The 57671-nt window shown below is 34.2% G+C and carries 49 protein-coding genes (2 of these 49 cut by a window edge); 30 read left to right on the top strand and 19 right to left on the bottom strand.

Annotation, left to right across the window (positions count from 1 at the left end; genetic code table 11):
- From Q9Q97_RS17460 to Q9Q97_RS17480, 5 genes are all read left to right on the top strand, one after another.
- Positions 1-316, top strand: the 3' portion of a protein-coding gene (locus Q9Q97_RS17460) for a hypothetical protein (RefSeq protein WP_306159430.1). It extends 242 nt beyond the left edge of the window; only the last 316 of its 558 coding nucleotides appear in the window; the start codon falls outside the window, past its left edge; the stop codon is at positions 314-316.
- Between the two features lie 23 nt (positions 317-339).
- Positions 340-1062 (top strand): hypothetical protein, encoded by a 723-nt coding sequence (locus Q9Q97_RS17465; RefSeq protein ID WP_306159432.1) that lies wholly within the window; start codon positions 340-342, stop codon positions 1060-1062.
- Between the two features lie 61 nt (positions 1063-1123).
- Complete coding sequence (locus Q9Q97_RS17470) at positions 1124-1585, top strand: hypothetical protein (RefSeq protein WP_306159434.1); 462 nt, start codon at positions 1124-1126, stop codon at positions 1583-1585.
- Position 1586: 1 nt separating this feature from the next.
- On the top strand, positions 1587-2264 hold the full coding sequence (locus Q9Q97_RS17475) for a hypothetical protein (RefSeq protein ID WP_306159436.1): 678 nt from the start codon (positions 1587-1589) through the stop codon (positions 2262-2264).
- Positions 2265-2630: 366 nt separating this feature from the next.
- A complete protein-coding gene (locus tag Q9Q97_RS17480; RefSeq protein WP_306159438.1) occupies positions 2631-3158 on the top strand; it encodes a lipocalin family protein in 528 nt (175 codons plus the stop codon).
- A gap of 60 nt (positions 3159-3218) precedes the next feature.
- On the opposite strand, the gene Q9Q97_RS17485 is transcribed toward Q9Q97_RS17480, so the two are convergent.
- Entirely contained in the window at positions 3219-3452 is a 234-nt protein-coding gene (locus Q9Q97_RS17485; protein WP_306159440.1) for a hypothetical protein, read from the bottom strand.
- A 402-nt stretch (positions 3453-3854) separates the two neighbouring features.
- Between Q9Q97_RS17485 and Q9Q97_RS17490 the strand changes: the two genes are divergently transcribed.
- On the top strand, positions 3855-6836 hold the full coding sequence (locus tag Q9Q97_RS17490) for an ELWxxDGT repeat protein (RefSeq protein ID WP_306159442.1): 2982 nt from the start codon (positions 3855-3857) through the stop codon (positions 6834-6836).
- Between the two features lie 416 nt (positions 6837-7252).
- Positions 7253-7639, top strand: coding sequence for a hypothetical protein (locus tag Q9Q97_RS17495; RefSeq protein WP_306159444.1), 387 nt, complete (start codon positions 7253-7255; stop codon positions 7637-7639).
- Between the two features lie 460 nt (positions 7640-8099).
- Here Q9Q97_RS17495 and Q9Q97_RS17500 read toward each other — a convergent pair whose 3' ends face one another.
- Complete coding sequence (locus Q9Q97_RS17500) at positions 8100-8648, bottom strand: type 1 glutamine amidotransferase domain-containing protein (protein ID WP_306159446.1); 549 nt, start codon at positions 8646-8648, stop codon at positions 8100-8102.
- Positions 8649-8904: 256 nt separating this feature from the next.
- Between Q9Q97_RS17500 and Q9Q97_RS17505 the strand changes: the two genes are divergently transcribed.
- On the top strand, positions 8905-9690 hold the full coding sequence (locus Q9Q97_RS17505) for an AraC family transcriptional regulator (protein ID WP_306159448.1): 786 nt from the start codon (positions 8905-8907) through the stop codon (positions 9688-9690).
- A 141-nt stretch (positions 9691-9831) separates the two neighbouring features.
- Positions 9832-10176, top strand: coding sequence for a dimethylsulfonioproprionate lyase family protein (locus Q9Q97_RS17510; protein ID WP_306159449.1), 345 nt, complete (start codon positions 9832-9834; stop codon positions 10174-10176).
- 188 nt (positions 10177-10364) lie between these two features.
- On the opposite strand, the gene Q9Q97_RS17515 is transcribed toward Q9Q97_RS17510, so the two are convergent.
- From Q9Q97_RS17515 to Q9Q97_RS17525, 3 genes are all read right to left on the bottom strand, one after another.
- The gene (locus tag Q9Q97_RS17515) at positions 10365-10799 is read right to left on the bottom strand and encodes a cupin domain-containing protein (RefSeq protein WP_306159452.1); all 435 of its coding nucleotides are present in this window, start codon (positions 10797-10799) and stop codon (positions 10365-10367) included.
- 421 nt (positions 10800-11220) lie between these two features.
- Complete coding sequence (locus Q9Q97_RS17520) at positions 11221-11616, bottom strand: type II toxin-antitoxin system HicB family antitoxin (protein WP_306159454.1); 396 nt, start codon at positions 11614-11616, stop codon at positions 11221-11223.
- A gap of 20 nt (positions 11617-11636) precedes the next feature.
- A complete protein-coding gene (locus Q9Q97_RS17525) occupies positions 11637-11816 on the bottom strand; it encodes a type II toxin-antitoxin system HicA family toxin (protein WP_306159456.1) in 180 nt (59 codons plus the stop codon).
- A gap of 412 nt (positions 11817-12228) precedes the next feature.
- Here Q9Q97_RS17525 and Q9Q97_RS17530 point away from each other — a divergent pair, with 412 nt between their 5' ends.
- The 10 genes from Q9Q97_RS17530 (at position 12229) to Q9Q97_RS17575 (ending at position 23411) form a co-directional block, all read left to right on the top strand.
- A complete protein-coding gene (locus Q9Q97_RS17530) occupies positions 12229-12822 on the top strand; it encodes a TetR/AcrR family transcriptional regulator (protein ID WP_306159458.1) in 594 nt (197 codons plus the stop codon).
- A 248-nt stretch (positions 12823-13070) separates the two neighbouring features.
- Positions 13071-14288 carry an efflux RND transporter periplasmic adaptor subunit gene (locus tag Q9Q97_RS17535; RefSeq protein WP_306159459.1) on the top strand — a complete coding sequence of 406 codons (1218 nt, stop codon included), beginning with the start codon at positions 13071-13073 and terminating at the stop codon, positions 14286-14288.
- A 12-nt stretch (positions 14289-14300) separates the two neighbouring features.
- The gene (locus Q9Q97_RS17540) at positions 14301-17465 is read left to right on the top strand and encodes an efflux RND transporter permease subunit (protein ID WP_306159461.1); all 3165 of its coding nucleotides are present in this window, start codon (positions 14301-14303) and stop codon (positions 17463-17465) included.
- Positions 17466-17773: 308 nt separating this feature from the next.
- On the top strand, positions 17774-19192 hold the full coding sequence (locus Q9Q97_RS17545) for a TolC family protein (protein WP_306159462.1): 1419 nt from the start codon (positions 17774-17776) through the stop codon (positions 19190-19192).
- Between the two features lie 471 nt (positions 19193-19663).
- A complete protein-coding gene (locus Q9Q97_RS17550) occupies positions 19664-20269 on the top strand; it encodes a Crp/Fnr family transcriptional regulator (protein ID WP_306159465.1) in 606 nt (201 codons plus the stop codon).
- A gap of 73 nt (positions 20270-20342) precedes the next feature.
- Complete coding sequence (locus Q9Q97_RS17555; protein WP_306159466.1) at positions 20343-21074, top strand: GNAT family N-acetyltransferase; 732 nt, start codon at positions 20343-20345, stop codon at positions 21072-21074.
- Between the two features lie 543 nt (positions 21075-21617).
- Positions 21618-21998: a DoxX family protein gene (locus Q9Q97_RS17560; protein ID WP_306159468.1), complete on the top strand. Its 381-nt coding sequence runs from the start codon at positions 21618-21620 to the stop codon at positions 21996-21998.
- 13 nt (positions 21999-22011) lie between these two features.
- Positions 22012-22224 carry a hypothetical protein gene (locus Q9Q97_RS17565; protein ID WP_306159470.1) on the top strand — a complete coding sequence of 71 codons (213 nt, stop codon included), beginning with the start codon at positions 22012-22014 and terminating at the stop codon, positions 22222-22224.
- A 182-nt stretch (positions 22225-22406) separates the two neighbouring features.
- Positions 22407-22913, top strand: coding sequence for a DinB family protein (locus tag Q9Q97_RS17570; protein WP_306159472.1), 507 nt, complete (start codon positions 22407-22409; stop codon positions 22911-22913).
- 30 nt (positions 22914-22943) lie between these two features.
- Positions 22944-23411, top strand: a complete 468-nt coding sequence (locus Q9Q97_RS17575) for a DUF1440 domain-containing protein (RefSeq protein WP_306159474.1) — start codon at positions 22944-22946, stop codon at positions 23409-23411.
- An 89-nt stretch (positions 23412-23500) separates the two neighbouring features.
- Here Q9Q97_RS17575 and Q9Q97_RS17580 read toward each other — a convergent pair whose 3' ends face one another.
- Positions 23501-23662, bottom strand: a complete 162-nt coding sequence (locus tag Q9Q97_RS17580; protein ID WP_306159476.1) for a DUF1328 family protein — start codon at positions 23660-23662, stop codon at positions 23501-23503.
- Between the two features lie 428 nt (positions 23663-24090).
- Here Q9Q97_RS17580 and Q9Q97_RS17585 point away from each other — a divergent pair, with 428 nt between their 5' ends.
- From Q9Q97_RS17585 to Q9Q97_RS17615, 7 genes are all read left to right on the top strand, one after another.
- Positions 24091-26361, top strand: coding sequence for a glycosyltransferase (locus Q9Q97_RS17585; protein WP_306159478.1), 2271 nt, complete (start codon positions 24091-24093; stop codon positions 26359-26361).
- Positions 26362-26621: 260 nt separating this feature from the next.
- Positions 26622-27380 carry an ABC transporter permease gene (locus Q9Q97_RS17590; RefSeq protein WP_306159480.1) on the top strand — a complete coding sequence of 253 codons (759 nt, stop codon included), beginning with the start codon at positions 26622-26624 and terminating at the stop codon, positions 27378-27380.
- A 4-nt stretch (positions 27381-27384) separates the two neighbouring features.
- Complete coding sequence (locus Q9Q97_RS17595) at positions 27385-28164, top strand: ABC transporter ATP-binding protein (protein WP_371878222.1); 780 nt, start codon at positions 27385-27387, stop codon at positions 28162-28164.
- Positions 28165-28186: 22 nt separating this feature from the next.
- Complete coding sequence (locus Q9Q97_RS17600) at positions 28187-29014, top strand: MlaD family protein (RefSeq protein WP_306159484.1); 828 nt, start codon at positions 28187-28189, stop codon at positions 29012-29014.
- 143 nt (positions 29015-29157) lie between these two features.
- A complete protein-coding gene (locus Q9Q97_RS17605) occupies positions 29158-31977 on the top strand; it encodes an AsmA family protein (RefSeq protein WP_306159486.1) in 2820 nt (939 codons plus the stop codon).
- A 2-nt stretch (positions 31978-31979) separates the two neighbouring features.
- The gene (locus Q9Q97_RS17610; protein ID WP_306159523.1) at positions 31980-32495 is read left to right on the top strand and encodes a low affinity iron permease family protein; all 516 of its coding nucleotides are present in this window, start codon (positions 31980-31982) and stop codon (positions 32493-32495) included.
- The gene (locus tag Q9Q97_RS17615) at positions 32492-33691 is read left to right on the top strand and encodes an FAD-binding oxidoreductase (protein ID WP_306159488.1); all 1200 of its coding nucleotides are present in this window, start codon (positions 32492-32494) and stop codon (positions 33689-33691) included. The genes Q9Q97_RS17610 and Q9Q97_RS17615 overlap by 4 nt, the downstream gene beginning before the upstream one ends.
- Before the next feature lie 204 nt (positions 33692-33895).
- On the opposite strand, the gene Q9Q97_RS17620 is transcribed toward Q9Q97_RS17615, so the two are convergent.
- Complete coding sequence (locus Q9Q97_RS17620; protein ID WP_306159490.1) at positions 33896-34921, bottom strand: AraC family transcriptional regulator; 1026 nt, start codon at positions 34919-34921, stop codon at positions 33896-33898.
- A 172-nt stretch (positions 34922-35093) separates the two neighbouring features.
- Here Q9Q97_RS17620 and Q9Q97_RS17625 point away from each other — a divergent pair, with 172 nt between their 5' ends.
- Both Q9Q97_RS17625 and Q9Q97_RS17630 read left to right on the top strand, forming a co-directional pair.
- Complete coding sequence (locus Q9Q97_RS17625; protein ID WP_306159492.1) at positions 35094-35579, top strand: DNA-deoxyinosine glycosylase; 486 nt, start codon at positions 35094-35096, stop codon at positions 35577-35579.
- A gap of 631 nt (positions 35580-36210) precedes the next feature.
- Positions 36211-36645: a DUF6526 family protein gene (locus Q9Q97_RS17630; protein WP_306159494.1), complete on the top strand. Its 435-nt coding sequence runs from the start codon at positions 36211-36213 to the stop codon at positions 36643-36645.
- 3 nt (positions 36646-36648) lie between these two features.
- Here the strand turns inward: Q9Q97_RS17630 and Q9Q97_RS17635 are convergent, their stop codons facing one another.
- From Q9Q97_RS17635 to Q9Q97_RS17645, 3 genes are all read right to left on the bottom strand, one after another.
- Positions 36649-37815, bottom strand: a complete 1167-nt coding sequence (locus Q9Q97_RS17635; RefSeq protein ID WP_306159496.1) for a hypothetical protein — start codon at positions 37813-37815, stop codon at positions 36649-36651.
- A gap of 259 nt (positions 37816-38074) precedes the next feature.
- Complete coding sequence (locus tag Q9Q97_RS17640; RefSeq protein WP_306159497.1) at positions 38075-39496, bottom strand: MATE family efflux transporter; 1422 nt, start codon at positions 39494-39496, stop codon at positions 38075-38077.
- A 60-nt stretch (positions 39497-39556) separates the two neighbouring features.
- A complete protein-coding gene (locus tag Q9Q97_RS17645; protein WP_306159499.1) occupies positions 39557-40033 on the bottom strand; it encodes a MarR family winged helix-turn-helix transcriptional regulator in 477 nt (158 codons plus the stop codon).
- 175 nt (positions 40034-40208) lie between these two features.
- Here Q9Q97_RS17645 and Q9Q97_RS17650 point away from each other — a divergent pair, with 175 nt between their 5' ends.
- Positions 40209-41123, top strand: coding sequence for a hypothetical protein (locus Q9Q97_RS17650; protein WP_306159501.1), 915 nt, complete (start codon positions 40209-40211; stop codon positions 41121-41123).
- Positions 41124-41715: 592 nt separating this feature from the next.
- On the opposite strand, the gene Q9Q97_RS17655 is transcribed toward Q9Q97_RS17650, so the two are convergent.
- From Q9Q97_RS17655 to Q9Q97_RS17680, 6 genes are all read right to left on the bottom strand, one after another.
- Positions 41716-43734 (bottom strand): glycoside hydrolase family 97 protein, encoded by a 2019-nt coding sequence (locus Q9Q97_RS17655; RefSeq protein ID WP_306159503.1) that lies wholly within the window; start codon positions 43732-43734, stop codon positions 41716-41718.
- A 25-nt stretch (positions 43735-43759) separates the two neighbouring features.
- Entirely contained in the window at positions 43760-45004 is a 1245-nt protein-coding gene (locus Q9Q97_RS17660) for a glycoside hydrolase family 71/99-like protein (RefSeq protein WP_306159505.1), read from the bottom strand.
- 237 nt (positions 45005-45241) lie between these two features.
- Positions 45242-46756 carry a RagB/SusD family nutrient uptake outer membrane protein gene (locus Q9Q97_RS17665; protein WP_306159507.1) on the bottom strand — a complete coding sequence of 505 codons (1515 nt, stop codon included), beginning with the start codon at positions 46754-46756 and terminating at the stop codon, positions 45242-45244.
- A gap of 28 nt (positions 46757-46784) precedes the next feature.
- Positions 46785-49802 carry a TonB-dependent receptor gene (locus Q9Q97_RS17670; RefSeq protein ID WP_306159509.1) on the bottom strand — a complete coding sequence of 1006 codons (3018 nt, stop codon included), beginning with the start codon at positions 49800-49802 and terminating at the stop codon, positions 46785-46787.
- 28 nt (positions 49803-49830) lie between these two features.
- Entirely contained in the window at positions 49831-50913 is a 1083-nt protein-coding gene (locus Q9Q97_RS17675; protein WP_306159511.1) for a hypothetical protein, read from the bottom strand.
- An 8-nt stretch (positions 50914-50921) separates the two neighbouring features.
- On the bottom strand, positions 50922-51443 hold the full coding sequence (locus Q9Q97_RS17680) for a DUF5004 domain-containing protein (protein WP_306159513.1): 522 nt from the start codon (positions 51441-51443) through the stop codon (positions 50922-50924).
- Positions 51444-51926: 483 nt separating this feature from the next.
- On the opposite strand from Q9Q97_RS17680, the gene Q9Q97_RS17685 reads away from it, so the two are divergent.
- Entirely contained in the window at positions 51927-53525 is a 1599-nt protein-coding gene (locus tag Q9Q97_RS17685; protein WP_306159515.1) for a DUF6377 domain-containing protein, read from the top strand.
- A gap of 118 nt (positions 53526-53643) precedes the next feature.
- Here the strand turns inward: Q9Q97_RS17685 and Q9Q97_RS17690 are convergent, their stop codons facing one another.
- The 3 genes from Q9Q97_RS17690 to Q9Q97_RS17700 form a co-directional block, all read right to left on the bottom strand.
- Positions 53644-54867 carry a sterol desaturase family protein gene (locus Q9Q97_RS17690; protein ID WP_306159517.1) on the bottom strand — a complete coding sequence of 408 codons (1224 nt, stop codon included), beginning with the start codon at positions 54865-54867 and terminating at the stop codon, positions 53644-53646.
- Between the two features lie 550 nt (positions 54868-55417).
- Entirely contained in the window at positions 55418-56704 is a 1287-nt protein-coding gene (locus tag Q9Q97_RS17695) for a Glu/Leu/Phe/Val dehydrogenase (protein ID WP_306159519.1), read from the bottom strand.
- Between the two features lie 601 nt (positions 56705-57305).
- Positions 57306-57671 carry the 3' end of a DMT family transporter gene (locus Q9Q97_RS17700; protein ID WP_306159521.1) on the bottom strand. The gene runs 489 nt beyond the window's last position, so only the last 366 of its 855 coding nucleotides appear in the window; its start codon lies off the right edge, out of view; it ends in the stop codon at positions 57306-57308.

The following is a 57671-nucleotide window of genomic DNA, read 5'->3' on the forward strand; positions in this document are numbered from 1 at the left end:
AATTAGATCAGCTTTCGAAAATCAAAAAATTAGAGATGCTTTTATAAGTGATGTTCTAAAAACTCTTGAAAACTATGAGACCGCATTAAATTCAGAAGAACAAGCTATTGTAATACTGAAAAGATTATCAAAACACTTCGATTTAAAATGGGATATTCGGACAATTAAAGAATACTCTGAAAACGCTTTATCACTATATACACAATTTTATAAAGATGACCAAAATAAAAAGTTTTTTATAAAATTAGAAGAAGATAAAATAACTATTGGAGAAAACAATGGCTATGCTAAAGCACAAAAAAAATACAATACATAATTTTATAATTAAATTACCAAATAATGAAAATTAAAGCAGCATGCATGAAATGTACTTTTGAAGATGGACGAGAAAGCGAACCCACAAGTCTTCAAATAACTGATAATAATTTGTATATTTTTGAATGCCCTTATGGACACAAAAATGCTTTGTATCAGCAAGAACAAAAATTCGAATTATTATTCGAATCATCAGTTTATGCAATACGTGATGGGTATCTAAGGGAGGCTGTTTCTTCAATTGCAGCAAGCCTAGAAAGATTTTATGAATTTTTTATAAAACTTATTTCCATCAAAAATGAAATAGATGAAACTGTTTTAAATAAAACATGGAATTTGCTTTCAAAACAATCTGAAAGACAACTTGGTGCTTTTATTTTTTTATATTGCCTAGAATTTGGAAAGCCTCCTACATTACTATCAAGTAATCAAATTGAATTTAGAAATAATATTATTCATAAAGGTTATTTCCCAACTTACGAAAAAACAGTAGAATTTGGACAAAAAGTACTAGATTTTATAGTTGAAATTTTAAGTATATTAAAATCCAAATATCCCAAACACATATCTAATCTTATTACGCAACATAATATTAAACTTCATTTTGAAGCAATTAAAATAACTGATCAGCCAATAGGATTGTCTAGTTCTACTATTATAGGATTAAATAGAGATTATGATAATAATAAACCAATAATATTAGAAGAATATCTAAATTATAAAAAAAACAAGTTAAATAGTATTTAAAAATTGTAAACTATTATAAAAAACCCAGCTGTAGACCCAGAATTTTAAACAAAAATCTCAAATGGAAGAATCGATTTTTAAAGATGCCCCAAAATTTATATCTCAAAGATTTGCTGCGATTAATAGTTATGTTTGGAATATTTTTTTTCCAGGAAGTACTTTAAATAAACATCTCCGAAAACTAGAAACTCAAAAACAGAGAGATGAAGAATTAAAAAGATTAAAGAGTATAATTAACGAAGCTTCTATTGCGGTGCTAATTTTTTTCTTGAAAAAATTCTTTAATGAAGGTACCGAGGCTGCTATTAAGGCAGTTGATACTTTTTCTGAATTCGGCGTTGAAGGGTTTCAAATTGGAAATAAATATTTTTCAGATAGAAATGAAAACGTTTTAGCAGGACAAAAGTTAGCTGAAGCTTTAATGGAAACTATTGAAGACGAAGATTTAATAGTCTTAATTAATGATTCTAAATATGCAAATCAAATCATAGATCGTTACAGTAAATTTATAACCCAGAAATAGAATGGCAGAGTATCTTTTTGATCAAAAAAAAACAAAAACTGACTTGCGTGATTTTTTTAAAAACGAAAAAGCTAAAATAAATGACTTTGGTAGCGCTGTAAACCAAACCTTTGAAGCTTACGTCTTTGCAAAGGCAATTGAACATTATAATTCGCTTGGCTTCACAATAAAGATTGTTAATCCAAAAGTAGATGGTAAATCTGTTTTCAAATTAAAGTTTTCAACACGTGGAGCACCTGCAAAATATTCTTATGCATTAATTTCACATGAAGATTTCCAATTTCAAATTCGACACCAATTAAGAATATCAACAAAATCTGATGCAAGCAATTTATATCACAGCGCTAATATCTGTTGTGATATATCAATTATAGAAGATAATGATCTTAGTTTATATTCCACAGATCAACCATTGCCAAATGACCAACTAATAAGTTTTGGAGAGGTAAAACACATGTCAGCTTTTGCAGAATTAGTCGCTAGTTTTGTTGGTCTTGTTCATGAATTACAACCGTCTAGACTCCGTAAAATTAGAAAAGGAAAAAATACGAATTTTCATTTGGCTCCATTCTTGTATGTCAGTGGTTATCTTAATCCAACGGCTAAAGGTATATTTCAAAGTATCCAAAAAAGAAAATATGACCTCGATATTTATTCATATGACAATCCTATGAAATAATTCCCATTCTGCTCTAAGAAGTATTCTCTGAAGTTGCAAACGTTCAGTATCGAAATGTAATCAATAGAATTAACAAAAAACCTCGATTCCTAAAAAAATCGAGGTTTTTCCATTTTAGAAACCTTAATCCTCACTCAAATAAGGATTCAAAATCTCCGCCAATTCATTGAGCCAAAAATAATTGTCTTCAAAATTTGCTAGTCCGATTTGTAGGGTTTCGTGTTGTCGAGTTACGCCGACAGCCAAAATGCAGTTTACTTGTCTTAATATTTTAGTATTTAACATGAATAATCAAATAGCAATTATATCATCTATTATTCCTAGCTTTGAACGCTATAATAAATAAGCTTAACCTTTAATTCTAAAATGCATAAAAAAATACTATTTGTTTCTTTTTTCATGTTGCTACTAGCTTCTTGCAATAGTGATGAAAATCCAGCTCCTAAACCTTTAACTTTTGAACCAGAATTGCTACTAAGAGGCTGGACATATGATGCCATATTATGGGATGGAACACTTTATGCTTACGATCATAATCCAAATTGTTATCGTGATTTTTTTAGATTTAGAAATAATAATGAACAAGTCTATCAATTTGAAGAAACCACTTTTCTTAATACCATTTGTAGCAGTAGTCAAACTGTCTTGACTTGGGAACCAGTTGGTAATCATATTAATTTTTACTTCGGAGCAGGCAACAAGGTTGATACGTATGAAATAATCTCATTAACTACTGAACTTTTGACTTACGCTATAGATCGAGATATTGATAAAGATGGCAAAAATGATCATTTAATCATTACTGCAATACCATACGATCCTTACAGTTCTTATGGACCTAAGACTAAAAAAAATATACAGCTCAAAGTGTTTCCTACAAAATTAAAATTTTAGCATTGCAACTTAATTAACCTCGACCTTAAAAAAATCGAGGTTTTTTCCATTTCATAAACCTTACTCCTCACTCAAATAAGGATTCAAAATCTCCGCCAATTCATTGAGCCAATAATAATTGTCTTCAAAATTGGCTAGTCCGATTTGGAGGGTTTGGTGTTGTCCCGAGACGCCGAGCGCTAAAATGCAGTTTACTTGTCTTAATATTTTAGCCATATCTTCGGGATCGATTATATGGTTAAAAAAATCAATCAGCCTTGTTTCGGCTTCTTTGGAAAGGGTGTTGGTTTTCATAAAGTGAAGAATTTAAGAAAAAAACCCTCGCGCCTTAGCAGTCTTACGCTTCTTCACGGCGTCAAAGTCCTTTCGGAGCTTTACTACATAGCACAAGGGCAAATTTTAATGCGTTCTTAATGTGAAGATTTAAGAACTACAAACGTAAGAAAAAAACATTTTAAAAATAAATATTTTCTTACAATATTATTTCTATATTTATCGGCTTTATAATATATCAAATGTATAAAATTCGTATTAGAAATTGTGATTTTATTGTAAAAGTGGCTTTTTAACTTTTATGATTTGGAAGTGTTTTTCTTTTAAAATTAAATATATTTGACAAATAATTTATTACAAAAAAAATCTATCCTCAACAGTATAAAATATTATATAACCCAAACAAAAAAATAATTGAGACACATGAAATATAATTTTATTCTTTTCATTTTTCTTACTGTTTTTAATTCTGGAGTAGCTCAAGATATAGATGCGACTTTAATAGAATTGAACTTTCAAGAAGATAGTTATCCTCAAAATCTAACACCTTTTAAATCTGGATTCTGTTTTACAGCTACAGATGGATATTACAAATACTTTGGTAGAGAATTATGGTATTCGAATGGTACAAAAGAAGGCACTTTTATGATAAAAGATATTCTTCCTGGGGGCACTTCTTCAAATCCAAAGTACTTAATAAATATAAATAATACCCTTTACTTCACAGCATACGATGCTGTACACGGTACCGAACTATGGAAAAGTGATGGAACAGAAGCTGGAACTGTACTCGTCAAAGATATAGATCCAAATGAAAAAGGCGAATACGATGGCCCTTCAGGATTAATAGAATTTAATGGAAAATTATATTTTACAGCAAGTAATGGTGTAAACGGTTACGAATTATGGACTAGTGATGGTACAGAAGCTGGAACTTATATGATTAAAGATATATACTTAACTGGAAATAGCAATCCAAATTCATTGTTCGTTTTTAATAATAATTTGTATTTCGTAGCCTATAATGAGACAGGATATAAATTATGGAAAACTGATGGAACAGAAGCGGGAACCGCAATATTAAAAAACATCAGTGTCAATCCTTCTCCAATTGATGAAAATCAATTTTTGATTGTAAATAATTCGTTTTTCTTTTTTGCAAGTGATGGCTCAAAAGGTTATGAACTTTGGAAAAGTGATGGATCGGAATCAGGGACTACTATTGTAAAAGACATTTTTAGCGGTTATTATTCCAGCGCCAACTTTTTAAAAGGTTGTATTTTGGACGATAATATCATCTTTGAAGCAAATGATGGAATCAATGGTACCGAAATATGGAAAAGCGATGGAACAGAAGCGGGAACATTTATGATTAAAAACATTAACGGGACAAATTTCGGCAGTATATATTATAACAATAAATATATTGCGTTTAATAATGAAGTATATTTTCTTGCAAATGATGATATATATGGAAATGAAATATGGAAAACTGATGGGACAGCAAATGGCACTATTTTATTAAAAGACATCAATAATGGTAATTCATCTTCATATATTAATAAATTGTATAATGATACAATAAACAATAAACTTCTATTTTTTGCCAATAATGCTAACAGCTCTGGTGAACAAATAATTTGGGTTAGTGATGGGACTTCAAATGGAACGGTCGAACTTACCGATATAAAATCAACCCATTCAAATGGATACCCTGACAATTTTATTACTATTAATAATAAAACCATATTTACAGGTAAAGATGAAAAATATGGAGCTGAATTATGGCAAACAGATGGGACAAAAGAAGGAACATCAATATTTGCAGATCTTAACCATACAAATGGCAGTAATCCTAGTAAATTTACCAATGTCAATGGAAACCTGTTCTTTAAAGCAAGAGGAACAGCTTACGGCTCACAATTATTTAAAAGTGATGGAACTGTTGAAGGAACAAAATTAATTAAGGATATACACCCAACCTACGAAACTATTGATAACCTTTCTGACATGAGAGCTATAAATGGTACTCTATTTTTTAGTGGAAATGATGGTGTGCATGGATACGAACTTTGGAAAAGTGACGGAACAGAAAATGGAACTGTACTAGTAAAAGATATAAATCCTGGCAATAATGGCAGTTTTAGAACTCATAATGACAAACAAGAATTTACCGTTATAAACGATGCTTTATATTTTAGTGCCAATGACGGTGTAAATGGTTTCGAATTATGGAAAAGTGACGGAACAGAGGCTGGAACTTTCATGGTAAAAGATATCTATCCAGGTGGCTATAATTATGCTAGCGATCCAAGAGAATTTGTTTCTCTAAATAATAGTATCTATTTTATCGCTAATGATTATTCCGGAACATCTTTATGGAAAACTAACGGAACGCCATCTGGTACTACTAAAGTTATATCTTTAAATGACATGCGAGTTTTAAAAGTCGCAAATAATAAATTACTAATTATTGCTGAAACTTCAGGAACAACTTATGGACCACATGACTTGTGGGTATCGGACGGAACCTCTTCTGGAACAAAACATATAAAAACCTTTGGAGATAACTTATACAGTGACATTCGATATACCACAACTTTGGGCAATCAACTATATTTTGTTGCTAAAAATCCAGACAGCTTTAGAAAATCAGTTTATAAAACTGATGGAACTATAGAGGGTACAAAACTAGTATTTGACGCTGCAAGCCATCCTACAATGCCAGACCTTGACATAGAAGCACCTTTTCCTTGTGGAAATTATGTCTATTTTGTTGTAGAAGATTATTATGGAACAGCAAAAGAATTATGGAGAACAAATAACCAAATTACAGAAAAAGTAGCTGGTCCTGAAACCAAAGACTTTTTATATATCCGAAATTTAACTTGTTATAATGATAATCTATTTTATTTAGCAGAAATGTTTCCAAAAAGCGTATGGATGATTAACGATAAAATGAATACACCTGAGCAGTTAAATGTTAATATACTAAACAATAAAAATTTTGAAGAATATGACTCAATTCAAGAATTGGGAGCAACCAGTAATGCATTGTATTTCAATGGAAGAAATAACACAAGCGGAAATGAATTATATGTTGCAAAAGTAAATTTGGGCTCATTAGGTCTTCCTGATTCTAACCTTTCAGAAAAGGAAAATCAAAAAGAAATAAAAATTTACCCTAATCCAGCAAATAAATTTGTTACGATAGAATCTCTCAACAATACAATTGCAAAATTTGAAGTATACAATTTATTGGGAGAAAAGATTGATCAACAAATGAATAAAGATCTAAATCAAAAATTAAAATACGATCTTAACAAATTAAATAACGGTATTTATTTCATTAAAGCTTCTTTATCAAATGGAAAAACAGATAATATCAAATTAATCGTTAATTAAATATCTCGTTATTATACATTCTCAATAATTTTCATACAAAAACAAACAAAAACCTCGATCCAAAAAAATCGAGGTTTTTTCATTTTATAACCTTACTCCTCATTCAAATAAGGATTCAAAATCTCCGCCAATTCATTGAGCCAATAATAATTGTCTTCAAAATTTGCTAGCCCCGATAGCGCAGTTCTTCTACGCAACGATAGCGCGGATTTGCAATCCGTGCCCGTAACGATAAGCAAATATTAAAAGTAAAAAAATCAAGCCAAGCCAATCTTTGTGGGCACGGATTGCAAATCCGCGCTATCGGGTTAATATCGGGGTTACTATTTTCGCTTTAACTAGATATTTTTTTATAAATTGTAATCTTAAATTTAAACCATCTTTTATCGATTTCTTTAATAAGCATCTTAAAAATTATGATTAAAAAAATCTTCTTTCTTTCGATAATTATTACTTTTTCATCATGCGAAAAAAGTGAATTCGAAAATTTACTTTCTAATCCAGACAAAAAATGGTGCTATATAAATAATAATAAATATGATAAAAATTCTATTATTAATTGGTACATGAAATTTTATACAAATGGAGATTTTGAAAATCTATCTGTAACAAATAATCAGAAACTTATTTTATTGGACGGACAATATAAAGATTGCTTTTGGAAATATTCTAAAAATGATAGCATTCTAGAATTATGCGATTCTCGATATAAAATTTTAAAATACGAAAAAGATACAATTCATCTTATGGCATTAAAAGATAATTTTAAATGTTTATTTATAAATTATAAACCAAAGAAATAAGAAAGAAAAATCGACAACGCAGATCTTTTTCGCAACGATAATCAAATATTAAAAGTAAAAATTAATGCGAAGCCAATCTTTGTGTGCATGGATTGCAAATCGGCGCTATCGGAGTTTAATTATTTTGGGCGCAATTTTTGTCGATTTAGATTGCAGAGCTTCTTGTGTGTCCTTCGACTTCGCTCAGGAAGACAAAAATGATTATAAATCTGCATGATCACTTTGAGAATCTAAAATCTAATTAAATCAGCCTAAATCTGTGTAATCTGCGTGAAACAAAAAAATCATCCGCAAAATCTGCGAGAGAATTTCACAAAGTGAATTACCAATCTTTATAGAGCTACTTGCGGAGATCCTTCCTTCGTCAGGATGACAAAAATGATGATAAAGTGAAACAAAAAAATGCAAGACCAAAATTGATCTTGCATTTTTGCAATTTTATAAATCTAAAAAAAACTTTTTAGACTCTTTGGCGCTCGTGTATTCCTTCTTTAATTTCTTCGACCATTTTTTTATTAAAAGCGGGCAAATCATTAGGGTTTCGGCTGGTTACTAATCCTTGGTCTACTACGACTTCTGAATCTTCCCATTGTGCTCCAGCATTTTTCAAATCATTTTTAACTGAGAAAAACGAAGTTACTTTTCGACCTTCTAAAACATCGGCATCAACCAGAATTTGTGGTCCGTGACAAATTGCTGCTACCGGTTTTTTACTTTTAAAAAACGAACGTACAAAATCTACTGCGGCTTCCTCTCTTCTTAATGAATCGGGATTTAAAACTCCACCTGGAAGAACCAAAGCATCGTAATCGGCTTCATTGGCTTGATCTAATACGACATCGACATTATATTCGTTGCTCCAATTTCCGTCTTTCCAAGCTTTAATTGTTCCTGATTTTAAACTTACAATATCTGCATTCCAACCTTGCTCTTCAAGATAAGCTTTAGGAGATGCTAATTCTGATTCTTCAAATCCGTTTGTAGCTAATATGGCTATATTCTTTTTCATAATTTAAGTATTTAAAAACGTTATTAATTTTGATTTACCTAAAATTACTTATTTCAAAAAGCCAGCGAAAACAGATGGTGTTAAAGGTTTCTTTATTAAAAGTTAATTAATTGAAGTACAAGTATTTATTAAAGAATAAATCAAAATTATATAAAATTGAAGTCACTTTAGTTTACTATTTTATAGCTTAAAAACTTTGTGCCTTGACGTTTTAGCGTCAAAAAAATAATTCCGTATATTTGATACTATGCAGGAAATGATATCGATAAAAACTTTTGCCGAAGCAGAAGAACTTCAAAATCCGAGACGTGTTTTAAGATACGTTCTGATTTTCTGTACTGCCGGCGAAATCACGGTTTCTGTAGATGAAAGAGGATATATACTGATTCCAAATACGGTTTTAACGATTACTTCTGGTCAGATTCATTCTTTTACAGACAACAAAAATGCAGAGGGCTTTGTTTTAGAATTCACTTATAATTTCTTTTGCAAAGATGACTACGATATGGAGTTGATTTTTCATAACGGGTTATTCTGTCATTTTGCAATGAATGAAATTATCTTGATAGACAACAGCCAAATTGTTATCAATCAGCTAAATGAAATCACAAAAGAATTAAGTGAGCAGCCTTATCAATATCTCATTTCGGTTCACAGCAGAATCGAGCTGATTCTGGTAGAAATCAACCGAACCAAAATTAATCGCGGGGACGAAATCTATAAACCGGAGGCTTTGTTTCTGCATTTTCTAGAAACTGTTTTAAAGAATTTCGATAAAAATCTTTCTGTTGCCGAAATTGCCGGTTTGATTGGCACAACAGAATCTAAGCTTAACGAACTTTCTAAACTGCATACCAGTAATACAGCACAAAATGTCATTTACGGATTGATTATTTCTGAGGCAAAACGTCTTTTAAATTACGAGAAACTTTCGGTCAAAGAAACCGCTTATGCTTTGGGGTTTAATGATCCTTTTTACTTTTCGAATTTCTTTAAAAAACACACCAATGTTTCTCCTAAAACGTATAAGGAAATGTTTTGATTACTAATGTGTATTTTGTGTAACACATTGAAAAATAAAAAAACTAGTTACATGCTTTTTCCAGAATTGTCTATTCTTTAAAATTCGCCACTATTCCATCTTTGTATTGTTATTATTTAAAAGAATTTAAAAACAATAAAAATGGAAAAGCAAATCACAAGAACAAACGAAATCAATTGGAAACCACTTATAGAAGAAGGCGTAAACACAGACGGAATTTCTGTAAAAGCTTTATGTTTTGATCCAGTCGCAAAAAGACCTACAGCATTTTTATCCAAGTTTGAAGCAGGAGCTTCATATCCAAATCACACTCATCCCGCGGGAGAGGAAATTTACGTTTTAGAAGGCGAAGTCCGTTCGGGTAAAGACGAATTAAAGCAGGGCGATTATTTGTATATGCCTCCAGGAAGTACGCATTCTGTATATTCGAAAACGGGTTGTGTTTTATTGTTTATAGTTCCAGAGGAAGTTGTGATTTTGAAGTAGATGTTTCTATTAAAATTCAACAATTTGTCATTTTGACCGAAGGGAGAAATCGCACTCGTATATCGACAAAGATTGGAGAATTACTTTGCGGAGTTTCCAGTGCGATTTCTCCCTTCGGTCGAAATGACAAACTAAACGCATTTACCAATACACAAAAAATCCCATCATATCATTTTGATACCCAGGAACTACCTCAAATCCTTCTTAATCACCAAATATTTCAAATTGGTATTTCCCGCATTGCTAATTCCGTGTTCGGCATTTGGCGGACAGTATAAACTGGTATTCGGACCAACAACAACGGTTTTTCCGTCTAAGAAAAAAGAAGCAGAACCTTCGAGTATATAAAAGAATTCTTCTTCAGGATGGTGATGTGGAGCATGTGTAGATTTTCCAGGTTCGACGATGCTCATTTTAAGCGTATTTTCCTGAGTGAAGTTTTTATCACCAAACCAATATTGATAACCGACTTTGGTTTTCGTGGCTTTGTCTAATTCAAAATGATTGACGCAGTTTTCTATAGTGTATTTTATTTCTGGTGCTTTTTCTTTGGTTTCTTGAGCGGAAGCTAGTTGTAGAAATAAAATTGCAATGGTGGTTTTGAGGATAGTTAGTGGTTTCATTTTTTTATTGTAATGTTACGAAAAAAATGAATACAGAGATGTGTATCGTGCTTTTTGTCATCCTGATCCCGAAACTTCAGGAGAAGGATCGCACTAGAAATTCTGCAATCAGAATCGTCAATCTTTGTGGAGTTTCTGGCGTATGCTTCGACTCCGCTCAGCATGACAAACTGGATGTGAAACATAAAAGAGCCATCGGCTCGACTAATTTTGTAGGCCGGGATTTTAATCCCGGTTTTAAAACGAAATCCGAAATAAAGATCCATAAGGATCGCAACATATTGGCGTTTTATATGTTCCGTTCCTACGGAACTTATTCGTTGTGCAATTCTCGTGATTCAACGGATTAAAATCCGTTGCTACAATATTGACCATTCCTGTCGGAATTTTTATTGACTAAATGTGTAAAAATTATTAAAAACTATAATTCTACAGATAAAAGTTCTTTACCTAAGGCATGCAAAGCATTTTCAATTTTTAAACGCTGTTCTTGTTTCGGGTTTCTATGTCCAGAAGCGTAATGTTGTATCTGCTTTTGATTGATACCTGTTATTCTTTCTAATGCAGAATTTGTAAATATACCTTTGTAATAACTTAATAAACTAGCTGTATCAAATTTATAAACCAACTCATATTCTTTATTCAGAAAATCTGGTTTATTATCACCATCCAATTCTTTTAGCGTTTCAATACAATCTAATATGTCTTGTTTGCAATCTTGAACTGTCTCACCACCTCCTACAATTGCTGCTTCATTTTCGGCATGTCCCCAAAAACCATCTTCATTTCTTTCGATAATAATTTTAATTGTTTTCATTTTTCAAATTATGTTTCAAATTATAATCCCATTTCTTTTCTTAGTTTCATCTCCAATCCTTTTCCTAACTCTTTAGATCCGTGATTGGGAATAACAACTTGTTTACCTTCTTTCTCGTAGATTTCATGACTACCTTTACCTTGTCTCAAGAATACCCAACCATTTCGAACTGCCTCTCTAATAAATTCTCTCGATTTCATTTACGTCGTTTTACAAAGATAGTGATTTTACTATCATAACATTTAGATTTTCAAAAAAGCAAATGTAATAACAAAACAATTAAAAGTAAGAAAATTTTTATCTTTAATAGTTTTAGAAAATTATGAAAATAGTACCTTCTCTCCTAGCCCCGATCGAAACGGCATCCTTTTTCTGGCTTCTTTAGACAGAAAAAGATATAGTATAGAGCGGGACAAACTCGATGAAAACGAAAAATGTTGTGCTTCCAAAAAATATTCGCAAAACAAAACTTCTAGTAAAATAAGTACTTCACAAGCTTTTTATGAAACGCTTATTGTACGATAAGAAAATATTATGATAAAAACATTTTGTAATTCGAAAAACCGTCATACATTTGCCTAACAGTGTTAAACGATTTAATACTCGAATAAAATGGCTAGCAAAGATCGAATTTTAAGACAAAAAGAAGAGACAAGAAATAATATTCTTGGCGCTGCTTATGATATCGTAAAAGAAGAAGGCTGGAATGGTTTGAGTATGCGTAAAATTGCCGATAAGATTGAATATACTGCTCCTATTATTTATGAATATTTCTCGAATAAAGAAGCAATTTTAGAAGAACTTACGGGCAAAGGTTTTGTAAAACTGACTAAAGAATTGCAAACTGCAATCGACAAGTTTGAAAAACCGGAAGACCAATTGGAAGCCATGTGGATGACGTATTGGGACTTTGCTTTTACTAATACTGAATTGTATCAGTTGATGTTTGGTGTCCAGATGACCTGTTGCGCACAGCGATGTTCGGCTCAGGAGGGACCTTACAAATTATTCACTCAGGTTATTGCTGAAGTAATGAAAGACAGTAATCCGAGTCAAGATATCATTAAACAAAAGTACTTCACTTTCTTTTCTGTTATTCATGGTTTAATCGCCATTAATATCATTAACAAAAGTGACATTTTAGAAACAATTAATGCCCAAATTTTGAAGGATGCCATTGGTGGTATCATCAAATCAATACAATAAAATTTTTTTCAAGTTTTACTTAACGGTGTAAAATAATTTAATCGGATAATATAAAATCCTTTTTTTTGAAACATTAACTTAACACTGTTAGAAAATTTAATAAAGGTAATAAAAGCTCTTTTTTTAGACTTTTACTTAACGATGTTAGATAATTTAATACCGATTTTGAAACAAACTTGGAAAGGCTTGCTGTATGGAAATTTGTGCACTTTTACTTAACAACGTTAGATAATTTAATTCAATTAAATATGAATCCCGAGAATTCCAGAATACCAAAACAAATAACCCGAGAAAATGTTCAACCAATTAAAACCACAATGAAAATGAAAAATGTAATTATATCCAGTTTTATTCTGGCATTAGTTTTAAGCAGCTGTGCCGATAAAAATCAAGGACCCGCTGCTCCGCCTCCACCGGTTTTACCTGTTTTAGCAATCACAAGCGCTAACACTACTACTGATGCTGAATATCCTGCTTCTATACAAGGAACTGTTGATGTTGAAATTCGCCCACAAGTAAGCGGAAATCTTGACAGAATTTATGTTGATGAAGGTGCTTATGTAAGCAAAGGACAGACTTTATTTAAAATCAATGAGCGTCCGTTTCGTGAGCAGTTAAACAATGCTTTGGCAAGTCTTCATGCAGCTGAAGCAGCTTTAATCAACGCTAACTTAGAAGTGGACAAACTGACTCCATTAGTACAAAACAAAGTGGTCTCTGATTATCAGTTAAAAACGGCTAAAGCGACTCAAAAAATTGCTGCTGCAAATATTGAGCAGGCAAAAGCAATGGTGGGTTCTGCTAAAATCAATTTAGGATATACTAATGTGACAGCTCCAGTAAGCGGCTACATCGGAAGATTGCCTAAAAAACAAGGAAGTTTGGTTTCGGCATCTGATGTTGAAGCTTTGACAACTTTGTCTGATGTTCACGAAGTTTTTGCTTATTTCTCTTTGAGCGAAACAGATTTCATCAACTTTAAATCAAAATACGCTGGAAATTCTTTAGGCGATAAAATCAAAAAATTACCTCCGGTGAACTTGATTTTAGCTGATAATACGGATTATCCAAAAACAGGAAAAATCGATATGGTTGACGGTCAGTTTGATAAAACTACTGGTGCCATCACGCTTAGAGCTACTTTCCCAAATGCAAACGGAACGTTACGTTCTGGAAACACAGGAAGAATCCGTTTAGGATTAAATCACGACGATGCGATTTTGGTTCCGCAGTCGGCTACAGTTGAAATGCAGGATAAAGTATTCGTGTTTACTGTTGGAAAAGACAACAAAGTAACCAAAATGCCAATTACTGTTATCGGGAAAAACGGTACGAATTATTTAATTAAAGACGGTGTACATGCTGGAGATCAAATCGTATTGAGCGGTATTGACAAATTACAGGACGGACAAGCGATTCAGCCTGAAAAATCTACTAAAGTTGCCGAAGTAACTAACAAAAAATAATCAAAAGAAATAATGTTCAAAATATTTATACAAAGACCGGTACTGGCAACTGTAATCTCCATTCTGTTGGTGATCTTAGGGGTACTGGGTTTAACTAAACTGCCTTTACAACAGTTTCCAGATATTGCGCCTCCATCGGTTTTGGTAACGGCGGTATATCCAGGAGCTAACGCAGAAACGGTTTTACGTTCTGTGGCCCCTTCTCTAGAAGAGTCTATAAATGGTGTAGAAAACATGACGTACATGAGTTCTACTGCGAGTAATGATGGTACTTTGGCCATTACTGTTTTCTTTAAATTAGGAACAGATGCTGATCAAGCCGCGGTAAACGTTCAGAACCGTGTGGCACAAGCTACAAGTCAGCTTCCTGCGGAGGTTGTGCAGCAAGGTGTTATTACGGCAAAACAACAAAACTCTTTCATCATGGCGATTGGTATGTATACCGATGATGAATCGAAATACGATCAGACTTTTGTTGCAAACTATGCGCAGATTAATATTATTCCGGAATTAAAACGTATTCCAGGTGTAGGTTCTGCCAGTATTTTTGGTGGTGTAAAAGATTACTCGATGCGTGTTTGGTTAAATCCAACGCAAATGGCAACTCATAATGTTACGCCAAGCGAAGTGATGGTCGCTATTCAGGATAAAAGTTTGGAAGCGGCTCCAGGGAAATTTGGAGAGCGAAGTAAAGAAGTTTTTGAATACGTTATCAAATACAAAGGTAAACTTACCAAACCAGAAGATTATCAAAATATTGCCATTCGTTCTAACGCAGACGGTTCTGTTCTTCGTTTAAAAGATGTGGCAAGAGTAGAATTAGGTGCTTACTCTTACAACAGTTTAACGCGTTTAAATGGTAAAAAAGGTATTGTAATTGGTGTGATTCAGTTAGCGGGTTCTAACTCCAATGACATTCAGATTGCGATCAATAAAATGATGGAAAAGGCTTCTAAAGATTTTCCAAAAGGCATAAAACACAATATATTTTACAGTACAAAAGTTTCTCTAGATCAATCTATCGAACAAGTGGAACATACTTTGGTCGAAGCTTTTATTCTGGTATTTATTGTGGTATTTATTTTCCTTCAGGATTTTAGATCAACTTTAATCCCGGCTATTGCTGTACCTGTAGCAATTTTAGGAACGTTCTTCTTCATGCAGTTATTCGGATTCTCGATCAACTTGTTAACGCTTTTCGCATTAATTCTGGCGATTGGTATTGTGGTCGATGACGCGATTGTCGTCGTAGAAGCCGTGCATGCGAAAATGGAGCATAAAAAATTGTCTCCAAAAATCGCCACTCATGAAGCAATGCACGAAATCACGGGTGCTATTATCTCGATTACGCTGGTAATGGCTGCTGTATTCCTGCCGGTTGGTTTTATGGAAGGCTCAACAGGAGTTTTCTATCGTCAGTTTGCCTTTACGATGGCAATTGCAATTGTAATTTCGGCTGTTAATGCCTTGACTTTAAGTCCGGCGCTTGCTGCTCTGTTCTTAAAAGATAATCACGGAGCTCACGATCACGATACAGCTTATGAGAAAAAAGGATTTAAAGAGAAATTCTTTACCGCTTTTAACAGCAGTTTCGAATCGTTGACGAATCGTTATGTAGGCGGAATCAAATTCTTAATCAGAAAAAAATGGTTGAGTTTAGGCGGATTAGCAGCCATCACTCTTGCAACTATTTTATTGGTAAAAACAACTCCTGCTGGATTTATTCCAACAGAAGATCAAGGATTTATCGCGATTGCAGTAAACACGCCATCGGGAACTTCGCTTGACGGAACTCAAAAAGTAATGACCGAAGCCGAAAATACTTTAAGAGGTTTAGACGCTTCAAGATTCGTAACAGCGATTTCTGGTTTCAACTTATTGACCAATTCAACAAGTCCATCTTCTGCTGTAGTTTTCGTTTTATTAAAACCAAACGAAGAACGTGGCGATGTGAAAAACATTGACGAGATCATGAATCAGGTTCGTGGAAAATTAGGTTCGATTTCTGGCGGAAGTTTCTTCGTCTTCAGTTTCCCAACCGTTCCTGGATTTAGTAACGTTGAAGCTTTGGACTTAGTTCTTCAAGACAAAACGGGTGGAAAACTGGATAAATTCTCTGGAATTTCTCAAAATTTCATCGGCGAATTAATGAAACGTCCTGAAATTGCAGTTGCTTTTACCAGTTTCAAAGCTGATTATCCTCAATTACAGTTGGATATTAATGATGAAAAAGCGAATCAGTTGGGCGTAAATGTAAAAGACATTTTACAGACTATGCAGGCTTATTTTGGTAGTGCACAGGCATCAGACTTTAACCGATTTGGTAAATATTACCGAGTGGTAGTTCAGGCTGATATCGCCGACAGAGCCGATCCAACTGCGATTGACCGTGTTTTTGTTAAAAATAAAAACGGCGAAATGGTTCCGATAAATACTTTAGTAAAACTAACTCGTATTTATGGTTCTGAAACCGCTTCTAGATACAATCTGTTTAACTCAATTTCTATTAATGCGATTCCGAAACCTGGATTTAGTTCTGGAGATGCCATTAAAGCAATTGAAGAAGTAGCAGCTCAACAATTGCCTGCAGGTTACGGGTTTGAATTCTCGGGCCAAACGCGTGAAGAGATTTCTTCTGGAGGACAGTCTGCAACTATATTTTTACTGTGTTTGATATTCGTTTATTTCCTACTTGCTGCACAGTACGAAAGTTACATTCTGCCTTTGGCTGTAATCTTATCAATTCCTGCAGGTATTTTTGGAGTATTTGTGGCGATTGGTTTAACTGGAATCGAAAACAACATTTACGTACAAGTTGCCTTAGTCATGCTGATCGGACTTCTCGCCAAAAATGCCATTCTGATTGTGGAATTTGCGGTGCAGAAACGAAAATCAGGACAGGCTTTAGTCAAAGCTTCTATTGAAGCTGCAAAATTACGTCTGCGACCAATTATCATGACTTCTCTTGCCTTTGTAGTTGGTTTAGTACCAATGATGAGCGCTAAAGGGCCATCGGCTCAGGGAAATCACTCGATTAGTATTGGAGCAGCGGGCGGAATGCTTTCAGGAGTAATTCTAGGTTTGTTTATCATTCCGGTATTATTCATCGTATTCCAGCATTTACAAGAAAAATTCAGCGGCAAACCAGTTGCTGTCATTCATAATGAAGAAAAATAAAATATGGAAAACTATATCACAACTATTTTAGTTGCCATCATAGCGGGCATCGGATATATATCGTACAGAATCTCAAAAGATCTTGAAACTAAAAAAGATATTTGTACAGAGATTTAAAAATAAATTTTAACACATAGAGACATAGTTTTTAACCTCATAAAAAAGAAAATAAAAGAAACTAGTTTCTACACATAGCCAAACTATGTGCATTTAAATTAGTGAAACGCCTTTTAAAGTTTACAAAAACTATGTTTCTATGTGTTGAAAAAAATTAAGCCCAAAGGGTACAGAAATCTAATAAAAAGACAATGAAAAATTATATAACCAAAATCGTGACCTTCGCCATTCTGATCACGACTTTAATATCCTGTAAAGTCTCTAAGGATATTGAAACTCCAAAAGATGCATTTCCTGAGAATTTCAGGAATGCATCAATTTCGAGTGATACAACAAGTATTGCCGATATCGAGTGGAAAAACTTCTTTACAGAAAAAGATATTATCACGTTAATCGACAGTGCGGTTACCCGAAATAACGATCTGCTTATTGCACAAAAAAACATCGAAATTGCGCAATACAGATTTACACAATCAAAATGGGGAAATGTTCCTCAGGTGAATTTATTTGTAAATGCCAATACAAGCAATCCTTCTGACAATAGTTTTACAGGAATGAACTTGAATCAGGCATTGGGTCAAAAACATATTGACGACTATTCTGCCGGAGCTTCACTTTCTTGGGAGGCTGATATTTGGGGAAAGATCAGAAACCAAAAGAAAGGGGCTTACGCAGGATATCTTCAATCTGAAGAAGTAAAAAAAGCGTTGCAGACTAATATTGTGGCAAATGTTTCTAGAGGATATTACAATCTTTTGATGCTGGACGCTCAGTTAAAAATTGCTCAGCAAAATTTAAAGTTAAACGACAGCACGACTAAAATCATTAAATTGAAATACGATGCCGGTCAGGTAACTACTTTGGCAATTCAACAATCTGAAGCACAAGAATTAAACTCAAAACAGTTGATTCCGCTATTGGAACAGAATATTGCGATTCAAGAAAATGCATTAAGCGTTTTGACTGGTTCTTTTCCGAATTCAAAACAAAGAACAGTTCTTTTAACTGCACTTGAAGTGAAAACGAATCCATCTATTGGAATTCCGTCTTCATTAGTAAGCAGAAGACCCGATGTAAAAAGTGCAGAATTAGCGCTTAAAGTTGCCAACGCAAATGTCGGTATCACGAAAGCGGATTTATACCCAGCTCTCAGAATTACGGCGCAAGGCGGTTTAAACTCTTTCGAAACGAGCAGCTGGTTCAATATTCCAGCTTCTCTTTTCGGAACCGTTGCAGGTGGTTTAACTCAACCGATTCTGAACAATAAAAAAGTTAGAACGCAATATAATATTGCTGTCGCGGAAAGAGAAAAAGCGGTTTTAGCTTTTAGACAACAGGTTTTAATTGCTGTAAGCGAAGTTTCGGATGCTTTGGTGAAAGTGGAAAAGTTACAACAACAGGAAACTTTCCTTAAAGAAAAAGTAAAAACGTTGCAACAAGCCATTAAAAACTCCAACTTGTTATTCCAAAACGGTTTAGCAGAATATCTAGAAGTTTTAACTGCTCAGGCAAACTTACTGCAAAGCGAATTAGAATTAGCAGACATAAAAAGACAACAACTTACAGCCAACACCGATTTGTATCGCGCATTAGGAGGAGGCTGGAAATAATACCCGTTACCCGTTAATTATTTATTTTTTGAGATGAAAACGCTGTGAGACTATTTGGTTTCATGGCGTTTTTTGTTTTACCACGAAGTTTTTTTGCCACGAAGGCTCTAAGGCACGAGGTTTTTATTTTGCCACAGATTGTTAGGATTAAAAAGGATTTTTTTAAAGCCACGAATTGCACAAATTTTCACGAATTATTCTTTTAAGTTTATTCTCATTTTGTCCTCCTGAGCGGAGTCGAAGGACGCGTACAGTAACCACAACAATCTACTCTTGCTTTTGTCATCCTGAGGAACGAAGGATCTCCGCAAGAAACTCGACAAAGATTGGCGATTTACTTTGTGGAACTACTTTGCGTGTTCTTCGACTCCGCTCAGGAGGACATAGGATGAGAAGGAAATTTGTGTAAATTTGTGTAATTTGTGGCAAAAAACTTTGCGTCCTAGCGCCTTCGTGGCAAAACAAAAAACAATGACTTTAAATAAAGAAACATACCTCAACAATCTAAAATTATACTTCGAAAGTTACGCTCCTATTTCTGAAAAGTCATGGAGATTGATTGAAAACCTGACACATTTCCAGACAATCAAAAAAGGAGAAATAGTATTGGAAAATGGGGAAATCTGCAGAAATCTTTATTTTATTGCAAAAGGAATTCTGCGAACTTTTATTACCGATCAACAAGGAAATTTTTATAACAAAAACCTTTTTTTCGAAAACAGACTTGCCTGTTCTAAAGTTTCATCAATGTTGCAAACTCCTTCCAGTTTTACAATTGAAGCTCTGGAAGATTGTATTTTAATCAATCTTAATTACCAAAAATACATCACGTTGATCAACGAAAACAATGATCTTAAAAGCTTCTATATTGCCTATTTGGAAAAAAACTGGATTATTGAAAAAGAACAAAATGAGATTGCTCTGGTTATGCAAAACGCAACTGAAAGATATTTAAGTTTGCTTCAAAAAAATCCAAATATTGAAGATCGTGTTCCGTTATTGCACATTGCATCACATTTAGGTATTACTCCAACACAATTAAGCCGAATCAGAAAAAGTTTAGAAAAAAAAATGTAAATCAACATATGTAAAGGTTTTCTACAAATGTCAATTTTATCTTTGTTCTCCTATTTAAAATGAATTACCAAAAATGGAAAATACAAACCTTATAAAAGATAATATAGACAATCTTACTGCACTATGGAAAACGGTTGCCACTCCACTCCTTTCTTATCATAAAAACGAACCGTTTGAAGTTATTCAGATAAAAAACTCTGGCTGGCCTAACCGATTATGGTTTCGAGTGGATATTACAGAAGAAAATCTACCTCAGATTCTTGAAATTATAGAAAAGAACCCAGGCATAATAATTCCGTATTGGGATATTTTTGGAAGCGGTTCTAATGAAATTTTCGAAAAAAATGGGTTTAAAACACGTATTCAACTCGTTGCAATGGCTTTAAAATTGGGAGAAAAATTTCCGCTTGAAAATAATCTAACTTTCAAAAGAGTTTTAAATGGAGAAGATGCCAAAACATGGACCGATATTTATCCGTTGTCTTTTGGTTATGTGATCAGTAAAGAAACACTGACTCATAATTATGAAAATACTAAATTTTATTTAATTCATTTGAACGAAAAACCGATTGGAACTTTGACTCTTTTTCAAACTGGAAACGTTATGGGAATTCATGGCGTTGGTGTTATTCCCGAAATGCGAAAAAGAGGTTTTGCAGAAGAAATCATGAAATTTGCCATCAACAAAGCGATTGACGCCAATGCCGAATATGCGCAATTGCAAGCTTCTCCTTTAGGAAAAAACATTTATACTAGATTAGGGTTTGAGGATTTGTTTATGATTACGAATTACTTTTTGGACTAAATTTCAATTAAAAAATTCCAAATTTCAAATTCCAAAAGAATCCGGAGGATTCACATATTTATAGCACGCAATTCCCATCGCAGACATGTGACCCCGAAGGGGTCATACTTGCGTAGCATAATAGAATTCTATAAATATTTGAATACTCCGGATTCTTTATATGTAAACCTACAATTTTTATTCTCATTTTATGTCTTCCTGAGCGGAGTCGAAGGACACACACCGTAACCACACAGAATGGATTTAGCATGAGAGTCCTTCGACTTCGCTCAGGAAGACAAAACTTTGTCGAGCTACTTGCGAAGATCCCTCGTTCCTCGGGATGACAAACTGTACGTTAACGTAACAACAACAACAACAACAACAACAACAACAACAACAACAACAACAACAAACAATAATCTAAAATCTACCCTCTAAAATCTAAAATAAAGAATTGTCCCAAATGCCCCTAAAATAGTCGTAAATGTGTATTTCGTTTCAATAGAACAATTAGTTACATTTGTAATACATTAACTAATAACTATTTAAAACAAATACCCAATGAAAACAACGAAAATCATTTTCTGGACTACTACAATCCTTATTTTTTTATTTGAAGGCGTTATGCCGGCTTTAACTTCTCAGTCTGAAATGGCTAAAGAAGGAATCAGACATTTAGGCTATCCGGAATATTTCGGAAATGCATTAGTTGTATTTAAGATTCTTGGAGTTTTAGCCTTAATTATTCCGCAAGTGCCGGGGCGTGTAAAAGAATGGGCTTATGCAGGATTTGCTTTTGATTTTATCTTTGCTTCAATCAGTCATTTTGCTGTAGATGGAATTGATTTTCAAGGTTTCTTTCCTTTAATCGTTCTGGCGATTTTAATTATATCGTATGTAACATATCACAGAATACAGCGTTATAAAAACATAGCGCTCTAAAAACCAAAACTTTATGATAATTGAAGTTTTTAAAACAAATGTTCAAGAAGAATCTCAATGTGCGATAATCATTGAGAAGCTTCTTGAGCATTATCCAAGCAGCTCGATCAACTTCGACTTAGAAGATTGCGACAAAATCCTGCGTATTCATGCACCCAACTTTTCGAATACCAAAATCATCGACATTTTAAATTCGCACGGTTATTTCTGCGAAGCCCTTCCTTAAAAAATTAACACTTCACAAACTACTGATATATAGTGTTTTAATATTTTTTATCGTATATTTGAAGGAGTATCATTTCCCCTAATTCTATAAATTTAATTTTTCACAGATAATGCACTGAGGTTTTTATTGAACCAATCGGTAAACATCTGCTATCGAATTTCCAATTTCTAAAATTAAAAAAAATGAAAAGTGCTATTCAAAATACCATACTAGAAACCTACAGTAAATTAGACGAACTGGTTTCAACTTTCTCAAAAGATGAAATCAATATTGTTCCGTTTGAAGGGAGCTGGACTGCGGGACAAACTACACAGCATATTATTCTAGCCTGCTCTGGTCTGACCAGCCTTTTTGCCGGAAAAACAGAAAAAACAAATAGAGAGCCTGACGAAAATGTCAAACAGCTCGACGCTATTTTTTTAGATTTTGATACCAAATACCAATCGCCCGAAAACATAAAACCTCCTGATATAGTGTATGAAAAAGATACGCTGCTGGCTTCTGTCAAAAAAATACAAAATGATTTATTTGAAGCTGCAGAAACTTACGATTTGACACTGACGTGCTTGGATGCCAAAGTACCCGGTTTTGATTATTTCACGATTTATGAATGGCTTCATTTTGCAATCGTGCATACGCAGAGACACACCCGTCAGATAAAATCGATTTACGAACATATCAAAAAATAATCGATCACTATTAAAATCAAAACTATTTTTATGAGATCAAAAGTAAAAACCATTGTTTCATCTGGTTTAGTTGCAGGAACATTAGATATTACTGCTGCCATTTTGATTTACGCGGGAATACTGCATAAAACAACAGCTGAAAAAATTTTACAGTCTATTGCAAGTGGCATTTTTAAAAAACAAGCCTATACGGGTGGAGTAGAAATGACTTTTGTGGGTTTGGGACTTCATTTCTTAATCGCTTTTATTTTTGCTTGGTTTTATTTTAAAATTTTTCCCTACATCCCATTTTTTAAAATAAACACTTTGCTTTCGGGAGTTTCATACGGATTCTTTATTTGGGTCATAATGAATCTCGTTGTCCTACCGATCGTATTTCCCGTTTTACCCGAAAAGAATTTAGATTTTCCGCTCTTACTTTCTATTCTCATCGTGATTTGCTGCGTCGGAATTCCGATTGCGTTTATAACGAGAAAGTATTATGCGAAATGGTATTGAGAAAAAGTGACAAAGAGACAAAGGTACAAAGTGACAAAGTCACTAAAAACTTTGTCTCTTTGTCACTTTGAATCTCTGAACCTTAAAGCTTAGACCTTCGTTCTTCCTGTTATTAATGAAATAACAAACAATACTATAAAGATAAAGAATAAAACTTTTGCGATTCCTGCGGCTCCGGCGGCAATACCTCCAAAACCAAAAATTCCGGCTATAATAGCAAGAATGATAAATATAACTGTCCAACGTAACATAATATTGATTTTTAAGTTCTTAAATATGACTGTTTATAAGCCTTTTTTGTTTATTTCAAAGTTCTTTTATTCCTACAAATCTTGTTAACTCGATACGCTTTATTATTATCCCAATAAATTAATAACCACGCCAAGCATAGTGCGACTTTCACTATTATTTCAAAGTCTTACAGAATTACCATATTAATGCTTTTGAGTTAATTTTTTGATCGATTGGATTAATCGTGACTTCATTGCTGAAGTAATTTCACATAAAATTTCAAAGAACAATGGAAGTGTTATGAAACATGGTAAGTAGTCTTCCCTACAGGAGCTTCCATTTTTGATGATCAACTATACTATTTTAATTATTGCGCTGCCGATCATAAGATTGCGGCGGCATCTTTGAACCTTAACGAGTTATTAACCGAACTTAAAAATGTATCCACATGAAAACAATATCAAATAAATCCAAAATCGTTTTTTTATCTACTTTTCCGCCTACGCAATGTGGCATAGCAACCTATACTCAAGATACCATTAAAGGAATCACAGATGTTTATGGTAAATCTATCAAATGCGAAATATGTGAACTTGTTGATAAACCAAAAGAAGAGCCAACACAAGCATTTACTTTAAACACAAAAAATAGAGAAGAGTACGCTAAAGTCGCCGAGGAAATTAATCAGGACGAAACGGTAAAATTGGTGCATATTCAGCACGAATTTGGTTTGTTTTCAGGAAATTACGGAGATCATCTTTTAGATTTCTTAAATGTTATTAAAGCACCTGTTACGTATACTTTTCACAGCGTAATTCCGAATCCGAATGATGAATTGAGAACATTCGTGAAGTTACTGCTGAGTTATAGCAATTCGGTTTTTGTAATGACGAATAAATCAAAAGAAATCCTAATTAATGACTACGACATCAATGAAGAAATAATTACTTGCGTACCTCATGGAACTCATATTGTGATATACGAAACTCCACAGCAGGCAAAAGAAAAATTAAATATTCAGGACAGATTAGTGCTTTCAACTTTCGGACTTTTGGGCGAAGGTAAAAATATAGAAACGGGTTTACAGGCTTTACCAAAAATTATCGAAGAAGCGCCAAACGCCTTGTATTTAATTATTGGAAAAACCCATCCAAATTTAATTAAAGACGGAGTTGATACTTATAGAGATAAACTAGAAAGTATCGTTGCAGATTTAAATCTTCATGATAATGTTCGTTTTGTAAATCAATATTTAGACACCGATGAACTTTTAGATTATCTAAAAGCTACGGATATTTATATGTTCACTTCAAAAGATCCAAATCAGGCTGTAAGCGGCACTTTTGCTTACGCAATGAGCTGTGCATGTCCTATTGTGGCTTCAAAAATTCCGCATACCAAAGAAGTACTGACCGCAGATTCTGGAATTTTGTGTGATATTGGAGATTCTGATCAATTTGCTGCAGCTGCAATTCAATTGATTAAAGATGAAAATCTAAGACATGAAATGGGAATTAGTTCTTTTACCAAAATGAGAGCTTCATCTTGGGAAAATGTCGGAATTACGCAAATGAATACCTATAAAAAATTGATTAAAAATCCATCAGAAATCAAATACAGCTATCCTCCTATTCAGTTAAAACATATCAAAAAACTGACTACCGAATTAGGAATTATTCAGTTCAGTAAAATTTCTATTCCAGATTTAGATTCAGGATATACTTTAGATGATAATGCAAGAGCTTTAATCGCATTTTGTATGCACTATAAACTGACTCAGGATAAGGACGATTTGGCTTATATTTTAATCTATTTAGATTTTATTCAGCGCTGCCAAAAACCAAAAGGAGACTTCATCAACTATGTCGATCAGGAAAACCGCGAACATGTAGAACAAAATGCAGAAGTAAATCTAGAAGATTCTAATGCGAGGGCTCTTTGGGCATTAGGAACTGTGGTTTCTATGTCTGATATTCTTCCTGAAGCAATTACCAAAAAAGCGACAACATGTTTATTGAATTCTTTAAAATGGGCAGAAACCATTCAATCTCCGCGTTCAATTGGTTTTGCAACAAAAGGTTTGTATTTGTACCATTCTACAATTCCTAATTTGTACGTTGCGGCAATCATTAATAAATTAAATGCCAAACTGCTTGCCAATTATGAAAACACAGCTACAGAAGACTGGCAATGGTTTGAAAATTATCTGACTTATGGTAACGGAATCCTTCCAGAATCTATGCTTTATGCTTATTTGATTACCAATAAACCGGTTTACAAAAAAGTAGCTTTGGATTCTTTAGATTTCTTGATTTCTAAAACATTTGTGAAAGGAAATTTTAAAGCCATTTCAAATCAGAGCTGGCATCACAAAGGATCTGAGCCGGCACAATACGGAGAACAGCCAATTGATGTTACCTATACAATCCAGACTTTAAATGCATTTTATAATGCTTTTAAAACACCCGAATATAAAAAGAAAATGAAAGCTGCATTCAACTGGTTTTTAGGAAAAAATCATTTAAATCAGATTATGTATAACCCAGTAAGCGGTGGCGGTTACGACGGACTTGAAAAAAATAATGTGAATTTAAATCAAGGCGCAGAATCTACTGTTTGCTTTCTAACTGCAAGATTATTAATGGAAAAATTGGCCATGTCACAGTCTCGTGTTATTCCTTTAATGAAATCACGAACTGGAGTAGCTATAAATTCTTAAAACATATTGAAGCTAACCAAATACTTCACTTTTTTTAAACCCTGAAAATCCCTTTTTACTAAAAGGGATTTTTTGTTTTTAGGAACGACGCAACGTCACTTTTATTTTTTTATTGTGCAGAAGCCGATGAAAATTATATAAACTTCCAAAAAAGTTGTATAAGATTTTTACTCTTAAAAAAGAGTAATTTCATATAGAGAAAATAGGCTTTTTACCATTCCTATTTTCATTTTATATCATTCACCTTAAAACATACAATTTTGATTCTCGATATTAAAAATACATTCGCCGAAATTGGAGAAACCACAATATTCGCCAAAAGGTTTTTTAAGGAAGTTTTTATTCCGCCTTACGAGACCAGAGAATTTCTAAAACAGTGTTATGTTATAGGATACAAATCTCTGCCGCTGGTTGCCATTACTGGTTTTATTATGGGATTGGTGCTTACGCTTCAATCACGTCCTACTTTGGTAAAATTTGGTGCAGAATCTTGGCTTCCAGGAATGGTCGCGCTTTCGCTAATAAGAGAAATTGCTCCTGTAATTACCGCTTTGATCTGTGCAGGAAAAATTTCGTCTGGAATCGGTGCCGAATTAGGATCAATGAAAGTAACCGAACAGATCGACGCTATGGAAGTTTCGGCGGTAAATCCGTACAACTATCTGGTTGTGACTCGAGTTCTCGCCTGTACTTTGATGGTTCCAATTCTAGTCTTTTTTGCCGATGCTATCGGAATTATTGGCGGTTATGTGGGCATTAACATTCATGGAGACGTAAACTTTTACCGTTTTTTAACCCAAATCGTCCAATCCTTAGAATATTTAGACTTGCTTCCGGCAACGCTAAAAACTTTCTTTTTTGGATTTTTTATCGGAATTATTGGCTGTTACAAAGGTTTTAATGCTTCTAACGGAACAGAAAGTGTGGGACAAGCTGCCAATTCTGCAGTAGTTACAGCATCGCTAAGCATTTTTATTATCGATATGGTGGCTGTTCAAATAACCGACTTATTTTTTTAAGATGATGGAGGAAAAAATACATAAAGAACCTAAAAAAACAAAAGAGAAAGATCAGACTCCGATTATTGTGATTAAAGATCTTCATAAAACTTTTGGAAAAGATAATGCCGTTTTAAAAGGCGTAAATCTCACTTTGAATAAAGGCGAAGATTTGGTGGTTTTAGGACGTTCAGGATCTGGAAAATCGGTTACTATAAAATGCATTGTCGGATTGATTGAACCTGACAAGGGAGAAATTAAAGTCTTTGACGAAAATGTTCTTAATATATCCAAAAGCGAGCTGAATGAAATTAGAGTCCGAATCGGATTTTTGTTCCAAAGTGGGGCACTTTACGATTCTATGTCTGTTAGAGAAAATCTCGCTTTTACTTTAACCAAACACAAACGCGATCTAAGCCGTGAAGAAGTGGACAAAGAAGTAATGGAAGCACTGGAAAATGTGGGACTTGCTGAAGCCGTAGAAAAAATGCCTTCTGAACTTTCTGGAGGTATGAAAAAAAGAATTGGCCTTGCCCGCACTTTAATTTTAAAACCAGAAATCATTCTTTACGATGAGCCCACAACAGGTCTGGACACGATAACATCAAGAGAAATCAGTCAGCTGATTTTAGATATTAAACACAAACAAAAAACCTCTTCGATCATTATCACTCACGATATGGCCTGCGCAAAAATGACTGCCGATCGAATTGTGGTTTTAAAAGACGGTGTCATTCACGCCGAAGGAACATACGAAGAATTAGAAAAAGACGAAGACGAATGGGTACGCTCATTTTTTCAATAAAGCAAAATAAATAATAGAAATCATGGAAAAGCAATCTGGATATACTTGGAAATTAGGAATGTTTGTTACGATAGGCTTACTGCTTTTTATAATGGCGGTATATTTTATCGGGAAACAGCAAAACCTTTTCGGATCTACCTTTCATATAACATCCCAGTTTAAAACAGTAAGCGGTTTAGAAGTCGGAAATAACGTTCGATTTTCTGGAATTAATGTCGGAACCGTAGAACAAATTCAGTTAAAAAATGACTCCACAGTTGTAGTGGTTTTAGTAATGAAAGAAGAAGTTCGAAAATTCATTAAAACCGATGCCACAGCCAGTATTGGTTCTGATGGTTTAATGGGAGACAAAGTGCTGACTATTTCTCCAGGGGCAAAATCTCAAAAAGTTATCGAAGACAACGGACAGCTTGCTTCTGTAGACGGAATTGAAATGCACGATATTATGAAAAGCGTGAAGAAAAGCGTGGATAATATAGGCGTGATTTCAGATGAAATAGCCATTTTCAGCCACAGCATGAACAACGGAAACGGTGCTTTGGCAAGATTGGTCAAAGATGATAAAATGGCCAACAGCGTTTCGAATACGCTTTCTAACCTAGAAACCGGAACAAAAGGTTTTAGCGAAAACATGGAAGCTGCAAAAAGCAATTTCCTTTTTAGAGGCTACTTCAAGAAAAAAGAAAAGGAAAAAGAGAAAAAAGCGGAAGAAAGAAAAGAAAAACAAGAGGAAAAGAAAGAAAAACAGGAAGAAGCAAAAGAAAAAGCCGCTAAAGAGAAAGAACAGAAAGAAGAAGCTAAAAAAGAGAAGAAAGAGGAACAAAAGCAGGAAGAAGCTAAGAAGAATTGATTTTTTTTTAGAGAGTCCTTAGTCCTTAGCTGTTAGTCCATAGTCCATAGTACAAAGCTTAAAAGCTGAATGACAAGAACTAACAGCTAAGGACTAAGGACTAAAAGGTAAGGGACTTCTCAAGAACCACAAATTAAAAGTATATGCCTAGTACATTCAAACATACCGCCATTAAAGTTTTAAAAATTACTGGAATTTCGATTGCGGTAATTTTGTTTTTGCTATTTATTATTCCCTTGCTTTTTCCTGGAAAAATTGCTTCGGAAGTAAAGAAAATTGCCAACGAAAGATTGGACACCAAGCTGGATTTTACCAAATCTAAGCTTTCCTTTTTTACGCATTTTCCGTCGCTGACCGTTTCTCTAGATGATTTGTCTATGACGGGTTCTAAACCTTTCAGCAATGATACTTTATTGAAAGCCAATCAGGTTGCTTTCGGAATCGATATCAAGAGACTGCTTTTTGATAACGAAGTCAAAATAAACAAACTGTATGTTTCTGATGCGCTGATTAATATTATGGTCAACGAAAAAGGTCAGGCCAATTATAATATTTATGTCGCTCCAGAAGATAGAAATAAAAAAGAAGATCCAAATGCTCCAGAAGAAGGAACAGCCATTCGATTGGAACGTATTGATCTGCAAAACTGTCATGTAAAATATAACGACCGTTCAGCTAAAATTCTGGTCGATGCAAAAGGTTTTAATTATGTTGGAAAAGGAAATCTGAGCGAGGACATTTTTGATCTCGCGACTGATGCGAAAATCGATAATCTGGATTTCTTTTACGACCGAACCGGTTATTTAAGACGAAAAAAAGTCAGTGCCGATTTAATTACCCGAATCAATACGCACGCCCTTACTTTTATTTTACAGAAAAATGAACTTCATATCAATAAACTGCCGCTTAAATTTACTGGTTTATTCAGTATTTTAAGAGACGGATATAAAATTAATATCAAAGCCGCTTCAGAAAATACAACCGTAAAAGATTTACTTTCTGTAATGCCACCCGAATATCTAACTTGGCTTGAAAAAACTGAAATTTCAGGAAGAAGCGATTTATTGCTCAGTTTTAAAGGAGATTATAATGTTCAGAAAAACCAAAAACCAAACTTGGCATTCAATTTAAAAATTAATGAAGGTTCGGTAAATTATAAAAATGCCCCAGTTCCTTTAACTGATTTCCAAATGGATTTGAATGCGTTGCTTCCATCTTTAGATACCGAAAAATTATTGGTCAATTTGAGAACATTCAAATTTAAAGTGGGCGAAAAAGATTATTTTAATGCTTATCTACACAGTAAAGGTCTAAGCGAAATGTCGATTAATGCAAGTGTGAAAGGTGCATTAGACCTTGCTGTTGTTGATGCGGCTCTAGGATTAGAAAAAATAGACCTGAAAGGAATTTTAAAAACCGATATTCAGGCGCGAGGGCTTTTTAGCACTTCTAAAAAATTATTTCCAAAAACGATAGGCGGAATTTCACTCCGAAACGGATGGATTAAAACAAGCTATTATCCTAATCCAATTACCAATATCACTTTTGTGGCCAACATGCTCAATAAAGCGGGAACGTATCAGGATCTGATTGTTGCCGTGGCACCCGCCTCTTTTACTTTTGAAGGAAATCCGGTTTATGTAAATGCCACTTTATCTGATTTTAGTGATTTGGCTTATAATGCCAAAATTAAGGGCGAACTGAATGTGGGCAGAATTTATAAGGTTTTCTCGCAAGAAGGTGTTGACATAACGGGTTATGCCAAAGCCGATCTTTCTTTAAAAGGAAAACAAAGTTATGCCACAACAGGACAATACGATAAACTAGACAACAAAGGAACATTATTGCTTAAAAATATAAAAGCAACGTCAGAATTGTTTCCGAAAGCATTCTTTATCAAACAAGGAAATTTCCGTTTTCAAAATGAAAAAATGTGGTTTGAGAAGTTTAATGCTACTTATGGAAAATCAGATTTTGACATTAATGGCTATCTGCTCAATACGATTAATTATTTCTTAGAATCGAAAGGAACTCTGAGCGGCAATTTCAACTTAAAATCTAAACTGATTAATGTTGACGAATTTATGGCGCTTGAAACTGGCGAAAATAAAGACCGTAATATTGAAGTCGAATACGCCAAAGAAGATCATCCAAAAATGAGCGGCGTAGTTATTATTCCGAAAAACTTAAATGTCAATTTAGATGCAAGTGCAGACAAAATTGAATACAATAAATTAGTTTTTAACAAACTAAACGGAAAAATTGGAATAAAAAAAGAAGGATTTTACTTAGAAAACATTACCTTTAATATTATTGACTGCATTTTAGGAGTTAATGCGCTGTACAAGGACGAGTCTCCAACTTCTGCACATTTTGATGCACATTTTACAGCTAAGGATTTTGATGTTCAGAGAGCATACAAAGAAATTCCGATGTTTCATGATATGGTTACTGCAGCTGAAAAAGCACACGGAATAATCTCTGTCGACTATAAAATAAAAGGAGATCTGAATGGAAATATGGGCCCTATTTATGAATCTATGCAAGGCGGAGGAACCATTAATTTGCGTGATGTAAAAATTAAAGGACTGAAACTTTTTGATGGAATTAGTTCTAAAACAGGACAAAACGGTTTGAGCGATCCAGATATGGAAGGAATCGAAATCAAATCGACTATAGATAAAAATCTTATTAGTATTGAGCCATTTACCTTTACCGTGGCCAGTTTTAAGCCAACAATTAAAGGAACTACAAGCTTTGACGGACTTTTGGATCTCAGAATGCGTTTAGGTCTTCCGCTTTTCGGAATCATAGGTTTTCCGATTGTAATTACAGGAACCCACGAAGCTCCAAAAATTAAAATATTCAGCAAAACGGGACAAGAAATTAATCCTGCTGTTTATGATGAAAAAAACAATAAAGTTATTCGAAAAGAAAAAGTAAGCAAAACTCAAAAAAAATAATGATGAGTTCTAAATCTCCACATAGCGGCGGTGCATTCGAAAAATTTGCTTCTAAAGTTTCAAAAGCTGCAGGAAGCACGACGGCATTTATCAGTGCGTTTATTATCGTTTTGGCGTGGGCAGTTTCGGGACCCATTTTCGATTATTCTGAGACTTGGCAATTGGTCATCAACACTGGAACGACAATTATTACTTTTTTGATGGTTTTCTTAATTCAGAAAGCGCAGAATAAAGATTCGCTTGCCATTCAGCTAAAACTAAACGAGCTCGTAGCTTCCAACGAATTATCAAGCAACAGCCTTGTTGATATCGAAAATATGACGGAAGAAGAAATGATCATTATTCAGAAATATTATCACCATTTGAGCCAATTGGCAAAAAAAGATAAAAGCATTAGAACGTCCCATTCTCTTGCAGAAGCAAATGAACTTCATAGCCGTAAAAAAGAAAAAAATACCAAACCAGATAACACTAAAAAGATTGCCAAGAATACCACTAAAAAAATAACCAAAAAATGAAATTGAGCTCTACAGAAACGTATTGGCCTTTAAAAAATGCCATAAAACAAAGTTACCCCTCCCTAGATTCTGATATTCACACCGATATTTTAATTATTGGTGGAGGCATAACAGGAGCCTTAATAGCTTATAAATTACTCAACGAAGGAAAAAAAATCGTGCTTGTAGACCGTCGAGATGTTTGTGGCGGAAGCACTTCGGGCAGTACTGCTCTACTCCAATATGAAATTGATGTTCCTTTGCATCAACTCATCAAACTTCGTGGTGCGAGATGTGCCGTAGACAGTTATCAGAACGGAAAAAAAGCCATTTTTGATCTCCGCAACATAATTGATGCTGTTGGCTGTGACTGCGGTTTTGAGTTCAAAAAAAGCGTTTATTTTACTACTTTAAAAAAAGATGTCCCGTATTTAAAAAATGAATTTAAAGCCAGAAAACAGCATGGTTTTGAAATCAGCTGGCTGAGCCGATCAGAATTGCAAAAAATGGGGCTGAATGCCATTGCGGGCATAGAATCTAAAACTGCCGCTGTTATGGATCCTTTTAAGCTGGCAAGCGATCTTTTGTTTCATTGCCATGAAAAAGGAATGCCAATTTTTGACCGCACCAATATCGCTTCTATTCAGCATCAAAAAGGCAAAATCATTGCTACTACAGATTCTAAATGTGTCATAACAGCGGGGCATATTATACATTGCACGGGCTATGAAAGTACAGAAACCCTAAAAGAAAAAGTGGTCGATTTAAAAAGCACTTACGTTATTGCATCAGAAAGTCAGCACGATCTTCCGGAGCATTTTAGAAATACTATTTTTTGGGATACTGCAGCGCCTTATCATTACATTAGAACTACAGAAGATAATCGCATTATTATGGGCGGCGGCGACGAGGATTTTAAAGATACTACGAAACGCGATAAACTGCTTCCTAAAAAAGAAGCCTATCTTTTAAAACAATTCTTTAAACGATTTCCAGACTTAAATTTCAAAATCGATTATTCCTGGGCAGGAACTTTCGGCGAAACCAAAGACGGCCTTCCCTATTTCGGAAAACCAAATCCTAGAAAAAATGAGCATTATATCCTAGGCTTCGGCGGAAACGGAATCACCTTCAGCGTACTCGGAATGAATTCTATTCTGGATTCCATTCATAACAAAAAAAATACGGATTTGGATTATTATCGGTTTGGGCGTTGAGAAAGGTGCTAAGGTGCTAAGGTTCTGAGTTGCTAAGTTTTTTATATTGAAATTTGCTTATAAAAACTTAAAATCCCCAGGTTTTGAATTCTTCAAAATCTGGGGATTTTACTTTATATATCTTGCTTTAGAGCTAACGACATTATTTTTTAAGTTCCGCTATATCCTTAGTAGCTTAGCATCTCAGAAACTTAGCAGCTTAGATTACGCAGTAATCGCCAAAGAATTCAAATTAAACTTATATTCTTTTGGGCTGCAATTGAATTTTTGTTTGAATATTTTAGAGAAATAGCTTCTGCTGGTGAAACCAATGCAGTAAACAATTTCTGAAATATTTAAGTCAGATGTTCTAATTAGAATTTCGGCTTTTAGAACACGCATGTGTGTGATATAATCGTTGACTGTGCGGTTGTGAATCATTTTGAAGCCTTCCTGAAGTTTGTTTGGGGACAATCCCGATTTTTTGCTTAATGATTTTATAGAAAAAGCTTCTTCTGGACTTGATTTTATAAATTCTGAAAGCTCTTTTATTTCTTCCATTTCTCTTAAGGTCAATCCGTTTGATTCATTTGCAAAAGCATGAAGATCGTCTGAATGCTGTTGAATTTCCATAGCGAGAATAATTCGCATAATACCTTCTTTAAGTAAATTGCGAACAATGCCCGTTTGTGTAATAGAGTTAAGTTGTTCAATTTTTTCTGCAATCTGCAAATTATAAGAACCTATATAAAAGAAATCTGTTACCTGATTGTTTTCAAAAAAAGTATCTTTCACTTGTTGATTTAATGAATGAACTTGATTTGCAGGATCAATTTGAGTGCCGACAATAATTAGGGTCAACTTTGTTTTCTTTCCTTTTTCAAAGTATAAAACATTATCTTGATTTTGCTTAGAAGTTACAATTGCAGTCTGAAAGGTTTTTAGCTTTCGCTCTTCTCCATTCAATCCAAAACTATGTGCAAGATTACCTTTTGAGCAATAAGCAAAATAAATAGGTGACGATTTTACATTTAGAAAATCCAGTCTCACATCTGCAGAAAATGTCATGTCAAACTGAACATAGGAGATATTGTCGTTAAACGAAGCTCCAATTATAGAACCTTCAGCAAAACTATTTTCAACTTGAAGTGCATACTCATCTAAATCAAAAGTCACTTTTCCGCCAAAACTAGTCTGAAGTTCATCAAATATATTTTGAGTTTTTTCTGTATTTATAGTAATAATTTTCATGGTTCGCCGGATTTTAAATTATAATTTGCAAAACAGATTATTTCTATCGAAAATCTGAAATTCAAAGTTCGTTTAAAGACACACCAAGAATGTTATATAATTTTTCGGTTTTGTTTTATAATTCCTTATAAATGTTTAATTTAAGGTACATCAAATAGTATAAGAATATAGTATGAAAAGTTTTTCGTTTGCCCCAATAAGTTCTCCTTCTTCTAAAATTCTGATTTTAGGCACAATGCCTGGAACAAAATCTTTAGAACTCAATCAATATTATGGCCATAATCAGAATAACTTTTGGAAGTTTATGTTTCAGATTCTTGGAGAAGATTTTTCTACTGATTATGAAACTCGAAAAAACCTATTAATCAAAAACAACATTGCACTTTGGGATGTCTTACAATTTTGCGATCGTATAGGAAGCTTGGACAGTGCCATAAAAAATGAAATTGCGAATGACTTTGAAGAATTTCTAGAAATTCATCCTCAAATAGAAAGCATTCTTTTTAACGGACAAAAAGCGGCGGCTTTTTTTAAGAAATACGTTCACTTAACAAAAGAATATAAAACTTTTACGCTTCCTTCTACCAGTCCAGCCAATGCTGGTAAGACTTTCCAAGATAAATTACAGGAATGGAGCATCGTTAAAACCTTATTATAAAGAATCCGTTAAACCTATATTAGGTAACACACTTAATAAAGGATAAAGAAAAAATCAAAAGTTTTTTAAAATGCAAAAAGAATCCGAAGGATTCAAATATTTATAGAATGTTATGCTTTGTCTTGAGTATGACCCCGAAGGGGTCACATTACTGCCAGGTAATTTTCTGCTATAAATATTTGAATCCTTCGGATTCTTGACAGCAAACTATTTTTGCTTCCTGTTTAAAAGGGATCAACATTTTAGAAACCAAAAAACTTCTAAACCACACAAATCCTGTACTCTGCGTAGAAATTTTATAGTTTTTGAATTACGCTCAAAAGCTTATAAACCTATCTGTTTTATATAATAAAAAATTCAAATATTGAAATCATGTAACTTTTTTCGTTTAAAGTATAACAAAATTCAACCACTCTCGATCTAATTTTACATCAAAGAAAAATAAGCCATATTGAAGATTTGATGAACGAAAAGAAAAGGCTTTCTTCTTATTAAAATTTACAAAGCAAACTGTAAAAAGTTTAGTCTATAAAGAGAACATTGGTTATGTTAGTTTATTTTTGGGAAAAAGCTACTCTATAGAAATATAGAGTAGTTTTGTTTTTATAGGCTACCTTTAATCTAAAAAAACATGAAAATTCAAACATATTACAATCATATACGGTTTTATCCACCGCACCATTTTATCTATTATCCTGTTTTAATTTTATTCTTAGCCGCTAGTATTTACTTAGGCATTACAACAGAAGATTATTTAATTTGGGGATTTATTAGCGTAATCTTTATATTTCTTTTTGCATTAGCCTATATGCTGCGCCAGCACTATGCTTTAACGCTTCAAAATAGAATTGTGCGCTTAGAAATGCGTTACCGTTATTTCACTTTAACAGGCAAAAGATTCGAAGAATTTGAATATAAATTCACAGACGATCAAATATTTGCGCTTCGTTTTGCACCAGACGATGAATTGGTTCCGCTTGTAGAAGATGCTTTAAAAAACAGCTTGACAGGCGACGCAATAAAAAAAGCAATCGTACACTGGAAAGCAGATTACCATAGAGTTTAGCAACTATTTATTTTTCTTTTTATTGAAAATCAGATAAAACAGAAATAATATAATCCAAACTGAAATAATTACTACAAAATAAATTCCAATAATATTAGGATGTAAGTAATTCGGTTCGTAAAACAATTTATCCAGAGTTGTAAATTTTTCTGCTAAAGCTTTCCTGTCAAAATTATTTCTGATCGCATTAAGCGGTTCGTCACGGTTAGCTTTATAATGATAAACATCTTGTGTCAGCTCTTTCGGAATCAAATTGGTTTCAATATTGTATTTTCTCAAAAGTGTATCCAATTTCTGGAAAGCGTACGTTAGCGAATCTTTCTTAGCATTATACAATAATTTATAACGATCCACTGCGGCTTGATACTTTTGTTTATCGAGAGAATCTCCTTTTACAGGATTAAATAAAGACTTATTTTCCAGAAAAATACAAATATCATCATCGTGTTCTGGATGAACAGGGACACTCTTAAAAATAATTTGTGTACTGTCTCCTACAATTCTTTTTGAGATTACTCTTTTGTGTATTTCTTCTTTATCAAAACCCAGAATATCAAAAATGCTGTCTGCTGTATTTGTTGTTTTGTCAAAAGTGCTTGTTAAAGCCGTTATCGTATCTATACTATAATAATTAGTTTCTGTAATAGCATATTCACCCGGAACAATAGTGTCTTCTTCTTTTAGTACAGGATAAGGTTTTGGGTATAAAATATTCTCATAATTGAACAATTTCTCCGAACTATATGACGTATATCCATACAAAAACGGATTTAAAACATTCAGCAGTTTTTTATCCTTATTAAAATCATTTTCAGACAATTCTGTTTTCAGTTTCGCATTCATTCCGAAACTATAGCTCACAAAAAAGGAAAAAGTCAAAAAGGAAATAAATAGCAGACAAGCGCCAATCTTAAACAAATTTCCTCCTTTATAATTTTCTCTAGAATGATTTCGAATCAGAAAAATAAGAAAGAAAAGCAAAAACAAACCACTGACAAAAAAATGCGAAATCGAAACATCATCGTAAAATTTAAATCGATAAAATTCGGTGTAGATGTTAATATTTTTAAGCCCTTTGAAGGTTAAATAACCGTATAAAAAATAAGCTAAGTGAATTAAGGCGAGTACAATAACAGATTTTATAAAATAACGTTGTAGAGTTTTATTCATTTTTTAAGGTGCTAAGGTTCTAAGATGCTGAGACTAGAAGTATATTTTTGAAGTTTCTAATATACTGAAATTTTATTTTAGCATAAAAATATTACAAATAAAAAAGACGTGAAAAAAATCACGTCTTTAAAAAATTTTGTTACTTGGACATCTGCCAATCTTTGGTTAGATGCATTGCAGTGCATCTCTACATTCACAGAATCAAAAACCTTTGTCTCTTTGTCACTTTGCACCTCAAAACCTCAGCACCTTAGAACCTTTATTTCGTCAAATCAAACCCCTCTTTAACAATCTCACTTTCAACCTTATCAATCAATTTATTGGTTTTGCCTGTCAATCGTTCTTTTTTCCAATCACCTTTAACATACATAATTACGGTAATAAGTGCCGTTACAACAGACGCGATCGGGAAAGCCCACCAAATACCAACTTTTCCTAAAGAGGTATTGTGCGACAAAATAAAAGCCAACGGAAACTGAATTACCCATTGGGAAACCAAAGTCAAAACCATTGGCAATTTGGTATTTCCAACGGCGCGGAAAACTCCAGTCAAGCAAAGCTGCAAGCCTAAAAATCCCCAAGAAAGGCATGTAATTCTTAATAATTCTGTTCCTCCTTCAATAACGGCCTGGTCGTTTGGAACGAAAAAAGCAATTAAATGCGGCGCAAAAATAAAAGCGATAATTCCAAGACCTGTCAATAATCCGAAACCGAGATAAGCACCTAGTTTTGCAATTTCAGTTGCGCGGTCGATATTTCCTGCTCCAATATTTTGCCCAACTAGAGTCGCAATCGCCATAGATAATCCCAAAGCGGGAATCAGAATCAGCTGAATTAAATTGGAACCTGCTCCGTAAGAAGCGACCGTTAAGGTACCAAAGCGAACAATCAAAAACGTAATCGCCATCATTCCTAAGGCACGCATAGACTGTTCTATAGAAGATGGAAAACCAATTTCAAAAGCTCTTTTTATGTGTTTGTAATCGGGTTTGAAATCGGCAAGACGAATATGAATTCCGTGTTTGCCTCTAAACAGAATTGCAAATCCAATTATAATCGCTAAAAGCTGCGTCGATAAAGTTGCCAATGCTGCGCCTTTTACGCCCATAGCGGAAATAAAATTCCATCCGTAAATAAACAGCGGATCTAGTGCAAAATTCAAAATAACAGTTCCTAAAACAATGTAAACAGGAAGTGTCACACGTCCAACTCCACGCATGATGGATTGGAAAATCATGAATCCAAAACTAAAAACCAAACCGACAAATCCTACTCGCATGAATCCTAAAGCATCTACATAAACTGCAGGCTCTACCTTTAGCAGATATAAAAAATACGGACTTAAAATATAACCAATAATGGATAATACAATAGAAACTATAATCACCATCGACAAAGTTTGTGCGGCAACATGATTAACCATTTTCTGATTTCCTGCTCCAAAATATTGTGCAATTAAAATAGAACCTGCAATAGCCAATCCGGTTCCTAAAGCGATGGTTAAAAATATGACAGGCGTACTTATGGAAACTGCCGCAACGGCATCTCCGCCCAAGCGTCCTACCCAAAAAGCATCTACTAACTGATATGCGGCTTGTAACAAATTAGCAATCATAATTGGAACTGCTAATTTTAATAATGAAGAAAGGATTGGCCCTTCTAACAATTCATTTTTTTTCATTTATTCGAAATAATTATTTAAAAATAAGTTGACATATCAACTTTTAAAGTTCAAAAAAAATTAAAGCGTTTCTAGTTTGTCTGCATAAAACTTTACTGCATTCAACGCTTCGATTCTTTCTTTTGGAGAAAAAACAGACATTACTTCTTCTTCTGCCCTTTTCATCAGTGACCGAATGTTTTTAGCCATTATGATTCCTTCCTCGGTAAGACTTACAATGTTTTTGCGTTTATCCATTTTGTCTTTTACGACCTCAACCAATTTCTTTTTTTCGAGTGCCGAAATACTTCTCAAAATAGACGATTTATCACGCATCGTTTTATCTGATAGTTCTCTCTGCGAAAGACTTTTGTGATTCAAAATCATAAGCAACGGTAATTGTTCCAGCTGCAATGTGATTCCTGCTTCAGTCATTAACGCATTTGTCCGTCTAAAAATTGCTCGTTTTATACGGTTAATCTGAAAGAAGAAACTATCTGATATTTCTTCTTTCCAAAAATTTGAAAAACTTGCTGTATCGGTATGTTTTTTTTCCATGAGGCAAATTTACAAAAAAGAGTGACATGTCAACTATTTTTAAAAACAAATTCTTATTTTACTGATAACCAAATGATTTCCAAAAATAATTCAATACAAAAAAGAAAAATGAAAGATAATTTTCGCTAACTTTAATTGTTAAAATTTACCTAATAAAACTTAAAAAACCAATCTGATGAAAAATTTCCTATTTCTCTTGATGCTAACATTTTTTTGGATTCCGGTAAACGCTCAGAATGTTGCAGATAATATTTCGAGCGAAAGCTTAACAATCTCTAAAACTTCCGACGAAGAATTTCAAGACAGCTATGCAGACGATTTGCCTTGGCATGCAAGACGATTTAAAGTAACTGCGGGTGCTTTTTTTCCTATTAACAATACCGAAATTCGTGTTGATGGCAATAATGGTAACATTGGTACAAAAATCGATCTTGAAGACGATTTAGGTTTTAATAAATCGAGTTCTTCTTTTATGGGAACTTTTGACTGGAGAATTTCAAGAAGATCCAGATTAGGAGCTGAATATTTTGTTTTGAACAGAAGCTCTACCAAAACTTTAGAAAGGGAAATTAATTTTGGAGATCATACTTACGATGTAAACGCAAGAGTAACGGCTTTCTTTGACATACAAATTGCCAGAATTGCTTATGGATATGCGATTATCTCGAAACCTAAATACGAAGCGGGTTTACTTATTGGAGCGCATGTGCTTTTTGGTGATTTAGGTATGCGTCTTGATACTCAACAAACTAGCCAAGAAATAAGAGATAATTTCAGTTTTACCGCTCCTCTCCCTGATCTTGGTATTTGGGGTGAATTTGTTTTGGGAAAACGTGTAGGGCTTTATGCTAATGTTAATTATTTGGCCGCTAAAATTGATAATATAGATGGACACATTATAAGTTACGGACTTTCTGTTTTGTATAATGTGCATCAAAACTTTAGCCTTAATGCTGGCTACACTGGTTTAAATTTTAAAGTAGATGCTGTTGGAAAACGTTTTAACGGCGATTTAAAATGGGGCTATAATGGACCAACGATTACAGCTGTTTATACCTTTGGAAATCATGTGAAGCTTTATAAGCATTGAGGTTCTAAGGTGCTGAGATGCTAAGGTTCTAAGTTTTTTTTACCGCTAAGAATGCAAAGAATTACGCAAGGTTCGCAAAGCTTTTATGCAAAGCTTTCTAACTAAACAAAATATTCTCGCAAAGACGCGAAGGCGCAAAGTTTTTTTGCCACAAATTCCACAAATTTTCGCTAATTTTCGTGTATTTATGGCCTCATTTTTTGTCTTCCTGAGCGAAGTCGAAGGACACGCAAGAAACTCCGCAACGATAATAAAAATTTGTGAAATTTGTGAAATTTTTGGCTAAAAAAAAAATCAGCGCAAACATATCAATAAAGCTTTGCGACTTTGCGTCTTTGCGAGATTAAAATTCAGTATAACGATAAAACTTTGCGAACTTAATTTCTAGAACCTGCATCGGCTTTAAAAAAACATCTTTGCGCACTTTGCGTTAAAAAAAAAACACAATCTGCATCAAAAAAACAAACCCGACCTCGTAAACGAAATCGGGTTTATTACCAAACTTAAACTTACTTAACTTAACTCAAAATAAAACTTTATAAACATAGAATCTTAGAAGCTCAGAACCTCAATATCTTAGAATCTTAAAAAATCATTTTTCTATTGGAGAAAATTTTATTGCTGTTCCTCCACCAGCTGCCAATTTGATATCTAAAACAGTTTTGCTGTTTACTTTTTGTTTGGAGATTGTAACGGGATACGGATTTGTTTTATAATTTGCTCCTTCTCCGTCTGCATAAATTTCTGCTTCGTATTCTTTGTTTTTATCTAAAAACGAAAGCGCTACTTTCAGCTCTCTGGCATTTCTATTGGTAATCGAACCTAAATACCAGTTTTTCTCCTCCCAGTCTTTACGGGCGATTGTAGTGTATTCTCCAATTTTAGAATCCAAAACTTTGGTATCTGACCAAGTGCATGGCACGTCTTTTACAAATTGAAACTCTGGTTTTCCTTCATAATTTTCAGGTAAATCTGAAGCCATTTGCAACGGACTGAAAATAATCACGTACAACGCCAATTGATTTGCCAAAGTGGTCTGTACTTTTGCACCAGACGGCGTTTTGTAATCAAAATTGAAGTTACCTGGCGTGTAATCAAACGGACCTGAAAGCATTCTTGTAAAAGGCAAAGTTGTTAAATGCTCTGGCGTATTTCCTCCATCTACAGACCATGCATTGTATTCTTGTCCTCTACCGCCTTCTTGCGACATAAAGTTTGGATACGTACGCTGTAAACCAGTTCCTTTCATTGGTTCATGGTTATCAATCATGATATGATATTTTGCTGCCGTTTCCATTACTTTTCTGTAATGACGCGCTCCGTATTGGCTGTCGTGCCATTCTTTTTTATCCAGATATTTGTTTACGTAACCCGTTTTAACGGAATTCACTCCCATTTTCTGATACAGTTTGAAAGCATCTTCCAACTGGTTTTCATAGTTTTTGGTTGCTCCAGCCGTTTCGTGATGTCCAATTAAACGAACATTTTTCATAGCGGCATATTTGGTAATTTCTTCCAAATTAAAATCTGGATACGCTTTTGTAAAACTAAAAGCAGAACCATCAGCTGTCCAGTCACCGTCCCAGCCTTCGTTCCAGCCTTCTACTAGAACGCCGTCAAAATTGTTTTTCGCAGCAAAATCAATATATTCTTTTGTGTTTTTGGTTGTCGCGCCATGTTTTGGGCCTTGTCCCCAAGTATATTTTTCTAAATGCATTCCCCACCAGATTCCGATATATTTGGAAGGTGTAATCCAAGATAAATCTTCAATTTTGGATGGTTCGTTTAGGTTTAGCATAATAGTAGAAGTGGCTACTTCACCTGGATTTTTACCCACAACAATCGTTCTCCAAGGCGTTTTAAAAGGCGTTTCTGCATATACTTTTACACCATCAGCCCACGGCACTAGATCACTTTTATATTGTTTATCAGTAGTTTTTAATAACGTCATTGAGGCAAAATCAGTTAAATTGGCTTCGTGAATCGCAACATACAATTTGTCTTTCGTTTCAAAAGTGGCTGGTGTATTAATGGTATCGGTTTTACTCATTAAGGTTTTGCGGTATTCGCTTTCGTAATAACTATTTTCACGGTGCACCGGAATCCACCAAACTTCGTTATTGTCTTTAAAAGTAAATTGCGTAACCTCATTAGAGATTTTGACTTTTCCTAAATGCGGCTGTTTTGGAAATTCATAACGGAATCCAATACCATCGTCAAAAACTCTAAAAATAATATCAACCAAACGCTCCTCGCCTTTTGCTTCTTTTAAGTGAACAATCAGTTCGTTATGATGATCTCTTACTTTTTTGAATTCGCCCCAAGGCTGTTCCCAAGTTTCATCTGCCGATTTTTCTTCAGTAGAAACCACTTCAAAACCATCGGTCATTTTAGCTAATCCTTGAAATTCAAATCCCATAAGAGAAGGTTCAATAACCGATTTTCCGTTAGAAGAAAAACTATATTGAGGCTGTCCAGAAGGAGTTAATTCAAAAGTTAATTCGGAGATCTTTTCAGGAGAACTGATTTTATACGTTTTTTTAGTACTGCAGGCCATAGCGAGCATCGATGCAAAAGCCATTAGACAGTATCTATATTTTCTGTTTTTCATTATTTAAATTGTATTAATTACAGCTCTATTTTATTTCGCTTATTACTTGTTTTGCTTTTGCTGGCTGCATAGAAACAAAATAGTTAAATGCTTGGTCGAGTTTTTTCTGAGCTTCTGCATTTCCTTTTTTCTGCACGCGCAAATCATACAATTTGCTGATTTCTGCAAAAACGCTTTCTGTACTTTTTACCCCAGCAAAAGTTTTGATTTTTTCGATAAAAGAATATCCAAATTCAACAGTTGGTTCAATCATGGTTCCTTCTCCGAAATCATTCCACGTAATCAGCTGCAGGTAATTTACATTGGCATTTTTTGCTAAAGCTAAAGTTTCGTCCAATGTTGCTCCGTTATTGTGTTCAATTGTCCATCCAATGGCTGCACCACCTCCGCCTTGAGCGTAAAAATCTTTAAAACCAGGATAAGCACTTCCCATTGCAACACCCAATTTTGGTTTAGTATTGGTGTAGAAATTGGTTAGATAGCTATTGTCTTTGTATACCCAAGCATATTCGCCAGAAGCATTATCTCCTGCTTTTACAGAATGATCCCAAAGTGTTAGGAAAGTCGGTTTTACCGTCAGCGTATTAAAGACATTGGTCCATTCTGCGGGAGTCTGCAAAACGATTGGTCCAAAATTCATTAAAAGCGGTTTGCCATTAATTTTAATATAATTAGCATCAGAAAAATAATTATTTTGTACATAAGCTAAATCTGTTTTGGCGGCGCCAGTTACCGAAATTGCTTTTCCAGCATTTACAACATTGGTCAAAAATCGGTCTTCATAAACAATAGCATATTCTAAACCTACTTTGTCGAGCATTTCGATAAGCTGATCTGTATTTTCTTTAATCATTCCGTAATCGTTGACATCGTAAGTGCCGTACCAATCGATCAGAATTCCATCAATTCCTGAATATTTCATCAACAGTAAATGATTTTCGATCACATTTTTATCGCCTGAGTGATAAGGTCCAATCAGCGGATAATAGTGCGATGCAATTTCTCTTCGGCCGTTTGCTCCTACGTTATTCGGATTTTTGTTTGCCATTGTCCAGTGATATCCCCATTTTTTATCGGCACTGCTTTCGTTGGTTTCAAACCAAGGCATGTAATGCATATAAATTTTGGTGCTGTTGGTTTTCTCAATCGCAACTGGCGCTGTAACTTCTGGTTCTATAGGTGGATCTGAGCCTTTGTCATCGCTGCTGCATCCAGCAACCATCACAATGCTCATCAAACCAAAAACCAATGATGTGATATATCTTTTCATATTGATTTAATATTTAAAGGATTTAAAAAATTTGTTTCACGCAGATTTAAAAAAGATTTTAGCAGATCTATTAAGATTAAATATTATTTAATCTAAAAAAATCTGTTTCAATCTGCAATAATCTGCTAAATCTGCGTGAAACAAAATCACTTTAATGTTTAAGCTAAAAACTGTAAATCTTTAAAAACATGTCAGCCTTCCACGACTAACCAACATGGAAGACTGACATTTAAGAATCTAGCTTTGAGGGTATCCAGGATTCTGTTTTAAGTTTTTATTTGTGGTTAAAACAGTACTCGGAATTGGGAAAATCGCTCTGTATTTTTCTGTTGTACCTTTTGACCACCATGGCTCGAAGAATGTTCCGAAACGGATGTTGTCTGTTCTTCTTCTTCCTTCGAATGTAAATTCTTTCAACAATTCTTGATTTATAAATGCCAAATCAATTGTTGCTGGCAATTCTTCTCCAGCACGAGCCGCTACTTGCTGTACAAATGGTCTAGCCAAATCTGGAGATCCTAAACGAACGTAACATTCTGCCTGCATCATCAAGATTTCTGAATAACGGATTAAAACAAAATCGTGATCGCGTTCCCATTGCTCTCCTGCTTTCATTTCATATTTTGCCAAACGAACTCCTTCATTCTCTTTTGCATCTTCTAAACTTGTTAGGTTTTCTGTATATGTTAACGGTTCTCCGTTATCCATCATGATTACACTTCCTGTTGCCAAATTGATCTGATCGCCTTGAAGCATACATTTTTTTCTTTTGTCTGTATCTGCAAAAGCTGAATATACTCCAGGCTGTGCGCACATTCCGTTTGCACTCCAAGGATAATTGTTTGGAATTGCAGAAATCGCTAATTTTTGATTGTAATGAGCAGACATTGAGTTCATGTAATTTCCAACTGTTCCTGCTTTTGAATCGTAAGGAATAGCAAAAATAATTTCTGGCGAAGTCTGATTCTCTGTTACAAAATTGGCAAAGAAATCTGGCGTTAAACTGTATCCTGTAACTTTCTGGCACATATCGATACAATCTTGCCAACGTGGCTGACCGATAAAGGCTTCTGAATTAAGATACAATCTAGCCAAAATAGAATACGCTACGTTTCTAGTCAATTTAGAATATACCGGAGTTGGATTTAAATACGGAATGGCATCTGTCAATTCTTTTTCAACAAAATCATAAACTTGTTTTCTTGTAGAATTGGCAGGAAGATCTGTGTCTTCAAAATTGGTTACAATTGGCACATTTCCGAATAAATCTAGAAGATTGTAGTAATAATAAGCTCTAAGCGCTTTTAATTCTGCAAAAATCGGCTCTTTGGCTTTATCGCTCAAAGATGATTTATTGATCTGATAAATGATCGCATTGATTTTAGCAATTCCGGTATAGTTGTAACGCCAAGCCGAAAGAATCATTCTATTATCTGCTTTCCAAGTATGTTTTTGCGCATCTTGATATTGTCCGCCATCGTACCAGTTTGTACCTCTTGTCGGAATTGTAGCTTCATCTGAAACTACTTCATTCAAAAAGAAAACATATTCGCAAGTTGGAAAATTATTTGAGATTGCATCGGAGAATCCTCTTAAAGAAGAATAAGCTCCACCTACCAGCGCATCGATTTCTTTGGATGTATTTCCAAAATTTCCGTCTTCTACCTGATCATACAACTGTTCGTCCAAATCAGTACATGATACCGTAAAAAGCATGCTTAAAAGTATTGCTGCTGTTATTTTGATTTTCATTGTTAATATTTTATGGTTATCAATTCGCTTAGTTATTCAGCGTAAAATTTAGTCCAACAGAAATTGTAGTTGGTCGAGGATAATTGTTGTATCTGTCAATTCCAGGAGCAGCCAATCCGGTTGTATCCATTCTTCCAGTTTGATTAATTCCGTCCTGAGCATTTAAACCAATCTCTGGATCTACACCTTTGTAACCTGTAATTACAAATAAGTTTTCTCCCATTACATACATTCTCACTTTAGATTTTTTGTATTTCAATGGTAAAGTATAACCAAAAGTCAAGGTCTGAAGTCTGAAGAAAGAAGCATCTTCGATCCAGTAATCAGAGTACTTAGGCGCAGAAGTAATACCGCTGCTTAAGAAAGAATCTGGCACATTGAAAGCTGGCAATCTGTTTGGATCGTTCAGCATCATGTTTGTAGCATTTAAAGCTTTTTGTCCAAACATTCCATATCCTGAAACTCCAAGATCAAAATTTCCATAAGTAAAATTCATTCCAATACCTAAAGTCAAATCTGGCTGAATGTTTCCTAAATCTGTTTTGTCTTCATCAACCAACGCACTTTCAGCAACCACTTGCCCTGCCGCATTGTAATATTGAATTTTTCCATCTGCATCTAAACCAGCATTTTTGAATCCCCAGAAAGTTCCAACAGGATATCCTTCAGCAATAATCTGAGAATATTGTCCAGACATACCCGCCAAACCATGAAGAGATCCGCTGTAGATAATATCTGTTTTATACGTTGGATTAGACAATTTTTCAATTTTTTGAACGTTGTGTCCAAGCGTTAAATTGGCATTCCAGTTGAATTTATCTCCTTTAATAATGTCTGCATTCAAGGTTAACTCAACCCCTTTGTTTGACATTTCTCCAACGTTTGCCAACATCGTACCTACTAAATATGGAGGCTGAGGCACTTCGTAAGTGTATAATAAATCTTTTGTTGTTTTAGAATACCATTCAAAAGATCCTGTAATTCTGTTGAAAAGGCCAAAATCAAAACCAACGTTAATTTGTTCTGTAGATTCCCATTTCAAATCAGGATTTGGGTTTTGTTTTGGAGAATAAGCCAAACTCCAAGTTTTAGTAACTGGATCGTAGTAACTGTCACTTCCAACTCCTAAAATAGAAAGCGATTTGTACTCTCCAATTCCATCTTGATTTCCTGTAACTCCGTAACCCACTCTAAGTTTTAAATTGTCTAACCAGCCTTTTGAAGATTCCATAAATTCTTCGTTAGAAATTCTCCACGCCGCAGAAGCAGATGGGAAAGTTCCCCATTTATTGTTTTCTCCAAAACGGCTTGATCCGTCACGTCTTACCGTTGCAGTCAATAAATATTTGCCATCGTAACCGTAGTTAGCACGAGCATAAAAAGACACTAAATTTGATTTTCCTTTGTATGAATACACATCATTTAAACGGTAGTTGTAACCAGCTCCTAAATTATTGTAGCTAAAAGCATCTGTAACAAAACCGCCTCTTTGCGCTCCAAAACCTTCGTAGATATTTTCAAGGTAAGAATAACCAGCCAAAGCGCTAATGTTATGCTTGTCGATAATTTTGCTGTAGTTTACATACAGTTCTCCTTGCGCATTGGTATATTCTGCATACGTTCTTTGTGCAAAACCGCCTTCAGTCTGCCCTTCCATAACAGCATAAGATGGTTTGTAAGTTCCTCCTTTTACAGCATTATGTTCTAACGAAATATTTGCTGTAGCTGTAAAGTCATTCAAGAATTTAACATCGGTTTTAAAATACCCTAAAAGTCTGTGTCTTTCGTTATCAAATGTTCTATTGGTTAAAATCTCAACTGGATTTTGATAAATATTTCCCGTTACTTCACTGAATTTTCCATCTGAAGTGTAAACTGGAATCGTTGGGTTTAAGTTATATGCTCTTTCAAAAATTCTGTAATCAATTGGGTGCCATTTGTCAATATTGGCAAATAATCCCATATCAAATTTTACTTCTTTGTTATCTCCAAGAAACTGATAAGCATTTACATTACCGCTTAATCTTTCTAAACCAGAATTTTTAATAACTCCTTGATTGTCTAAGTAAGAAAGAGAAGTTCTAAAACCGCTGTCTGCTTTTCCAGAATTGATGCTTAAAGTATGTGACTGAGAAACAGAGGTCTGCTCGATGGCTTTCTGCCAGTTGGTATTGGCACCATAATCTACCGCATCTGCAATTTGATTTTGGCGAACATATCCTCTCCACTGATTTGCTGAAAGAAGATCTAAGTTATCATTCACATAACCAATTCCCGTTTGTCCGTTGTACACAACAGAAACTCCTTTTGTTCCCGATTTTGTTGTAATCATAATTACCCCATTTGCTCCACGAGAACCGTAAATTGCCGTTGCCGAAGCATCTTTAAGAACGTCAACCGATTTAATATCTGAAGGCTGAACCACATTAATATCTACTCCCGCAATACCGTCTACCACAATTAACGGACTGTTGCTTGCTGTTAGAGAAGTTCCTCCACGAAGACGAATGGTTGCGCCCGCAGCTGGATCTCCAGAAGGACGAATGATATTTAATCCAGCTACTTTTCCTTGCAAAACCTGTTCTGTAGAAGAAATAGTTCCTTTAACTAAATCATCTGCTCCAACTGTAGAAATGGCTCCAGTCAAATCTGATTTTTTTACTTTTCCGTAACCTACAGAAACTACCTGTACTTCTGCCAATGTATAACCGTCATTTTGCAGACGAACCTCAACATTTGATGTACTTCCCGTAACTTGAATTTTTTGTGTAGTCGATCCGATAAACGAAACTTCGATTGCACCTCCTACGGCTACCTGAAGACTGAATTTACCATCAAAATCTGTTGTAGTTCCGTTTTTTGTTCCTACTTCAATGATAGAAGCTCCTGGCAATACCGTACCCGTATTGTCATAAACGGTTCCTGAGATTTGTTTTTTCGTCTGCGCGAAAGTGCTGGCAGAAAGAAAAAGCATAAAAATCATCAATACCGCTCCTTTAGCAGTCCACATTTGATGCAGGACGCTTTTTGTATTTTTACTATTCATTAGAATTGGTGTTTTAATTTAATAGTGATTATTTATCTAAAGTTTTAAGCGGAATCGTAGTATCCGAAATCGTTTTGTCTTTATTGTCTTTTACCAAAACATGGATTTCGCTTAAGTTTGGAACTCCGTTTAGTTCTGAAACTAAATTGACAAAACCTTTAATTTCTGCAGTTCCTCCAGTAAACTCACCAGAAATTGTTTTTGCTCCAGCTGTAATTGTGTAGATCAATTTGTTTACACCTACCTCGTTATTTTTTCTTGACATTCCAAGAAAATCTTTCTGACTGATTTGTGATGGAAAGAAAGCAAAACTTGGCGGCGGTGGCGGAATAAATTCTCCTGCATAAATAACCTGATCGCCAGAATTTGCCGTCCAGTTTTCTGCTACCATTAGGAAATTTATCTTTTCCATAACAAAACCATCTGGAGCATTGAAGTATTGCTTAGGAATAAAATCCATTTTATAAAAACCATTGCCTAAGTCTTTTAATTTTGTTTTTTCAGCAATGTCTGGCTTTGCTGCTTCATACATTTGCTGAATAGCCCAATCATTTAAACCAGCATGCATGTGTACACTTGGAGTTCCAGCAAATGCAGGATTAAGATTGGCATTAAACAAAATACTTACCGGTTTGTCAATTAATGGTTTTGACGGATAGGCTCTAAATAATTCATCTGAAGTGTAAAAAGAGGAGAAATCAGTATAAGCCATGTTTCCAACATCACTTTGTTTAGATCCGTTTTTGTTTTTTAAACGAAACCAGAATCCTGCACTCGCAGCAATTTCTTCTGGAGTTTTAGAAAAATAAGCTGTTGGAGTCAGAGTAAAACTCCAGATTTTATTTCCTTCATATTTCAGTTTTGCAAAGTCAGAAGAGTTTTCCCAATTCCCTGCGTCTGGTTCAGATGGAGACCAGATCCAAATGTATAAATCTTCTGTTTCAGCAAACGTAGATGCCGACATATCAAAATACCATGTAACTTTTTCATCGTATTTGTAAACCACCGGAAAAGACGACATTGGCCCAACAGCTCCAGCATTTTCCTGTGCTGTAATAAAATTAGGCGCCATCAATAAGGCAAGTAAAATTGTATATATAAACTTTTTCATATTACTTTTTAATTAATAGCATTTAATTTAAACACATAAGACAAGAAATCTACACCGCCAGAAGAACGCGCCAGTTGAAGCTGCATTTCTTTAGTTTTACCAGGAACTGCAATCAATCTCAGTTCATCTGTTTTCTGCGTTTTTTGCGCATCACTGTACAAATAGATTTTTGTTCCAACGCCATTGGTCTGCTGAAAATCTGAGCTAAGTGCCCAATACCCTTTTGGCGCAAATAACGGAGGCACATCTCCCGTTACTTCATAACTTGTTGGATTGTTCTTTTCATCTACGTTAAATTTGATTTTAAAATCTTCGTAGTTAAAATAAGTACTCAAGTTTTCTTCGTTTGGTTCGATCTGATTTGCTTTCGCAACTTCATCAACCATTTTCAGATTTGTTAATCCCCAATTTCCATTTACTTTTTCATAAAGGGTAATCGGATCTACGTAGCTTCCGTCATCTGTGTTATCGCATCCAATTGCAAAAAAACACATCATAAAAGCTAGCCAATAAAGACTTTTACATTTCATAAATTTTTGGTTTTCGTTAGTTTGTTATCCCCTTCAAAAGGATACAGCGAAACTAGACGTTAAATAAATCCTAAAAAAAAAATCTGATAAAAATCAAGATGAAACTCAACGACTGAAAAACATAATATATTAATTATCAGTATTTTACAATTTAACTTGCAATTAAAAAATCAAGATGCTGTTTAGATGAAAATAGACAGTTTTTATATGGTGAAAATGACAATATGTAAAATATTTGGTATATTTTTTTCACTATGCATATATATAACTACTTTTTATTGTATAATTGCAAATAAATTGCCTATTTTTAACATTTACAGCTTATTTTCACCCTGAAAATCACCTTTTAAAGCGATGTTATTGAACATTTTATAAAATTCCAGAAAAACAGACTTAGCGTAATCTCAAACTTATTCTTAATTTTAAAACGAATTAACTAACTATATCAGTCAACCAACCTTTTCCTTAAACCAAAACAAAATCATGCAAAGAATATTGATGCTGCTTTTCTTCATAGGAGGTTTTTCTCTTACTGCGAAAGAGACGAATCCTTATCTCGAAGAATTAGATCAGGTTCTCTTAAAAAAAGACATTTACCTGAAACAGAAATATCGAAAAATTGAAACTTTAAAGAAAAACGTATCTAAGTTTACACTCAACCAAAACAACGAAGAGCTGTATAACTGTTATATGGCATTGTTTGACGAATACAAATCTTTTAAATACGACTCGGCTTACTACTATTTAGAGCAATCTAAAATCAAGGCTAAAATTCTAAAAGATCCCAAATTTTTATCCAAAAGCAGAATCAAAGAAGGTTTTGTGCTTTTGTCTTCGGGTCTTTTTAAAGAAGCAATCGATACGCTAAATGTTATTGATGATACCAAATTGGATCAGAAAAACAAATTTGAATATTATAACATCAAAGCACGTGCATACTACGATTTGGCCGACTACAACCGTGATCAGCGTTTTAATATACATTATGTGCAGCAGGGAAATCATTTCTTAAAAAAAGCTCTAGAATTAATCGGAACCAATACAAATGAATATTGGGCTGCAGAAAGTTTAAAGCGTCTCAAACAGCAAGATTGGCGCGGTGCAGAATTTGCCTTCAGCTATTGGATTAACAACTACAACCTTCCACCCGATTATTACGGAATTGCAACTTCGAGCCTCGGTTATATTTATTCTGAAAGAGGTTACACTAAAAAAGCGATTCAATATCTGGCTCTTGCCGCAATTGCAGACGTTAAAAATGCAACAAAAGAAACGGTAGCACTTCGAAATTTAGCCAATGAACTCTTTAAAATGGGCTATTTGGATAAAGCCAACGAATATATCAATATCGCAATGGATGATGCTACTTTCTACAATGCAAGACATCGCAAAATTGAAATTTCGTCTATTCTGCCTATTATAGAAAAAGCACAGTTGAATAATGTAAAAGATAAAAATGATAAGCTGGAAAAGATTATTATTCTATTGACGATTCTTACAGTTATTATTTTCGTTTTTCTCGGAATCATTTTCAAACAATTAAAAGAAAAAAATAAAGCAAGAAAGATCATGGCCGATTCGTACCTGCAACTACAGGAAATGAACGTGAGTTTGAGCGAAGCCAATGCTATTAAAGAAGAATACATCACATATTTTATCAAAGCAACTTCGGCTTTCATTAATAAAATAGATCATATTCAGAAGAGTACGTTGCATAAAATCATTACCAAAAAAACCGATGAAGTTATTGCGAGTTTAAAACGCTATAATGTAAAGGAAGAGCGCGAAAATCTTTTCCATCAGTTTGATGAAATCTTCCTGAAATTGTTCCCAACATTCGTAACCGATTTCAACAAATTGTTCCCGAACGACCATAAATGCATCGTTAAAAAAGGCGAACTTCTGAATACGGAATTGCGAATTTTTGCGCTCTATAGATTAGGAATTCAAGACAGCAGTCAAATGGCAGAATTCCTAGAACTTTCTGTAGCTACCATTTATACCTACAAAACCAGAATTAAAAGCAAATCTGATTTTAAAGATACTTTTGAACAGAAAATTATGGAGATTAAGACGATTTAAGTTTCTAAGGTTCTGAGATGCTAAGGTTCTAAGTTTTTTTTAGCCACGAATTCACGAATTTTTTATTTAATATCTATCGCATAGATTTTAAAATAATTCGTGAATTCGTGGCTATTTCTCATTCCGAAGCCTCCAACTGCAGAACTACATTTTGATAACGTTTACTCAACGAAAACAATTGCTCTGCAAAGATCATCACTGCAATAGGCACAAAGAAAAATGCTAATAAATCTTCTTCGTATAAGAAATAAGTCGAAATCAAAGCCAAACGAGCATATTCTAAATAATAAATCCATTTGCGCTGTTCTAATAAAGCCCCGCAATTGATTAAAGTGAGAATAACCAAAGAAAGTACAAATAGCTTATCGTAACTTTCTAAATAATCAAAATAATAAGTAAAAATGGTTAGGATAAGCGTGCAAAATCCTAATTGAATGTAAAGGTAATTTTTAAATCGAAGCCTTTGATTTGGAGCGGCTTTATCTTGGAGAAAACGCTTTTCTAGAATCGGACGAATATCTTGATCCATATCGGCAGGGCTTCCAAAAACGGCTTTCCATTTGGCTTTAAATCCTTTGGAGCGTTTCATCAATTCGTAGATTTCGAAATAATAATGAAAATGTTGCCACAAGAAACTGTAGCTTTTTAAGGGATGCGTTAATCCGTATTTTGGTTTTTCTTCTTCGGTCTGGAAAGTTCCAAAAAGGCGATCCCAAAAGGTAAACATGTCGCCATAATTTTTATCGAGATATTTTTCGTCAGAAGCATGATGAACGCCGTGAACTGAAGGCGTAACAAATACATATTCCAGCCATTTTATTTTACCGATAAGCTGTGTATGCGTAAAGAACGAATAAGCACCGTGCACAATCAGCATCGTAATCACCATTTTTGGATGAAAACCTATAAATGGCAATACACACCAAAATCCCGTTCTTATAATGGCTTGAAATGTCGTAATTCTCGCGGCTGCCGTAAAATTAAACTCTTCGCTATGATGATGCACAATATGCGCTGCCCAGAAAAAATTGACTTCGTGCCCTAATCGATGATACCAATACCAAACAAAATCGGTCGCGAGAATAAGCGCAAACCAAACTAATGCATTACTCGGAATCTCAAATAGTCTGTAATCATCATAAATCAAATAATATAGCTGATAAAAACTGGCCGCGATAAATAAGTTAATCAAACGCTCCGCAATTCCAATTGAAATATTCGAAACAGAGCTTTCATAATTAAAAATTTCTGGTCTTTTTCGACGCTGTGCAAGCTTATATTCTAAAAACAAAAAAAGAAAAAAGGCGGGCATGGCAAATGCCAGGAAATTAATGTTTTTCATTTTGTATGATACTTTTTTATTCTAAAAATTATTTATGAGCAACTTATTTAAACACATAGAAACATAGATTTTTTTTGCATGCGTAAAGGGAATTGAAAGAAACTAGTTTCTAACACATAGATTGCTTCTGCTTTGTCATCCTGAGGAACGAAGGATCACACTCGGGAATCGACAAAGGTTGGTAGCATTTCTTTGCGGAGTTTCTTGTGTGATCCTTCGTTCCTCAGGATGACAAACTTTTGTCTTAAAAAACTTCGCGACTTCGTGACTTTGTGGCAAAAAAACTCAGCATCTTTGTCGAGTTACTTGCGGAGATCTTTGTTCAGGATGACAAACCTTTTCAAACTGCTATGTGCATTTCAACAAGTAAAACGCCTTTTCTACGTTTACAAAAGCTATGTTTCTATATGTTAAATAATTCCACCTAACGGATTAAAAATTATATTTTAAAGTTCAAGCGAAAAAGACATTTCCATCAATTACGTTCTTATAGAGAGTTAAAGAAAAACGTAATCAACGAAAATGATCTTTTGCAAAATAAACCTGATTTTTAATTCTGCTTATATTGAGGTGCTTCTAGCGCAATCTCTTTTACCGACTGCGTTTCGGCTACTTTTTTCAAAGCAATAATATAAGCCGCAATACGAGGCGTTACATCGTGTTTTACTGCAACTCTAAAAACAGTATCAAAACCTTTTTCTAAAATATCCTCCAGACGTTTGTTGATCTGGTGAATTCTCCAAGACTCCAAAAGCGAATTCTGAAGCCATTCGAAATAAGAAACGGTAACACCGCCCGCATTGGCCAAAATATCAGGAACAACTAATATATTTTTTTCATGTAAAATCTGATCTGCGTCTGAAGAAACTGGGCCATTCGCCGCTTCTATTATGATTCTTGCCTGAATATCTCCTGCATTTTTCTGAGTAATTACATCTTCTTTTGCAGCAGGAATTAATACATCAACATCTAAAAGCAGTAAATCTTCGTGTTTTATAGCAACCGAATTCGGGTATCCTTTTATCGTTTTGTTATTCAGATTATAATATAAAATCAGTTCTGGAATATTAATTCCGTTCGGATTATAAAATGCTTCTGAAACATCGCTTACAGCTACAATTTTAACTCCTTTTTCGTGCAGAAACAAAGCGGAATGTAATCCAACATTTCCAAATCCTTGAATGGCTGCCGTAGCTCTTGCAGGTCTGATTTTTAATTTCTGAAGTGCCAAAAGCGTGATAATGCTTACTCCTCTTCCCGTTGCTTCTACTCTACCCAAAGATCCTCCAGAATGAAGGTGTTTTCCGGTTACCACAGCATGAATTGGTCTTCCGTGCAAAATAGAAAACTCATCCATTAGCCAGCCCATTTCGTCTGGTCCTGTTCCCATGTCTGGCGCGGGAACATCTTTTTCTGGTCCGAAAATATCAGCTAGTGTTTTGGTATAGGCTCTTGTGATTTTTTCTAATTCTGTTTTAGAATGGTTTCTCGGATCGCAAATAATGCCGCCTTTTGCTCCACCAAATGGAATTCCAGTTACAGCAGATTTCCAGGTCATCCAGGCGGCAAGTGCTTTTACTTCGTCAATATTTACAGCGGTATCGTAACGAATTCCGCCTTTTGAAGGACCTAAAGCCGTGTTGTGAATGACACGGTATCCTTCAAAATTCTGAACGTTTCCGTTATCTAAAGTAATAGAAAAGTTTACCGTGATTTGTTTTTCAGGACGCTGCAATTTTTGACGGATAGAATCGTCTAAATTTAAAATGTCTGCAGCAATATTAAAGCGATCAATCATTGATTGAAACGGATTATGTTTTATAATTTCTGAACTCATATTGTATAGTTTTTAGGTTTGGGTTATCTTTTTAGTTTATTAATTCACCGATTGAAATTAATTTCAACACATAGAAACATAGCTTTTGTAAACTTAAAAAAGGCGTTTCACTAATTTCAAAACACATAGCTATGTGTTAAAGCTTGCTTTTTCTTTACTCTTAAACGAAACAATAAAAATCTATGTTTCTATGTGTTTAAAATTTTATTCATTCTATTTTCTGGAACTTCAAATTAGATGCAACACGGAATCTTTATCAGACCGTTGCGCATCAAAATTTTCATATTTCTGTTGGTTCTCATATCTTGATTTTTTAATGATTCAAAAAAAAGCCTTTCATGGTGCAATGAAAGGCTAAAAAAAAAATAACTAACAAGTACTTTCTCTATTAACGCCATTTCAAAACGTGATTCATCATACAGCACATCGCAAAGCTGCAGGTGAAAGACGTCTTTATATTTTGGCTATAGTTTTTCATTGTTGAAGCAAATCTACAAAAATATATTTATAAATTCTATAGAATTAGTCGAGTTTATTTTAAACAAAAGTACAATAGCTTATTAAAACAACTGTAAACTAAAGGATTACGTACTAAAAAAAATTACTGTAATTGCGAAAAAAATATAAAAACAACAGCAATTAGTGCTAAAAACAATCCCAAAACATTGATTTTAGATAGTTTTTCTTTGAAGAAAAAAGCTCCAATAAGAGTTCCTAGAAAAATTACCCCCATATTCATTCCCGCAAAAACAGTTGATGGATTTTCTGCAAATGCTTTATGTGCTTTTAAATAAAAAAGAATATTACTAAAATTGAAAATTCCAACTAAAGCTCCGAAAAGTAAATTCTTCGCAGCCAGTCTCTCTTTTTCAGCAATAATTTTATAAACCACAATTAATACCGAAACGGCAAAGGAAATTATAAAAACAAAAAACAATGAAGTCGTGTAAGGAACAACCGTGTACAA

The organism is Flavobacterium sp. DG2-3 (assembly GCF_030730925.1).
In the GTDB taxonomy this organism is placed as follows: domain Bacteria; phylum Bacteroidota; class Bacteroidia; order Flavobacteriales; family Flavobacteriaceae; genus Flavobacterium.

What these genes read in the sequence shown, in the direction of transcription:
- Q9Q97_RS17505 (WP_306159448.1), top strand. Translation starts at nt 8,905, where the DNA reads ATGATATCGATAAAAACTTTTGCCGAAGCAGAAGAACTTCAAAATCCG.
- Q9Q97_RS17595 (WP_371878222.1), top strand. Translation starts at nt 27,385, where the DNA reads ATGGAGGAAAAAATACATAAAGAACCTAAAAAAACAAAAGAGAAAGAT.
- Q9Q97_RS17655 (WP_306159503.1), bottom strand. Translation starts at nt 43,734, where the DNA reads ATGAAAAACAGAAAATATAGATACTGTCTAATGGCTTTTGCATCGATG.
- Q9Q97_RS17585 (WP_306159478.1), top strand. Translation starts at nt 24,091, where the DNA reads ATGAAAACAATATCAAATAAATCCAAAATCGTTTTTTTATCTACTTTT.
- Q9Q97_RS17645 (WP_306159499.1), bottom strand. Translation starts at nt 40,033, where the DNA reads ATGGAAAAAAAACATACCGATACAGCAAGTTTTTCAAATTTTTGGAAA.
- Q9Q97_RS17625 (WP_306159492.1), top strand. Translation starts at nt 35,094, where the DNA reads ATGAAAAGTTTTTCGTTTGCCCCAATAAGTTCTCCTTCTTCTAAAATT.
- Q9Q97_RS17600 (WP_306159484.1), top strand. Translation starts at nt 28,187, where the DNA reads ATGGAAAAGCAATCTGGATATACTTGGAAATTAGGAATGTTTGTTACG.
- Q9Q97_RS17570 (WP_306159472.1), top strand. Translation starts at nt 22,407, where the DNA reads ATGAAAAGTGCTATTCAAAATACCATACTAGAAACCTACAGTAAATTA.
- Q9Q97_RS17540 (WP_306159461.1), top strand. Translation starts at nt 14,301, where the DNA reads ATGTTCAAAATATTTATACAAAGACCGGTACTGGCAACTGTAATCTCC.
- Q9Q97_RS17690 (WP_306159517.1), bottom strand. Translation starts at nt 54,867, where the DNA reads ATGAAAAACATTAATTTCCTGGCATTTGCCATGCCCGCCTTTTTTCTT.
- Q9Q97_RS17665 (WP_306159507.1), bottom strand. Translation starts at nt 46,756, where the DNA reads ATGAAAATCAAAATAACAGCAGCAATACTTTTAAGCATGCTTTTTACG.
- Q9Q97_RS17675 (WP_306159511.1), bottom strand. Translation starts at nt 50,913, where the DNA reads ATGAAAAAGTTTATATATACAATTTTACTTGCCTTATTGATGGCGCCT.
- Q9Q97_RS17495 (WP_306159444.1), top strand. Translation starts at nt 7,253, where the DNA reads ATGATTAAAAAAATCTTCTTTCTTTCGATAATTATTACTTTTTCATCA.
- Q9Q97_RS17640 (WP_306159497.1), bottom strand. Translation starts at nt 39,496, where the DNA reads ATGAAAAAAAATGAATTGTTAGAAGGGCCAATCCTTTCTTCATTATTA.
- Q9Q97_RS17465 (WP_306159432.1), top strand. Translation starts at nt 340, where the DNA reads ATGAAAATTAAAGCAGCATGCATGAAATGTACTTTTGAAGATGGACGA.
- Q9Q97_RS17555 (WP_306159466.1), top strand. Translation starts at nt 20,343, where the DNA reads ATGGAAAATACAAACCTTATAAAAGATAATATAGACAATCTTACTGCA.
- Q9Q97_RS17545 (WP_306159462.1), top strand. Translation starts at nt 17,774, where the DNA reads ATGAAAAATTATATAACCAAAATCGTGACCTTCGCCATTCTGATCACG.
- Q9Q97_RS17470 (WP_306159434.1), top strand. Translation starts at nt 1,124, where the DNA reads ATGGAAGAATCGATTTTTAAAGATGCCCCAAAATTTATATCTCAAAGA.
- Q9Q97_RS17635 (WP_306159496.1), bottom strand. Translation starts at nt 37,815, where the DNA reads ATGAATAAAACTCTACAACGTTATTTTATAAAATCTGTTATTGTACTC.
- Q9Q97_RS17480 (WP_306159438.1), top strand. Translation starts at nt 2,631, where the DNA reads ATGCATAAAAAAATACTATTTGTTTCTTTTTTCATGTTGCTACTAGCT.
- Q9Q97_RS17520 (WP_306159454.1), bottom strand. Translation starts at nt 11,616, where the DNA reads ATGAAAACAATTAAAATTATTATCGAAAGAAATGAAGATGGTTTTTGG.
- Q9Q97_RS17530 (WP_306159458.1), top strand. Translation starts at nt 12,229, where the DNA reads ATGGCTAGCAAAGATCGAATTTTAAGACAAAAAGAAGAGACAAGAAAT.
- Q9Q97_RS17630 (WP_306159494.1), top strand. Translation starts at nt 36,211, where the DNA reads ATGAAAATTCAAACATATTACAATCATATACGGTTTTATCCACCGCAC.
- Q9Q97_RS17685 (WP_306159515.1), top strand. Translation starts at nt 51,927, where the DNA reads ATGCAAAGAATATTGATGCTGCTTTTCTTCATAGGAGGTTTTTCTCTT.
- Q9Q97_RS17580 (WP_306159476.1), bottom strand. Translation starts at nt 23,662, where the DNA reads ATGTTACGTTGGACAGTTATATTTATCATTCTTGCTATTATAGCCGGA.
- Q9Q97_RS17680 (WP_306159513.1), bottom strand. Translation starts at nt 51,443, where the DNA reads ATGAAATGTAAAAGTCTTTATTGGCTAGCTTTTATGATGTGTTTTTTT.
- Q9Q97_RS17660 (WP_306159505.1), bottom strand. Translation starts at nt 45,004, where the DNA reads ATGAAAAGATATATCACATCATTGGTTTTTGGTTTGATGAGCATTGTG.
- Q9Q97_RS17535 (WP_306159459.1), top strand. Translation starts at nt 13,071, where the DNA reads ATGAATCCCGAGAATTCCAGAATACCAAAACAAATAACCCGAGAAAAT.
- Q9Q97_RS17490 (WP_306159442.1), top strand. Translation starts at nt 3,855, where the DNA reads ATGAAATATAATTTTATTCTTTTCATTTTTCTTACTGTTTTTAATTCT.
- Q9Q97_RS17500 (WP_306159446.1), bottom strand. Translation starts at nt 8,648, where the DNA reads ATGAAAAAGAATATAGCCATATTAGCTACAAACGGATTTGAAGAATCA.
- Q9Q97_RS17650 (WP_306159501.1), top strand. Translation starts at nt 40,209, where the DNA reads ATGAAAAATTTCCTATTTCTCTTGATGCTAACATTTTTTTGGATTCCG.
- Q9Q97_RS17525 (WP_306159456.1), bottom strand. Translation starts at nt 11,816, where the DNA reads ATGAAATCGAGAGAATTTATTAGAGAGGCAGTTCGAAATGGTTGGGTA.
- Q9Q97_RS17565 (WP_306159470.1), top strand. Translation starts at nt 22,012, where the DNA reads ATGATAATTGAAGTTTTTAAAACAAATGTTCAAGAAGAATCTCAATGT.
- Q9Q97_RS17670 (WP_306159509.1), bottom strand. Translation starts at nt 49,802, where the DNA reads ATGAATAGTAAAAATACAAAAAGCGTCCTGCATCAAATGTGGACTGCT.
- Q9Q97_RS17575 (WP_306159474.1), top strand. Translation starts at nt 22,944, where the DNA reads ATGAGATCAAAAGTAAAAACCATTGTTTCATCTGGTTTAGTTGCAGGA.
- Q9Q97_RS17610 (WP_306159523.1), top strand. Translation starts at nt 31,980, where the DNA reads ATGAGTTCTAAATCTCCACATAGCGGCGGTGCATTCGAAAAATTTGCT.
- Q9Q97_RS17695 (WP_306159519.1), bottom strand. Translation starts at nt 56,704, where the DNA reads ATGAGTTCAGAAATTATAAAACATAATCCGTTTCAATCAATGATTGAT.
- Q9Q97_RS17510 (WP_306159449.1), top strand. Translation starts at nt 9,832, where the DNA reads ATGGAAAAGCAAATCACAAGAACAAACGAAATCAATTGGAAACCACTT.
- Q9Q97_RS17550 (WP_306159465.1), top strand. Translation starts at nt 19,664, where the DNA reads ATGACTTTAAATAAAGAAACATACCTCAACAATCTAAAATTATACTTC.
- Q9Q97_RS17515 (WP_306159452.1), bottom strand. Translation starts at nt 10,799, where the DNA reads ATGAAACCACTAACTATCCTCAAAACCACCATTGCAATTTTATTTCTA.
- Q9Q97_RS17485 (WP_306159440.1), bottom strand. Translation starts at nt 3,452, where the DNA reads ATGAAAACCAACACCCTTTCCAAAGAAGCCGAAACAAGGCTGATTGAT.
- Q9Q97_RS17605 (WP_306159486.1), top strand. Translation starts at nt 29,158, where the DNA reads ATGCCTAGTACATTCAAACATACCGCCATTAAAGTTTTAAAAATTACT.
- Q9Q97_RS17615 (WP_306159488.1), top strand. Translation starts at nt 32,492, where the DNA reads ATGAAATTGAGCTCTACAGAAACGTATTGGCCTTTAAAAAATGCCATA.
- Q9Q97_RS17560 (WP_306159468.1), top strand. Translation starts at nt 21,618, where the DNA reads ATGAAAACAACGAAAATCATTTTCTGGACTACTACAATCCTTATTTTT.
- Q9Q97_RS17475 (WP_306159436.1), top strand. Translation starts at nt 1,587, where the DNA reads ATGGCAGAGTATCTTTTTGATCAAAAAAAAACAAAAACTGACTTGCGT.
- Q9Q97_RS17620 (WP_306159490.1), bottom strand. Translation starts at nt 34,921, where the DNA reads ATGAAAATTATTACTATAAATACAGAAAAAACTCAAAATATATTTGAT.